Source organism: Spirosoma litoris (genome assembly GCF_054776755.1).
This window is the reverse complement of sequence record NZ_BAAHBI010000038.1, coordinates 57,672-115,342: the sequence shown is the minus strand read 5'-3', so window position 1 is coordinate 115,342 and position 57,671 is coordinate 57,672. Positions and strand designations below refer to the sequence as shown.

Genomic DNA, 57,671 nt, shown 5'->3' with positions numbered 1-57,671 from the left:
GACTCAGGGATTATCGTGCTACTTCAATATTTACCCGGCGACCTTTGATTGTATTGCCTTCCATAACGTCGACAACGCGATTAGCTACATCTTTCGGTACGTCAACATAGGTGAATTTGTCGAAGATGTCGATGCTACCGATGCTGTTGCCTGGAATGTTGGCTTCACCTGCAATGGCACCTACAATATCGCCCGGACGAACGAAATCTTTACGACCGATGCTCACCATCAGACGAGTCATGTTCGCTTCACGCTCGCGAGGAACACGTTTGTCATCCCGTTCGAAATAAGGCTTACGTTCGCCATCCCGACGGTCTGGTCCGTCATTACGGTTGCGATCACGATCGCCAAAACGTGGACGATCGTCGTTACGGCTGCGGTCTCCGAAACGTGAGCCACGATCATCACGATCCCCGAAACGGCTACCACCCCGACGATCTGGTCCGTCGTTACGGTCAAAACGACCTGAACCTTCACGACGGTCACGACGATCGCCGAAGCGATCATTGCCCCGACCACGGTCCTCACGACGACGATCATCTTCCAGACCCAGGTTCTGATCGGCAAATTCGTTTTTCTCCAGACCCATGCTACGTTTTACCAAAGCCGCTACAATCTGTTCGGTTGTGAAACCGGTATGATGCAGTTGAGTCAGTAAATCGTCGTACAGGTTAAGGTCGTTGCTTTCCTGAATCGTTTGTTGCAATTGCTCGATGAAACGAGCTTTACGAACGCCAACGATATCTTCGAAAGAAGGAATTACGCCTTTCTCAACTCGTACTTTGGTATATGATTGGATTTCGCGGAAGCGATATTTTTCATCGCGACCAACCAGCGAGAACGCCCGGCCCGATTTGCCAGCGCGACCCGTCCGACCAATCCGGTGTACATAATATTCTTCGTCGAGCGGAATATCGAAGTTGATAACCGCATCTACATCGTCAACGTCGATACCACGAGCCGCTACATCGGTAGCAACCAGAATATTGGTCGTGCCCGCGCGGAATTTGCTCATGACATTACTCCGTTGCGACTGCCGAAGATCACCGTGTAAACCTTCGGCCTGATAACCGCGGATTTGCAGGTCTTCTACAATCTCATCAACCTTGCGCTTGGTGTTACAGAATACCAACAATAGCTTCAGGTCGTACATGTCGATCAAACGACACATCACTTCCACTTTTGCTTTTGGTTTCACCTCAAAATAGACCTGCTCGATGTTGGTGTTGGTCAATTCTTTTTTGACAACTTTCACCAAGACAGGGTCTTGCTGGAATTTCTGGGTGATCTGCATAATTGGCTTCGACATGGTAGCCGAGAACAGGATCGTCTGCCGCTCTTCGGGCATATCTTCCAGAATGCTCTCGATATCTTCGCGGAAACCCATATCCAGCATTTCATCGGCTTCGTCAAGAATCATCATCTTCACGTTGTCGAGTTTGAGCGTGTTACGCTCCATATGATCCATCACACGACCTGGTGTACCGATTACGATATGCACACCGCTCTTAAGCGACCGGATTTGGCGCTCGATAGAATCACCACCGTAGATAGCTTCGACACGGACACCACGCTTATATTTAGCGAGTTTCTTGATTTCTTCGGCTACCTGCAACGCTAACTCACGAGTTGGGCAGAGAATAAGCGTTTGTACCGAACGATCCTGAACATCAATCAGTTCGAGAGCTGGAATACCAAACGCAGCGGTTTTGCCCGTTCCAGTTTGCGCCTGCCCAATTACATCGCGACCAGCCAGAATTGGTGGGATCGCTTCAGCCTGAATTGGCGATGGGCTAACGAAGCCCATGTCGGTTACGGCTTGTAATAATTCAGGCGAAATATCTAAGCTAGAGAACAGAATCTGATTCGGATCAACTTTTGGGGTTACTTCGGCAGCAGGCGCTTTCTCCGTAACAGGTGCTTGAGTTGTTGTTGGAGCATCGGCCACGATAATTACTTTATCGGCGATACCTTCCACAACAGTTTCAACGGCTGTATCATCAGCAGACGTTTCAGTTGTTGCTTCAACGTCTGATTGGGTAACTTTCTTTTTAGGGACTTTAGCCGTTTTAACCTCAACGGTAGCTGCAGAAACTGCACTAGCGGCCATTTCGGCGGCTATTTTTTCAATGTCCTGAAGATCATTTTGATCAACGGTTTTGGTTGTTTTCGTTTTCATTAATTGGGAATGATTAAATAAAATAAATCATCCAAACGAAGACGAGTGTGTGCCAGTGAACGGCGCGATATTGCGAGAATTGCCCAACGAACGAAGCTGCCCAACGACCCAACTAGGCCCCAATTTTCCCCCGCCCTGATCAAAAGGGGGAAACGAACAACGATCGGTGTCGACTCTGCGACTTAATACCGATACGACCGATTGACGATTAGCCCACGCGCAAATGTTCCGACACAGCGGAACGTCCACCCAGAAACCCATCTGTACATCCGTACATTGGCTCTGTCAGACCTAAACTCAGCGTGTAAAAAGGAGAGTAACAGAGACGCGACGGATGTCGCTTGTAAAATCTGGTGCAAAATTAAGTATAAATTGCCGAAAAAGCAAGTGTTGGCTTACTTATATTGTATTTATTTTAGAAACATGGTTTTTTTGTCATTTCTACGTCAGGAGAAATGACAAAAAATAGTGAAACCCGATTCTATGAACCCAACCATTGGTAAATACATCATACTTGCCGGGGCCGCTATTATCCTGATTGGTTTGGTCGTCTATTTTTTCGGCGACAAACTGAATTGGCTGGGCCGATTACCGGGTGATATTCGAATTGAAGGGAAAAATGGGGGAGGATTCTACTTCCCAGTTGTCACCTGTATAATTGTCAGTATTGTACTGAATCTGCTTATCGGTCTGATCCGTCGCTTTTTTTAACCGCAGCGCTGGTCGATTTAGTGGATTGATTCTCTTCGCTGTAGGTCAGCTTGTTCAGGTAGAATACTTCTCGCTGAGTCGAGACGTGTTTAGGGGAAATCTTTTGAAAGCCACAGGCCAGAAAGTGCTGACCATACCAGGCCATCAGATTATCCTGGGCTGAAAAAGTTACTTTCTCATTTTCAGTATTCGTCTGAAGCTTAAATTTCTCCGTTTCTTTCAGAATCTTATTGCCCTGAATCACCTCCGTATTGATTTCTCCATCGTTGGGGTAGGCCAGTACGATGCGGTCGCCCTGTTGCGATACTTGCACCATTTCGGTCAGATCGGTACTGAGCAGTTCTTTAATCGGGAAGCAATTGTCCCATAGAAGTTTCCCTTGTTTATCGAAGCCGCAAATAAAGGCGTGTGTATACCGGAATCCTTCGTAACGATCGGAACCGCGCAAGAAGCCTCCATAGCCCAATGCACTGCCCCGATACTGCGGAAAATAGACTTCGGCTACCAAGGTGAGCCCATCGGCAGTAGGTTGTAGGTCATGCACTAAAAGCCTATATCGAAATTTGTAGTCTTTACCTTCGTCTTTCTTCTTTTTAGCCCGTGCCAGCAGTTTTTGCTGGCGATTGGGTTTTAAATAATTGAAGAAATTCTGAAGCTGCGAGAACTCGATATATTGAATATTGGTAACGGGCTCGTCAGTAGCCGTGTTTCCCGATTCACTGTGTCGAATGCGTGTCACGTAAATGCCTTGTGAATAGGGCGTACAATCGGTGGAATAATTACCGACGAGCAGCGATTCATGCTCATTAACCGGTAAGAGTTTTCCGGAAATGAGGGCGTTTTCAGCTCCATCGAAATCCAGAGTGCGGAGCAGCTTACTGTCGTAATTGTAGGTTCTGATCGAAAATTTGCAGTGGCGTTTGAGAGAATGAACCAGCACATTTACTTCTTTTCGAACATCATCGACTTCCAGGCTACTGATTTCCATGTGATTAACGTACATGCCCGGCAACACCTTTGTCGACTGGTCGAAAAAGGAGAAGGTCATCACGACTGGTCGCCCGTGACGATACCCACCCACATATGCCTGACTGCCCATCACTTTAAATTGATGAACATCGAACTGGTCGATTAAACGCCCTTCAAATGTCTCGATTACGCCATCGTCGAGGTGTAATCGTACGAATTGAAACTCATCCGTATCATATTCGCGAAACAGGTGGTAAACGTACTGATCGTTGTTATAGGTTGATATAGGCTTAAATTTCGTGTCCTGCTTAAACGTTGTTTTCCACAGTAATTTGAGATTAATATCGTACTTCTGGAAGTTGAAATTAACGGGTGATGTTTCATAAAATCCTCCCGTCCGAATGGTCATTAAAACGCCCTTCTCGTTTAAAGGGGTTACGTCGAAAGATTCAGCTTCGTTCGGATCGGACGGTATTTCAATACGTAATGACTGTGCCAACTGTGCCTGTACCGAAGGCAGAGTAGTCGCTAGAATCAGGCAGCACAGGTAGAGGATACGAATCATATACTCAAATTTACGATTTATACGGAGTATGGGACAAGTTTATTTTTCGATAGGATTAACAGGATAAAACAGGATTATAGGACCAGAAGAAAATCCTGTTTTATCCTGTTAATCCTGTCAAAAAATAAACAATGGTCAACCCGCATAGAATATATGAACTAGAGCAAAAATCATACTGTAAACGAGCCTGAACCGTAAATCACAACTTGTACATGCTTACACTTTCCATCTTTTTTTCAAATAGTCTTTCATGAATACGTTTACATCCCATTGACTAGCAACAGGTTGCTGTGTATAGGGGAGGGTAGGGAGATAACCCGCTGGACCAAATTCACAGGTGACCGTTAGGGCTGGGGCATTGGCTTTTTGGTGCCGGTCCCGAATGGCGTCCCACCACTTGGCATGACTTTCGAGGGCGTCTTTCCACTCCGGCGCACGAGGATCGTTTACCTGCGGCCCTTCTGGATGACCCACCCGGCAATGAATATGGTCACTAACCGCAATGGCACGATTAACATTCTGAGCCTGGTCGGACAGATACGATTCGGCCACGTTAACCCAGTGCGAATAATCGGCGGTTAGGCGCAGATTAGGTAATTTAAGCAGATAGTATTGGATGGCGGGCGCGCTATAAGAGAATCGACCCCGGTGGGTTTCATGCAGAATACGAACGCCTGTTTGTTTCTCAACATCGGCTGCCATTTGAATCAACTCGGCATTTTGCTCGAATGTAAAATAATCGTGGCCGGTGTGGGCGTTTATGAACATCGGTTTGTACGACGCGATGTCGAGCAGGTCATCGTGGTATTTTTTCTTGTGTTCGGCAAAGTCACTGCCGCCCCCGAAAGCCATTAAAATCAGGTCGAGACCGTTGTCGTGCATGACCTGGGTTGCTTCCTTCCGCTTATCGGGCCCGGCCGAGATTTCCATGCCATCGTAACCGACGGCTTTCACGCGTTTAGCAGCTTCGGCATACGAAAGGTTTTCCATTCCCCACATGGGGCAAAAGAAGATCGTTTTCAAGAATTCAATGGGTTTAGTTTAGCAAGCCAATGGCGGCCAAAATGATGGTTTCAGAAATCAATAATTCTGGATGCTTATGAAATCCACAACCTCGCAGAACCTACTACTTTCCAGGTATCTTTTTTTCGCTCCAAAAAGACGAGATAGCCTGCACCTGATCGCCCATCGCTAAGTTCAGAATAATAGCATAAAGCTTTTTGCTGATCTGCCGAATAAGCCACTTTAGACAAACTGATCAAACTGCCAAAGTTTTTATAATCGTTGCGAAGGGCGTAAAACCCCCGACTCCGGTGGTTCTCTTTGCTAAAGTAGTAGTCGTCCTGTTGGGCTGTCCATAGTTCGTTCTTACGGCAGGCTAGTTCAAGCGGGTGTTTGATTTCATAGTTTGTAAACTGATTCGTATCAATAGCGGCAATGAACGTTTTCCAGCCCGGCTCCTGATAAAATGTCTCTTTGGGGGACGTCAGAGAAGCTAAATTTTTCTGTGCCTTCGGGAAATCGAAACGGAACGAATGTTTCCCTTTTTCCTGAGTAACCGTTTTGATAAGCAATAGCCAGTTTCGTCGGTAGGCATATTGTTCATTCGTACACTTCGAGAAGTCGTTCAGTATAGTTGTATAAACGGAGTAATCTTCGTCGGGCAAGGCCGGATAAGTAGGCTGGCTATAGGCTGGTTGCCAGAGTATTTGTGCGAAAATAAGCCCTGAAAAAATCGCACGGAATACCTGAAGTTGGTTTAACATATGTAGGAATGGTGTAGACTGCCTGAAAGTGTTCGTACTCATACAAAACAATTGTGGAGGATGGCTAAGTGGCGTCAAATTTAATCTGAAAATCATCCAACTGCTATCACTGAAAAAGGGTCATTCGTTGTTAAGTAGAAATTCAATTTCAGTTTGTCTTTGTTAGTACTTCCTTGTGTTTGAGCAAGTTTACTCATCGATATACGTGAAGCAACTTTCTTTTCAATTCCGACTAAAAAAACGGACGATAATGGGCCTCAGTAAGGCGCTCTTATTCGTAAGTTTTCTGTACAGTTCGGCGCGAGCGCAATCGGTAAAAACCTATGCCAACTGGTACTTTGGGGACGGTGCGGGGGTTACCTTTACTAGCGGGAGCGCTCTGACCGACGGCAAGTTGCATACTGCCGAAGGTTGTGCCAGTATGTCGGATGAAAATGGCCAACTGCTCTTCTATACCGATGGGAGTACAATCTGGAATCGGAATCATGACGTTATGCCGGGTGCTACTGGTTTAGGGGGCAATAGTCATGCCACACAATCGGCTCTGATTGTTCCATATCAGAACAGTACCAAGCAGTTTTATGTGTTTTCGGTAGGTACGCAAAATCAGAATACCAGCATTCAGTACGCGTATGTCGATATGAATCTGAACGGTGGTTTAGGCGGTTTGACTTACAAAAATAAGGTTCTGCTGGCGGGTTCTTCGGAGAAAATTACGGTTGTCAAGCATTGTAATAATCTGAATCACTGGATTATTACCCACGACTTTGGGAGCAATACGTTCCGGGTTTATTTGATCAATGATAACGGTCTGATCCTTACCCCTGCATTATACAGCGTTGGCAGCACCCATCAATCATTGTCGGGAGCCGGGCATAGTGCGCGTCAGCAGAATAAAGGCTATATGAAGCCATCGCATGATGGGCGGAAGCTAGCCGTTGCCGTTTCGGATAGTATACAGGGTGGGTTTCTGGAAGTGTTTAATTTTGACAACAAAACGGGAATTATCTCAAACCCCATGAAGCTAGAGACTGCTGAAACAGTTGGCGCATACGGCGTCGAATTCTCGCCTGATAACAGCCTGCTCTATCTTTCATCCATGTTCAGTAAAAAGATACAGCAGATTAATGTAGCCAGTTTGTCGGTCAATGCAACGCTGACTGTGCAAGGGCAAACGACCTATTCGCCCGGTATTGGTGCTTTACAGATTGGACTTGATGGGAAAATCTACGGAGCCGTGCCCGGCGAGGAATATCTACTAGCGATTAATCAACCGAATCAATCGGGAACGGGCTGCGGGTTGATATCGCAGGGTGTTAGTCTGAGTGGCCGAAAAGCGATGGCGGGGCTGCCATTTTTGCTCGATGAGGTGGTCCTGTTGCCGCCTGAACTCAGCATCTCGTTGAAAAAGCCCGGCGGTTGTAATAATTTTTTGCTGGAATCGAAGGTGGTTAACCTCGACCCGAATTACCTGCTCTATCAATGGTATGTCGATGGGGTTGCGGCTGCTGGGGGTGATAAAGCAACGCTGAAACCGACTAAAACAGGTACCTATACGCTTAAAATACGGGAAACTAAATGCCAGGATATACAAATGACTTCCAATGAAATTAAGGTCGTTCTGGTTGAAGCAAATCCGACCGCTAAGGCCGTTCCTGATTCCTGTGGCACGTTTTTACTCAACGCGCATGCTAGTGGAGGTACTGTTCAGTGGACTGGATTCGGTATTTCACCGCCACGAGATCAACTGGATTCGCTGATTGTTTCTAAGATTACGGGTAGTCAGACGTTTCGGGTCAAGGTCGTCGATCCTGATGATGCTACCTGTTTTGCGGAGAAAGACGTAACGACAACGTTTTCTCCTCCGCCCCCTTTCCCATTTGCGGACCCCATCCGTTCGGGCTGTGGTGATACACTCACATTACGAGCTACCCCTACAACCGATTGGGATACTTTTCGTTGGAAACAACCCGACGGCGCTTCGGTAACTGGAACAACTGTCTTGGCAAGACAAAGTGGATACTATCAGCTAATCGCATTGAGTACGAGTACCGGTTGCAAAAGTGAGACTTCCATCATGGTGAATCTATTTCCAAATCCTGAACTGCAACTGAGCCAGCATCAGGTGGATACCTGTTTTGCTAACAATAATAGCTACCTGGAGCTAGATGCCGGTTCGATCCCTAACGTTATCTATACCTGGACGAGCGATGGAAAAACCATTGGGACAACTCAGTTTCTGAAAGCGTACGCATACGGTTCGTATACGATTTCCGTTCGTACGTCGGATGGGTGCCAGGCCGTCGATTCAGTTCGTATCCGTACCAACTGCCCGCCAAGCCCGGCTGTAGTTAATGTGCCCGATGCGTTTACACCCAATCAGGATGGTATGAATGAGGTTCTTGTCATTTACGGGTCGGGAGCCGAGCAGATGACCTTGACTGTTTACAACCGTTGGGGCGAACCGATTTATAGCGTAAGCAATGGCGTTATGTCGCCATCGGGTTGGGCAACCTGGGATGGAACCTATAAGGGTCAGCCAGTTGCGAGTGGCGTATACATATATAAGTTGGCAGGTAAAAGCATCGATTACCCGGAATCGTTTGTTCGGGAGGGTACGGTTGAGGTGATTCGGTAAGTGACTTTTGGAGGGGTAAAATGGAGAGATAGTAGCAATATTCCACGAATATCCGCAACTTTACCCTTCGAAATCAAATAGGTTAGCCGCCCCTGTTTTCGGTAAACTATTTCTTAAACGAATCCAAAAATATCCCTAGTCATGAGTGAAGTAACCACCCGTTTTGCCCCCGGCGTTGTGACCGGCGAAGGCGTTTCCCAACTTTTCCGTCACGCTAACGAAAATGATTACGCCCTGCCAGCCGTCAATGTTGTCGGTACAGACTCGGTAAATGCTGTGCTGGAAACAGCAAAAGCTGTTAACTCACCAGTGATCATCCAGTTCTCAAACGGCGGTGGTATTTTTTACGCTGGTAAAAGCTTACCAAACGACAAGCAACAAGGTGCCATTGCTGGCTCGATTTCGGGCGCATTGCACGTTCACCACGTAGCTGAACTCTATGGTGTTCCGGTGATTCTGCATACCGACCACTGTGCTAAAAAACTGCTTCCCTGGATCGATGGTCTGCTGGCCGCTGGCGAAAAACATTTCGATCAAACAGGTAAGCCGTTGTTCTCGTCGCACATGCTCGATCTGTCGGAAGAGCCAATCGAAGAAAACATCGAAATCTGTTCGAAATACTTTGAGCGCATGGCTAAAATCGGCATGACGCTCGAAATTGAATTAGGGGTTACGGGTGGTGAAGAAGATGGCGTTGACAACTCTGACGTTGACGATTCGAAACTATACACACAGCCTTCTGAAGTTGCTTACGCCTATGAAGAGCTGAGCAAAATTTCGCCAAACTTTACGATTGCTGCGGCTTTTGGTAACGTTCACGGCGTATACAAGCCAGGTAATGTGAAGCTGTCGCCAATCATTCTGGACAACTCACAGAAATACATCCAGGAGAAGTATGCAACGGGTCCTCTGCCCGTGAACTTCGTATTCCACGGTGGATCGGGTTCGAGCCGTGAGGAAATTCGCGAAGCCATCCGCTATGGTGCCGTGAAAATGAACCTCGATACCGACATGCAATGGGCCATGTGGGAAGGTATCCTGAAATACTACAAATCGAAAGAAGGATATCTGCAATCGCAGTTAGGTAACCCCGAAGGGTCTGATTCGCCAAACAAAAAATACTACGATCCACGTGTATGGCTACGTAAAGGCGAAGAAAGCATGGTACAACGCCTGAAAATCGCGTTTGAAGATCTGAACTGTATCAACCGGTTGGCTTAGTCAATATACGGTGTTCAGTTTACAGTGGTGTCGGGTTGAAGAACCCGACACTTTTTTTGTATCTAATTCAGCTGGTTAAATGAGAATATGTGGGCAATAAATAGTCGCTTGGATTGGGTAGTTTTCTCGGATAAACTGCTTGCAAACTAGCTAACTGTCTAGAATGAACTAGTTCTCATTTATGCCTGATTTATACGGCATTTTCTCGGTTGGCTACAGTTTTTTAGGTAAGTGTTTTTACTCAAAAGTTGTGCATTAATCCTTCATTCTGATCAGTTGATAATCTTATAAATACCTCTGAAAGAGCACAATGGCTTGTGTGCAATTGCCAGACAAATTCGTTAACTTTCAGAGTGATATATCTCTGGATGTGATGTATTATGGAAAAAGTTGGGTTTTATTGGATTGGCCTTTTAAATGGACTAAAAACTGAAACGAAAACCCTTGATTCGATCAGTTGAGTTGTGAGTTTAAGTTGATTTTAATTTACTATGAATTTAATCCGCTCTGCGTTACGGAAGCCAATCACAATTCTGGTTATCGTAGCCAGTTTATTCTACTTCGGCATCGGCGCTGTTCGTACAATCAAGATTGACATCTTCCCGAATTTAAATCTGCCGGTTATTTACATTTCCCAACCGTTTGGTGGGTATACCCCCAACCAGATGGAGTCGTTTTTTGGGAAACAGTACGTGAACCTGCTGCTGTATGTATCGGGGGTGAAAAGTATTGAGACCAAGAATATTCAGGGGATTACGCTCTTGAAATTATCCTTTTACGAAGGCACCAACATGGCGCAGGCCGCTGCCGAGGTATCCGCTTACTCGAACCGTGCCCAGTCCAGTTTTCCGCCCGGATCGCAACCGCCGTTTATTCTCCGCTTCGATGCGTCTACGTTGCCGGTTGGGCAATTGGTATTGAGTAGTCCGAAACGGACGAACAATGAATTGCAGGATTTAGCCAATGTGTACATTCGTTCTGGTTTTACATCGATTCCGGGATTAGTTTCCCCTGCTCCGTTTGGCGGTAACGCCCGTTCCATTGTTATTAAAGCTGATCCAGAGCTACTTCGGTCACATAATTTGACGCCTGACCAATTGGTGGCAGCATTACGCATCAATAACCAGGCGACTCCAGCTGGTAACGTGCGAATTGGCGACTTCAATTACTTTACACCGGCGAATACAACAGTCAAGAACATTGAGGATTTTGGCAATATTCCGCTCTATACCGGAACGGTTCAAAACCTGTATTTGAAGGACGTTGCTACGATTGAAGATGGTGCTGATATTACGCAGGGCTATGTCTTGGTCAATGGCAAGCGATCGGTGTATCTGCCGATTACCAAATCTGCCGATGCCTCTACCTGGGAAGTCGTTCAGAATCTAAAGGCTGCTCTGCCGCGTTTCCAGGCTTTATTGCCGGAAGACGTGAAGCTGACCTACACCTTCGACCAATCGGTATATGTAATCAATGCCGTCGAAAGTTTGATGACCGAAGGGGCTATAGGCGCTATACTGACAGGCCTAATGGTATTGCTTTTCCTGGGTGATGTACGGGGTGCGTTAATTGTAATCATCACCATTCCGACCTGTATCATTTCGGGGGTTCTGTTCCTGTCGTTGTTTGGGCAGACGATCAACATTATGACGTTGAGTGGTCTCTCGCTGGCTATCGGGATTCTGGTCGATGAAAGTACGGTGACCATCGAGAATATTCACCAGCATATGGACATGGGCAAACCCAAGGCGCTGGCCATTTGGGATGCCTGTAAAGAAATCGCCTTCTCGAAACTCCTGATTCTGTTCTGTATTCTGGCTGTATTTGCGCCTGCGTTTACCATGACCGGTATTCCGGGTGCCTTGTTCCTGCCGCTTGCGTTGGCTATTGGTTTCTCGATGATCACGTCTTACCTGATGGCTCAAACACTGGTGCCGGTTTTGGCCAACTGGATGATGAAAGAACACCATCCGGTTAGTAATGGGAAAGCGAGCAAGCATGATACAGCGAATGCGCAGCTGATTAAAGCGAACGGAAAAGCAAGCTCGAATGGTCATAGTAAACACGAATCCGACGATTTACTGGACGAAAAACGAAAACAGGCGCATGAAATAGACCTCGATCACGACGGCAAAATCAGCTTCTTCGAGCGAGTTCGGGCGCGATTTGTTCGGTTTATTGGCCGAATGCTGCCTTATCGGATGCCCATTGTTTTAGGCTATGTTGTTGGCGCATTAGCCATTGCCATTTTACTGATTACGTCTATTGGCCGTGATGTATTACCCAAAGTAGCTGGCGGCCAGTTTCAGGTTCGTATACGCAAGCCTGACGGTACCCGACTCGAAAAGACCGAAGCTACAATGTTGAAAACCATCGATGTATTGAATCAATTGGTGGGTAAAGAAAACGTCGAGATTACATCGGCTATGGTGGGTATGCACGGAGCGCAGTTTTCAACGAGCCCAATCTATCTGTTTATGGCGGGGCCTCAAGAGGGCGTCTTGCAGGTGAGTTTGAAAGAAGACTATAAGGTTGACCTGGATGAGTTGAAGGATAAATTCAGGGCCAGCATGAAAAAGGCGCTGCCTGATGTGAAACTTTCCTTTGAACCGATTGAATTAACAGACAAGATTCTCAGCCAGGGTTCGCCAACGCCAATTGAAGTGAAGCTGTCGGGTAAGAACAAACAACAGAATGAAGAATACGCCAATAAGGTAATCGCTAAGCTGAATAAGATTCCCTATTTGCGCGATGTTCAGATTGGTCAGGCAACGAAAGCACCGGCAATCAATGTAAACATCGACCGGACACGGGCTGCTCAGTTAGGCACGGACATATCAGCCATTTCGCGTTCGTTGATTGCTGCTACATCGTCGTCGCGTTATACCGAAAAGAGTGTGTGGATTGACCCAAAATCCAGTCAGTCGTACACGGTGCAGGTGCAGGTTCCTGAAAACCAGATGACCAGCGTCAACGATTTGGGCGAAATACCCGTTTCGCCAAACTCGAACCGCCCGGTTCTGAGCGACGTAGCCACGCTTCAACAAGGAACGACGTATGGCGAAAATGATAACATTGGTGCTATCCCGGTCTTATCGGTGACCGCTAACCTGAACGATATTGATTTAGGAACCGCGGCTCGAGATGTTCAGAAAGCGATTGATTCATTGGGCGAATTACCTCGTGGACTAACGGTAAAAATGCAAGGTCTAACCCAGGTACTCATCGACACGCTTGATAGTCTGCAAACAGGTCTGATCACGGCCATTGTGGTTATTTTCCTGATGCTGGCGGCTAATTTCCAGTCATTCAAAGTGTCGCTGGTTGTGTTATGTACGGTTCCTGCCGTATTGGTTGGGTCACTGACATTGCTTATGATCATGGGGTCGACGCTCAATCTGCAATCGTACATGGGCATGATTATGTCGGTAGGTGTATCCATCTCCAACGCAGTGTTGATGGTCACCAATGCCGAAGAACTTCGTATGAAGAGCGGGAATGCATTGCAGGCCGCCCGCGAAGCCGCTTCGCTACGGATGCGACCCATTCTGATGACCAGCGTTGCGATGGTGGTTGGGATGATTCCAATGGCATCCGGTTTAGGTGAAGGTGGTTCGCAGGCCGCTCCGCTGGGTCGTGCCGTTATTGGCGGCCTGATTGCTTCAACGTTTGCTGCGTTATTCATTCTGCCACTGGCATTTGCCTGGGTGCAGAACAAAACCACGACCGACTCGGTATCGCTCGATCCAGAAGATAAAGACAGTAAATATTACATTTCTCCCTCGTATGAAACGGCTAATCAATAAACCAGTATACAACCTGCTTGCACTTACGGGCAGTTTGCTACTGGCCAGTATGCTTACGAATTGCCATTCTTCTGAAAGTAAAGCAGAAGCGAAAGAAACCGAAACGACAGAAGCACCTGCGGCTGTTGAGTTGTTTGCGCTAAAAAAAGACAAGATTGCCTCATCGTTACACATCCCCGGTGAATTGGTTGCGTTTCGTGATGTGGATATTTACGCTAAAGTGAGTGGCTTCATTAAAACACTCAATGTGGATGTAGGCTCTGAAGTAAAACAGGGCCAATTATTAGCGTTAGCCGAAGCGCCTGAACTAACCGCCCAACTGAACTCTGCCGACTCAAGGCTCAAAGCGCAGGAAGCGGTTTCTATTGGTAGTAAAGCCAATTACGAACGGGTATTGGAAGCCAGCAAGTTTTCAGGCGCTGTTTCGAAAAACGATGTTGACCTCGCGTTAGCAAAGCGCAACGCCGACCTCGCCCAACTGGAAGCCGCTAAATCGGCTTACCGTGAAGTCGCTGATTTAAAGAAATACCTGGAAATCAGAGCACCTTTTAACGGGATTATCAGTGCTCGTAATGCCAGCACGGGCGCTTATATAGGGCCTGCTGGTAAAGGCTCCGAATTTCCGCTCTTTGTGCTTACCGAACAGAAACGATTGCGTTTGGTCATCTCTGTTCCTGAAGCGTACACAGGCTATGTAGAACAGAATGATGCGGTAAGTTTTTCGGTCAAGACATTCCCCGACAAGAAGTTTACCGGGCAAATAAAACGTCTATCGGGTGCATTAGACAAACGTTTACGGTCGGAGCGGGTTGAAGTAGATGTCATTAACAATGACAAGAAACTTTTGCCGGGTATGGTTGCCGAAGTAAACCTGCCCTTACCGACGAAAACCAGCACATTTGTGGTTCCTAAATCGGCCGTTGTTAATGCTACGACGGGTGTTTTCGTGATTCGGGTTAAGGATCACAAGGCAGAGTGGGTGCCTATCAAAAAAGGGCTTGAAGCTGATGGGAAAATCGAAATCTTCGGTCAGTTAGCCGAAGGAGATCAATTGATCACCACGGCCACGGAAGAAATTCGAGATGGCTCGCCAGTGAAGTAAATAAAATGGGGATCGGTTACCGATCCCCATTTTATTTACTAGGTTGGTTGTAATTCGCCGACAATGCTTGAAAAGCTGTGATTATATCGGCTATTCGCGGATTATCTATTCGCATAATGATGGGCATGGCCAACCCAATAGGGTAAATCTTGCATTCGTGCCTAAAAAGACAAAAATGTAAATTTATAGGCCTAATAAAAATCTGCTTCGGCGGCCCGGTCACAAACTCGCCTACAATGTGAGATTTCTGGTTTGATTAGTGAGACAACATTTTGAGACTTCATCTATCATAGATTGTTCTTACATAGACAGTTACTACCCCCATCTCAAGAAAAGGGCATTTGGTGAAACAGTGTTTAGCCTGAACATACTCCCTTAGCCTTAATTACTTAATTCACTTGTCATATGATTATTTTCAATATTAGCTATTGCCCGCCAATTTTATCTTTTTAAAAGAATCTTCCATAGGAGACAATGATCTCTTCATGATACCTGATCGTTTTATTAAGGATCTCTTTTGACGATAGACAAAGAAAACCAACTCATCACCCCTTAGGTAACGGGCTTCCTTCAACTAAAAGTGATGCATGGTTAACTATTTTCTCCTCATAACGTGTTCCTTACCCATCAGACCTGTAAAGGTCATCGAATGAACGCATCAGATAGCCCCATGCAAATAGACACAACCACACTTTCGGAACTCAGGAACATTAAGCGAACGCTTTATGCAACAGATAAAGGGGATGCCGTAAACTTCGATATACTAAATTTGAGTACGGTGGATAACAATACCCCCTTATCATTTGAGTATAGTCGAAAGACGTATTACACGGTTACCCTTTTACAAGGTAAGTATACGCTTGAATTTGAAGAGACACAGATCGATGTATCAGGTACTTCATTATTATTTACCAGCACGAAAATACCCTTTGGCATTCACGCAGCAGAAGGGGTATATGTAGGCATAAGCTGCCTGTTTAAAGAGAGTTTTATCACAAAAAGTAATAGTGGGTACCGGTTGCTTGAATTTCCTATTTATAAACCAGGGAGGCAGACTATTTATTCATTGACGGATGAACAAACAAAAAAAATCGTTGGTATCTATGCCAAACTAGTCGAAGAACAACAAACTAACGGCGATTTTAAGGAAAACCTGCAACGTACCTATTTGCTCGAACTGATTTTCAACGCACAAAAGCTTGATCCGGTCAGTTCCTACGTAAAAAAGAATAACACGAGTGAGGTCATAGCCTGTGCCTTTATACGCTTACTGGAAGCCCAGTTTCCTGTAGAATCGGCTCAGAATCCCCTCCGATTAAAAACGGTAAAGGATTTTGCGGATGACTTGTCCTTACATCCCAATTATCTAAACCGACAGGTAAAGCTATCGAAAGGCCGAACGGTAAGCGAAATCATAGCGGCACGGATCGTTCAGGAATCGAAAATTCTATTGAAGATAACCAACTGGAATATTGTGGAGATTGCCAGCTCCCTGGGTTTCGAGCAGGCATCGCACTTCAATTTGTTTTTCAAGAAACACGTACGGGTTTCACCCACAGCGTACAGAAAAACAACAAAATAGTTATCTCCAGTATAATTCACAGTCACTTACGCCCAAGTTTGATTTTAGTAATGATTGGTTTTATTTAGACTAACACGGCCTCGGTGATCGGCTTCATCTTTGCATTGTACTTATAACACATTGCAAAATGACGAAAATAGCACTAGTAACAGGAGCCAATAAAGGCATTGGTTTTGAGACAGCTAAACAACTAGCACAACAGGGTATTAAGGTCCTGATAGGAGCCAGAAATGAAACGGAGGGCAAAAAGGCAGAGGAAACGTTACGTGCTCTGTCATTGGATGTAACATTCGTCAAATTAGACATCAGTAAGTCTACCGATATAGAAAATACCAGAATATTCATTGAGCATAAATTCGGCAAACTCGATATCCTGGTCAACAATGCCGCCGTATTCCTGGATAGCGCCTGGTTCGGCAACAACACCGAAACCGTTCCACTGAAAACGCTCCGCGACACATTTGATATCAACTATTTTGGAACCGTGGAGCTGACCCAATCCTTACTGCCAGCAATCAAAAAAAGTGAAGCCGGACGGATCGTCAATATCAGCAGCATCTCGGGCTCCTTTGGTGTTCATATCGACGAAACGCATTGGCTGTTCGCCTTAAAACCTTACGCGTATAGCGCTTCCAAAACGGCCCTGAACCAATTTACTGTGTTTTTAGCCAATGCCCTTCGCAACACCAACATCAAGGTAAACGCAGTCAATCCGGGTTGGGTAAAGACATCGATCGGATCAGATCAGGCGCCACTTACGCCAGAAGATGGGGCGAAAAGTGGAGTGGCCCTAGCCTTACTGGACGAAAACGGACCGACGGGTACATTTTCTCAGATGGGTGAGACGTTGCCCTGGTAGGCGGTTGCTGACTAAGGCCCACTACTTTAGGCGATCCGTAAGTAATCAGCCGTTAGGTCGCTTTGCTACCAATTTGTCCAAACCGCCATTATCGATCGGCTGGGTACGAATCATTTTACTTCACTAAAAAAGGCAACTTGTCCACTCTTCCCTTCGAGTTAATCAACCCTTCTTCGCCCACTGGAAGGTTAATCGGGTCGAAGATGCACTCACTAGGGTAGTAGCCTATGTAATCGTACAGACATTCTCATTCCCGCATAGGCTCGAAATACTGCTCACACAACGCGCTGTCTTTTTCGGAAAATGATCCGTTTTTCGAAATGAGTTTTAGGAGTTGTTGGTGCATTGTCGATCGTTTTTGTACTATTTTCCTAAATAGATGTCAGGTGGAATGAATCAACCATGTCTGCTGAAAGCTACTTATTTCCAGAATGGTTCTGTACGAAGGTCTTTAGGAGCATATCAACCAATAGTTGTCAGCCGTGTTATCTATCAGCAGTTTTCCCCTGGGTTGGTTGAAATAAATCGATTCGCCCACCTGAACCGATTGAATCCAGTGAGCCCCTTTCCCATTTGAAAACATACAGATTGCAAAATCGGCAATTTGGTAAACCGGTTCATAATTTCAGAAGGAATATTTGCGGTGTTCACAAAGCCGGTCATCATACGGATTGCCTACATAAACATCGGTTGTGAACCCCGGTACGTCAATGAAGAACACCCGTAACCCCGATAGATACTCAAACCTATTTTCGTCTCCTTTAGGAGCGTTTTTTGCGGCACGGCTTCCATTGATCCGTCTTGAAATCAGCCAATTGATTGCCCGACAAGCCCTTCTCGCCTTTGCTGACTCAGCCTTCAGGAAACGTCAGTAGCCAAATCAGTTTAAACTTATTGCCTAGAAACGTCAATTTTTACCGAATTCCCCCCGATTCGTACCGCTATTGGTAAGCTACTTCCCGCCAACTTTGTCTCGGTAAATCGAAGAGTTTCTTCTCTCTCCGATAGTGTTCAACTCTTATAAACCTAAAGACTATGCCTACGCTAACAGTTAAAGACGGTACCGAGATTTATTATAAAGATTGGGGAACCGGACAGCCCATTGTCTTTCATCATGGCTGGCCCTTATCCAGTGATGACTGGGACGCCCAGATGATGTTTTTCCTGCAACATGGATACCGTGTAGTTGCAGCCGATCGCCGGGGGCATGGCCGGTCAACGCAAGCCACAAACGGTCACGATATTGATACGTATGCCGCTGATATTGCCGAACTAGTTGACTTTCTGGATCTGAAAGAGGCTATCCACATTGGTCATTCTACGGGTGGCGGGGTAGTTGCCCGCTACGTAGCCAAATACGGACAGGTTACGAAAGCAGTCCTTATCAGTGCTGTAACCCCCTTGATGGTAAAAACCGATGCTAATCCAGACGGGGTACCCATGTCGATATTCGACGAGATACGGGAAGGTACGGCTACCCGGCGGCCGCAGTATTTCAACGAGTTTACCCTGCCTTTCTATGGCTACAACCGACCCGGTGCAACTCCCCTCCAGGGCGTGCGGGATAACTGGTGGCGTCAGGGAATGATGGGTGGTATCAACGCGCATTATTACGGTATCAAAGCGTTTTCCGAAACCGATTTTACGGAAGACCTGAAAAGCATCGACGTACCGGTACTGGTCCTGCACGGCGAAGATGATCAGATTGTACCCATCGATATTACGGCGCGCAAAGCAATCAAGCTCCTGAAGAATGGCCGTCTGATTACGTATCCTGGCTTTCCGCATGGTATGCCAACTACCGAAGCGGCCACCATCAACGCCGACTTGCTGGCTTTTATCCAAGCAGCATCGTAACGCGGTCCGGCGAAGTAGGCAAGTTATTTTTCGACAGGATTTACGGGATGGACAGGATTTTCAGAATAATTAATCCTGTCCATCCCGTAAATCCTGTCGAAAAGAAAGGATATCACTATGAATAACACAATTTTAGGGCTGCATCACATTACGGCCATTGCCAACAACGCTCAGCGCAACTACGATTTTTATACGCATGTGCTGGGCCTGCGCCTGGTAAAAAAAACGGTCAATTTCGATGACCCGAATACCTATCATTTTTACTATGGCAACGAAACCGGTACACCCGGCACGATTCTGACCTTCTTTCCCTGGGAAGGCATCGGCCCTGGTCGAAACGGCGTTGGCATGGCCACCGAAATTGGATACGCTGTGCCGAAGGGTAGCCTGGACAACTGGGCCGGTCGCTTCCGGGAGGCTGGTGTGTCGATGGGTGAACAAGCCGAGCGCTTTGGCGAAACCTATCTGCCGTTTACCGATCCCGACGGGTTGGCTATTGCGCTTATTGTTCCGAAGCAACCGGACGACCGTGCAGCCTGGGAAACGGAAGATATTAAGCAGGATATGGCCACGCAGGGTTTCCACAGTGTTACGCTGACGCTGCAACGCATTGACGCCACCGCCCGCGTACTGACCGATATTTTTGGCTATCAGCAACTGGGGCAGGAAGGCAATCGCTACCGGTTTCAAACGGATACCGTACCCAATGCGTCGATTGTGGATTTGCTGGAAGAGCCAAATGGCAAGCTGGGCCGGAATGCCGCCGGAACGAACCACCACGTAGCGTTTCGGGTGGCCAATGATGCCATCCAGATGGAATTTCGGGAAAAGATTCTGGAGAGTGGCTTACAGATTACCCCCAAAATCAACCGCGATTATTTCTTCTCGCTCTACTTCCGTGAACCTGGTGGTGTGCTGTTCGAAATTGCCACCGACAATCCCGGCTTTACGGTCGATGAGCCACTTCCTGAATTAGGAAGCGGGCTAAAACTACCGAAGCAGTACGAAGCCTCACGAGCAAAGATCGAGCAAAGCTTACCCCCCTTGAAAGCGAACTAATTCAATGAGTTAACCAAATCATGCTGACCTATGGATTCTGTAATCACTCAGCCATCTGCTGCGGACAGCAGCTCATTTGCCCCTAACTCGTTTCTGGTTGTTCCTCCCAAAACGTTCGCCGATCTGCGTGTCGGCGATGTGTTTCGGGCACCCAGCCGCACCCTGACCGATGCCCATGCGTCGGCGTTCCAAACCGTCTCGTGCGATAACCATCCCGTTCATTACGATGCAGAATGGGCGCGTAAACATGGCCATTCGGCCCCAGTGGTTCATGGCCTTCAGGTGTTGGCCTTTACGGCACCAGGCGCTACGTTGTTTCCGCATTTTATTGGCGAGGTGTTCATCAATTTCAGCGAACTGTCCTGTACATTTCTGAAAGAAGTCCATTCGGGCGATACGCTGTATTCAGCCCTCACAATTACTGATCTTATTCCTCAAGGCGATACGGGGCAGGTCGTAACGGCGGTTTCGGTGCACAATCAGCGGGGTGAGCTGGTTCTTTCCGGCCAGCATAAATATTTGCTTCGCCTGGGTCAGCCGTGAAAGCCTAAAACGCCTTATATTGGGTAGTTCTCAGGAAAAATCGTTTGCCTCAAGCAGTGCTTGCAACCGTCGTACGAAAAGGAGGGTTTTTATAAGATTAAGTCAACGATTTTAACTTGAATTGTTGGCTGGTAGCCAACAATTACTCAATTTATCAAACCAGCCTTTGCCGCCCGTACACTACGCAGTCCTTTCGCCCAGGCCAGTAGTTGCGTAAGCATCAGATCAACCGAGGCCTTAAGGGTTGCACCGGCAATGAATACCCCTGTGCCAAAGGTCGCGTGAGTTGATATGGAAACCTGTGCTCGAACGCTGGCTATCTGGAGTTCAGGCAAGATGACCCGTAAGGCTTCAGCGGCTCGTGATCCGGCCACCCAACCGCCGTAGCAGACAATACCAGCGGCTTTATCATTCCACTCCTTATAGACATAGTCCAGCGCGTTTTTCAGAGCACCCGGTATGGAATGGTTGTACTCCGGGGTAATGAAGACATAACCGTCAAAGCTATCAATCAGCTCACTCCATTTTTGAGTGTGCATGTGCTGGTACTGCTGAAAATTCGGATTGTTTGGCTCATCCAGATTGCCCAGATTATGCTCGGCCAGGTCAATGAGTTCGTAGGTGGCTCCCCCGTGATGCTGGGCCGTATCGAGTACCCAGGAAGCAATCTGGTCCCCTCGGCGGCCAGGGCGGGTGCTGCCTAGGATAATACCAATACGCAGGTTAGTAGGGACGGTCATAATCGAGTTGTTGGTATTCATATGTGATAGGAGTCTTTAGACGTTGACTTCTTTTCACAAAGGTCCGGTGATCCTTTCGAACAAAATAGCTGATTCAGTCGCAATATTGTTCGTATCTGGCGGATTCAATGAATATCCTTTTGACGCTTGGCGGCTTGATAATGCTTTGGGGTCAAGCCGAATTGGCGTTTGAACAAGTGGGCGAAATGACCCAAATTGGTAAAACCCAACTGGTGGCCTACTTCTGATACGGACCACTGCTCTAGCAATCGCCTGGCTTCCTGTAAGCGAGCTACTTGAAAATAAGCATAAGGACTGGTGCCAAAGACCTGATAGAACAACTGCTTGAGCTTCGTTTGACCCATACCCGCCAACTTGGCCAGTTGAGCCAGGGTGGGTGGGCTGTCGAGCGCGCTGAGTAGCGTCGCTCTTACCTGGAAAATAGTTGCTACATCGGTTGAATGCAATGGCTGTACGTTACGAATAGAACGCTGACCCAGCTCTCGAAGTAGCCAGTAGAGCAGCTCTTGCAGTTTGATGCGATAAAACAACAAATCTAAGTCATCAACAGGGCGGAGCGTCGTTATATCCTGCAAGGTCGATTGGATTTCGGGGGTGAGTAAGGCTTCTACCAGGCACGGTTGCTGGTGGGTGAGCAAGCCAATCGGTGCCGCTTGATGGCTACCTAGCCAATGGGCCAACAGTGTTTTTTCCACCACAACGCCAACGAAGAAAATAGGTGTATGTGCCGGTAGGACAGTTCTAAAAGTAAGGGTTGTCGAAGCGAGTTGTGCGGTGGACAAGTGAGCCGCCGAGAGCTTAGGATCAAAAGATTGAAACGAAATCAGCAATCGTTCAGCCTGATTGTCTTCGGCAAAGCGTTCTATTATGGTTTCTTCCCGTAGTGAATAGCGGTGGATGATGAGTAGAAGCCCTGGTTCGATAGGTACCAGCTTAATAAAGCCGTTGCCCATACTCATTGGTAAGTGCAGAAAGCCATCAATCAGTTGTCCGCCTGCCGCCAAAGCCTTATCAAAAAGCATACGCAGGCCGTTTGCAACTGGGCTCGAAGCGGTGTCCATTAAGACTTAAATTACATTTATCGTTCGAATCGTAAGTGAATCGTTGCTTAAAAACACCCCTATAAAGAAGCAGATACTTGAAATTTCCTTCCTCTCATTTGAGCGCGTTAGTTAGCTGCTACGAAATCATACTTCTGCTGAAGCTGGGCCATGCGCACCTGATCAATCGGTTCCCCAACCGGGAACTCGCGTCCTAACTCCTCAAAGTAATCTTGGAAACGCCCTGGTGTATCAATCTCCACCATACGGACTCGCTCTTGACCTGGATTGGAAAAACCATGAACCGTTCCAGTGGGTATATACACGCAGGTACCGGCTATCGCTTCAATGATCTGCCCATCGATGACAAGCGTTACTGTCCCTTGGAGAACATAAAAGGTGTGAGTAGTCACTTGATGAGCATGAGGGGGCGGACCTGGAAAGCCAGCAGGTAAATCATGTTCAACGACACAGTAGAGCCCGCCCGTATCCATTTGGTCGACCAGAAACGTGGTTTTACAATCGCCTATCTGGATGCTTCTTCCCCCTTGAATGGAGGTAATAGTGGCAAAATTTGATTGAGGCATACTAAAGTTCGACTTTAATGGCTATTAAAGTTAATGATAATATCGGCGGCCACCAATAAAGAAGTAGGACGTGCTTTGTCCAGACAACAACCTTTAGTCTGGATGGCAAGGCACTTGATCGTAATTGACACTCCTAAAAACGTGAAGGTTACTAAAATGCAACTTCGTCTCAGGTAGGAGCATTTCATGATACAATACGAAATAAAAACGGAGTGACAAATCAAGAGCGGAACGACGGATCTCACACAACTAACCAAATTTATTGAGAAAAATTTGTAAGCATAGAAGTTCTATGTATATTTACAATACCTTGTAATTCTAAGTATAGACACATGCCCGAAATTAATAAAGAGCTTATTGCGGCCACCCTGGTGCCCCTAGTGCTCACCATTCTGGCCGATGGCGAAAGTTATGGCTACGAAATCATCCGCAATATACGCTTACGCTCCCAAGGACAGCTTGACGTGGCCGAGGGTACCCTTTATCCCGTGTTACGAAAACTGGAGCAGCGAGGATTAGTCCAAACCCAATGGCGCACGGCGGACAATGAGCGCCAACGAAAATATTATGCGCTTAAACAGCAGGGACGCGAGGTTCTCGAAGCTGAACGCGCCAACTGGAATATGATCAATCAACTCCTTCAATCGCTATGGAACCTAAATCCCACTTTGACCTAACCCAGGCCACTCAAAGTTGGCTAAGCCAACTCGAACAACGGGGCACCTTTACCAAAGACGACCTTCGGGAATTGCAAAGCCATTTAGTGGATGGCATGGACGCCTTACAAGCCACGGGCCTAAGTCAGCAAGAGGCTTTTCTAGTGGCGACCCACCGGGTAGGACCTGTGGACGTTTTGGCCGAGGAATTCGGTAAATTAGGTCGGCCCGCGCAGCCTCAACGGGAATCAGTACTGCTGCTGCTGGGTATAATCAGTTTTATGCTAGTCAAAAATACCGTTGAGATGGTTATTGATTTTGGGGCCGTGGCATTAGCTCGCTATTTGGGTGATTCGCTCCTAACATCGCTTCTAGACATGAGCTTATCACTCCTGTTGCTAATTGGTCTCTCGGTCGGCGTGAGTCGGTGGTTCAACGAGAGCGGGCGGGTGCGATCATGGTTGTTTACTCAGCTCGATCAACGCCCCATCCGATTAATCATAGGAATGGCGGTATTACTGGGCGGCTCCGCTTTAGGAGCTTACCTCGGCCACCATCAATTCGAAGCGTTGGTCACTAAAACGAGCACAGAGCGGTGGACCCACAGCGAGTTTGGTCATGTTCATGGGCTTTTTTGGCGTGGCTTCTATTTAGTCTGGTTGCTGATGCTTTTCCAAGTGGCGATTGGCTATCTATCAGCGGGCAGTCAAACCTTACTCACCTGGTTAAGGCAAGCGCCCCTTGGTTGGCTTCTTGTAGCTGGACTTGGCCTATTTAGTTGCTGTTTAGGCATTAGTATTACGGGCATGCGCATCCTGGCCCCGGTCGATGGGACTCCCCACTTCTATGTGAGTGCAGGCCTGAGTGGCCTGATCGGTGCCCTGGTGCTTAGCCGGTCGCTACACTATTCGTTTTTAACTCGATTACTGGTCAGTGTTACACCCTTTTTGATCTGGTATCTTCTTGCCTTAGGAACTACCGTGGCCTTCGAAGAAAAGTCTTCCCGTCTGCTAGAAGACTTGTTTCCAGTAAAATTTATTTTTTCCGGTCTGATGGGCGGATTACTAGGGTTGTTTTTAGGCGGTCAGTCGAATCGGCGTCCGGTTTCCATCTGACTCGGTTAGATAGCATCAAGTGTGGACCTGGGTAGGTTGACCTCGCTATCGCTGCCACGCTACGTTCGGCTGGTGGCCAAATGGCCATATAGAGCCTGATTGCCGTTACCAGAAAACGAAAGCCCGAAGTTGTTCCGATTTAAAACAAGCCGACAGAATCTAAAAAATAGGTTTTCTTTGCGAATTCCTTACCAGCCAATTTTACGGTGTACGACGTTTTCATTCATTACCTCAACCAGCACATTGCCCTGACGGACGCGGAAGCCGAGCGGATCAAGTCGCTCTCGACCGTGAAAAAGCTGCGCAAAAAACAGTATCTTCTTCAGGAGGGTGATGTCTGGGTATATAACGCTTTCGTCACGAAAGGTTGCCTGCGCTCGTATTCGGTGGATGAAAAGGGGCTGGAACACGTGATTGGGTTGGCAGTAGAGAACTGGTGGATCGGCGACCGCGAGAGCCTAATCTCGGGGAAGCCCTCTCGATTCAACATCGATGCCATTGAGGAGAGTGAAGTTGTCCTGATCACGAAGGATAACTTTAATCGGATCAGTCAGGAAATACCGGTGTTCAACGAGATGGTGAATTCGATTCTGGAGCGAAGTTTTGTTGCTTCCCAGAACCGCATCCAGGCTGCCATCAGTTACTCGGCTGAAGAAAAATACCTGAATTTTGTCAATAAATACCCATCATTCGCCCAACGGGTCCCGCAAAGCATGATTGCTTCCTATCTGGGTATGACGCCCGAAACCCTGAGCCGGGTACGCAATCAGGTGGCAAAGAAATAAAAACGACTCCATTGATCTAGATCAATTTCTTTCTTATGATACATCAAGGAGCAAGTTGGGCAGGTGCTGCACCTTTGTGACGTTCAAACATCAGTCATCACAAAGAAAAAATAGCCATGTCAACCATCGTTTTTATCACCGGTACCAGTACTGGTTTTGGTAAATTAACTGCCCTTACGCTAGCGAAAGCAGGCCATACCGTGCTGGCCAGTATGCGCGGAGTTCAAGCCAAAAATAAAGATGCCGCTGCCGAATTAGCCGCCATTCCCAACATTGACGTCGTTGAGATCGACGTAACGGACGATACTTCCGTAAAAGCAGCCTTCGACTATGCACTGACCAACTACGGCCGTATCGACGTACTGGTTAACAATGCTGCCGTAGCCGGTTTTGGCTTGCTGGAGGGTTACTCGTTAGACCAGATTCGGACGATGTTCGAAGTTAATTTTTACGGTGTTATTCGTACCTACCAGGCGGTGTTGCCGAGCATGCGCCAGGCCAGAAGCGGCTTGATCATCAACATTACCTCGGGTGCCAGCGGCCATACGCTGCCGTTTATGATCCCCTACATGGCCTCCAAATTCGGTGTGGAAACCATTACAGAAGGCTTGCAGGACGAACTCCGCGAATACGGTATTGAAAACGTCAGTATTCAGTCCGGCGTTTACCCAACCGAGATGAACACTGGGGTTAAAACCGGTGTAAATGCCGACAAAGCAGCGATTATAGCTGAATACGGTGAGGCTGCCATGCAGCAGTTTAACGCCATTGGGCAGTCGTTGTTCGGCAAGATGGCCGAATTTAAGATGAATCCGCAAACGATTGCCGACGGTATTTTAACCCTGATCAACATGAAACGTGGGAGCCGTCCGCTACGCTATCCGTTGGATGCCATTGCTCAGGGAACAGATCAGGAATTTATCGATGCCCGGGCTGCGCTCAAAGCCAAGTGGCTGGCGGCTTATAACTGATCAATAATGGATTACGCATCCGTGTTTTGCAGATGCGTAATCCATTATTTAAGTTGTTTACGCAGTTGCGTTTTGTAGTTGGACCTCTTCCCGGTCGAGTTCATTTTCCAGCTCATGAAACAGTTCGACATCAATTTGCTGGTTGTCCCGTAGTGCCAGCAATTCCTCCCGCTGCGACTGAATCGCGACCTGTGTCAATCGTTGCCCCAGCTTATGCTCATTAAGCGCCGTAGTCGATTCCCCCTGTTTCAATTCCTGAACCTGCGCCTGATGACGGGCAATGATTCCCTGGACAACGTTGCCGGTCAACCCTTCCGCATTGACTACCTGACGGACACCTGCCAGGGCGCGTGTTGACAGTCGTTTACGAATTTCGTGTCGGGAGAGATAGTCGGTAGCTTGCTGGCCGAACTGTAAAGCCCGAATGACCGCCGGAAGCGCAATGCCCTGCCCAACCAGGGTAAACAGAATCACGCAAAACGTAATGAACAAAATCAGGTTTCGACCCGGATACGGAAATCCGTTCGGTAATCGCTCCGGAATAGACAGTGCAGCGGCCAGCGAGACGATCCCCCGCATACTGACATAAGCCAGCAGGGTTGTATGCTTCCGTGACGGAAACACCGGCAGCAGGTGGATAAGACGACGGAACTGGTTCGAAACGGTATCGGCCAGGAAGATGAACAGAAAGCGAACGAGAATCGCAACTAAACTGATAATCACCCCAAAGCCAATGAGTTGTCCTAATGACTGTCCTTTGATCGCAGTAACCACATGAGGCAGTTGCAAGCCAATCAGAATGAAAATCAGGCCGTTCAGCAAGACAATAACAAAATCCCAGACCGCCACCGCCTGCATCCGTACCACCGGGCTGTGCACCCGCGATTGCTTATGCCCAATGAGAAGTCCTGCCGTGACAACGCTTAATACGCCACTCAGATGCAGTTTTTCGGCGGCCAAATACGCCGAGTACGCCGTCACGAACGTTAACACCGTTTCCAAAGCGGGTTCGAGTCGACCGTATTTGTGCAGCCAAAACGAGACATAGCCAACGGCCAGTCCAACGCCCACTCCGCCCCCGGCCAGTACCAGAAAATGCAACAGTGAATCGCTAAACGAAAAAGCGCCCGTACCGATCGTCGCCAGCGCCAGTTGGAAAAGCACCAGGGCCGTTGCGTCGTTGACCAGACTTTCGCCTTCCAGAATGACCATGATTCGTCGGGGTACGGCCAATGTCTTCATCACCGCCGTGGCGGCCACGGCATCGGAAGGCGAGACGATGGCTCCGAGCAATAGCCCCATTGCTAGCGTAAAGCCTGGAATCAGCGCATGAGCGACTAAGGCAATTCCTATACTAGTAACCAGCACCAGACCCAATGCCAGCACCACGATGGGTTCTAAATTTCGGCGGAAGTCGCTCCAGTTGGTATACCAGGCGGCACTGTAGAGCACCGGAGGCAGAAAAACCAGCAGCACAATCGAGGGGTCTAACGATACGCTGGGTAAGCCGGGGATAAAGCCAATGCACAGGCCACCCACGGTCAGCAGGATAGGAAAAACCAGATGCAGCCGCCGGGCTAGCATCGCCAGGCCAATCACAAAAATGAGCAGTAAAATAACGGTTTCCAGGGGATGCATGCTCGTCGGGAAAGCAGTTAAGATTCGTTCAGCAGCCTACCGCAAACTTACCGATTGATGGGGTGCAGGAACAGTATAAATCGATGGTTTTACGGTACATTGATGGTTTTCAGAGGGCCTTCTCCCCAATCATTCCAGAAAAAGGAGATATTTAGGGGGCACTAAACCTGACGTGTACTCATGAAAAAAGGCTGGGCTTTACCCCTCATACTCGTTGTCCTGCTATCGGGTCGAGGGCAGAGTCAGGATTCGGTTTTCAGCCGATTACATGCACAAATCCAGGCCAGTCAGCCAGATACTAATCGGGTTAGCTTACTGCTCCAGCTGAGCCGTGAATACGTTTTTAAGAAAGGGGAACTGGTTTCTGACCTGGATACGGCCCTGAAGCTTTCCCAGCAGGCCCAGGCGCTCAGTCAGGCGCTCCAGTATCCGCTGGGGGTGGGACGTAGTTATTTAACAACGGCCCAAGCGCTTCGGGAAAAAGGCGATAAGAACGCTGGCAGGCGATACGCCCGGCAAGCCATCGGTATCTTTACGCAGTTTGGCTATAAGCCCGAACTCGTGGAAGGCTATCTCGAATTAGCGCTGTCTTACTGGATTAACAAACAGGAACTCCCCCAGCGAATCGACTATACCCAAAAGGCACTTGCGGTTGTAAAGCAGTTAAACGACAAAGTACGGGAGGCTAATCTGTTGAAAGAACTGGCTGATTTTCAGCAGCTCCGGGGCGAGTATACACAGGCAGTTAGCGAGCTTCGGCAGGCGCTGGCGCTCTGCCAGACCAACACCTGTATGGATATGACAGGCCTGTATGATTTACTCGGCTACGTATCAACGAAACTGGGCGATTATCGGGAGGGCCTGAAATACGGCTTATTGGCGATCCAGCGGACGGAGCAATACCATGATACAGGGTTGCTGGCCTGTACCGCCTACAACCGGGTTGGCTTAACCTACTTCGCCATGGGGCAATACCGGCAGGCTTACCGATACTTTAAAAAGTCGTATGCGTTAGCGCAGAAAAACAACTACAATCCATCCATCATTCAGGTGGCGGGCAATCTTTCAATGGTGCTGCTGAGTATGCATCAACCACAACGTGCCTTGACCCTGCTGAAAACAGTCGCACGCAAAAACCCTCCCCTGGAGGATGGTAGCCGTATTCACCTGGCCATGCGGTTTATCGATGTATACCGAACGTTGAAACAGTATTCCCTGGCCCAGCATTATTGCGATCAAATCATAGCGTTAACCCCCAAAGAAGGCTGGGAAAGCATCGGGCAGGTCAGTATCTATCAATCCTTGATTCGATTTTACATTGCATCCGGCCAATATGCCAAAGCCAGTCAGTACTTAACCGAGAATGATGCCCTCTGCCGACGGAATAGTTCGCCCATCGAGCAGGCCCAGAACTACCTGCTCTGGTTTCAACTGGACACCACGCAACGGCAGTATCCACAGGCCATTCGCCATTATCAGCAGTTTGTCGATCTTCGTGATTCCTTGTTGAATGAAACCAAAAGCCGTCAGATTGCTCAGTTAGAAATCCAGTATCAGATTCAGCAGAAAGACAATGCCATTCGGTTAAATCAACGGAACATCCAATTGCTGACCAACCGGAGTCAACTTCAAACGGCTCAGCTTCAGCAGGCCCGCACGACCCGAAATAGTATCATTGTCGTAGTCGTTTTGCTGGCTGGTTTACTGGGCGTGAGCTATAATCGATACCGGCTCAAACAACGCAGCAACCAACTTCTGGAAGCCAAACAGCTCGAAATCAATCAGAAAAACAGCTCCCTCGAACAGATTTTGCGGGAGAAAGAAAACCTGCTGGACGAGAAAGAATGGATGCTGAAGGAGATTCATCACCGGGTTAAAAACAACCTGCAAATCATATCGAGTATGCTCAATGCCCAATCCGATTTTTTGCAGGACCCCAAGGCGCTGATGGCGATTAAGGACAGCCAGAACCGGGTGCAGGCAATGGCCCTGATTCACCAGAAATTATACCAGTCGGACAATCTGGCGCTGGTGAATATGGCCGAGTTCATCGACGAGATTGTCGATTACCTGATGGAATCATTTCTGCAAACGGATTTGGTACGAACGAAGATTACGGTAGCGGCCATCCAACTGGATGTGACGCAAGCTATTCCGCTTGGACTGATCATTAACGAAGCCGTGACAAACTCCCTCAAATATGCCTTTCCGCAAAACCGGGCGGGCTTGATATCGATTCAACTACAGCCGGAAGGCACGCAACTGTACCGACTGACAATCAGCGATGATGGTGTAGGCCTCCCCGCCGGACTCGACCTTGACCGCACCCCGACGCTGGGCCTGACCATGATTCGGGGCCTGAGTCGCCAGATGGGAGGTAAGTTGCGGATTCATCAGGATGCGGGCGTCCAGATTCAGCTTGAATTCAGTCAGACTCCAAAAGCCAGCCGGGCAAAGCTGATACCTGTCTGATTGGCTTTCAGAACGGGGAGGGCCTAGTACGTTGACAAACTAGATTCTGGAGGATTCTATCGATTCTCAGAAACGCCCGGTTGATCCTATAACCTATGGTTGTCAATACAATAGAAACTCGAGAATCGATAGAATCTAAATTGACCGAGCACTAGTTTGAGCGCTGATATTCAGCTTTTTCATCCGGGCTTCCAGCGTGGTTGGCTTTAGGTTGAGTAGTTCAGCCGCCCCACCATTGCCCCGAATCCGATTTCCTGATTTAGCCAGAGCTGCCAAAATAGCCGCCCGCATGGTTTCATCGATGGGTATCACCTCCTCGGTCAATTGGCTGGTCATCAACGAAACCGCTGAAAATGCACTGGGTCGTAGCGGTTCGGCCAGTTCCAGCGTAGCCGTTGGCGACAGAATGGCCGCCCGTTCCAGCACGTGTTCTAATTCCCGAATATTGCCCGGCCAGGGATACGTAAGCAGTTGCTGAAGTGCGGTATTGGCGATACTTGTCAGGGGTTTGCCTAGTTTCTTGCTGATGCGCTGGAGAAAATGCATGGCCAGCGGTCGAATATCGTCGGGGCGCTCACGGAGGGGCGGCACCACAATTGGAAAAACGTTCAGTCGGTAATAGAGATCGGATCGAAACCGGCTATTGGCCACCTCCTGCTGCAAGTTCCGGTTGGTGGCCGCAATGATCCGGACATCGATCTGAATAGGGCCTTTCCCTCCCAGGCGCTCGATTTCTTTTTCCTGAATCGCCCGCAGCAGTTTCGCCTGTAATTCGAGAGGTAATTCACCAATTTCGTCCAGAAACAACGTACCGCCATTGGCTAGCTCAAACTTACCGATTCGTTTTTCCGTCGCGCCGGTAAAGCTACCCCGTTCGTGGCCAAACAGTTCGGATTCAATCAGTTGGGCTGGTAAAGCCGCACAGTTCACTTTAACCACCGTCCGGCCTTTGCGCGACGATAAATTATGGATAGCTCTGGCTACCAGCTCTTTACCAGTTCCGGTTTCGCCCAGAATCAGTACCGTCGAGTCGGTTGGAGCTACCTGGCCAATGCTATTAAAGACGGTATGTAACGCGGGGCTATCCCCAATAATCTCCTCGAAATTATGGCTGGTTTTAATTTCTTCGGTCAGGTAGGTCTTTTCCTGTTCGAGTTTCTCGCTCAGGGTTTTGATCCGCTCAAAAGCCAGCAGGTTTTCCAGCGCCAGCCCCATCTGGTTACTGATATCCTGCAACGTACTGAGGTCCTTGTAGGTAAACGCATACGCTGCCCGGCTGGCCAGCACCAGCGAGGCCATGGGCTGATCTTTGATAAAAATCGGGACGTACATAGCGGATTGAAAGCCCAACTTCCGGTATATGTTGTTCAGTATGGTCGGGGATGTTCCATCGGCAAACTGGCAACCGACACGGAGCGTTGGCTTAATCAGCCAGGAGCGCATATCGGCCAGCACCTGTTTCCAGTCGGTCGGCGGAATGCCATATCGACGGGCTAAATCCTGTTCAGACAAGGCCACGAACGAACCAGCTTCCTTATGCACCAAGCTATCGATGGGAACGGTTTCCGGTGATCGTCCAACCTGGTAAAGCGCCACCAGATCGACGGGCATCAGTTCGTTGATACTGCTGGCCACCTGCGCTAAAATTGTCTTCAGATCATTACCATACCGGAAGGCATTGACAATCGTTAATTCAATGGCTTTCATTTGCCGACGGGCTTCCAGTTCTTCATACACCAGCAAATTATCCAGCGCCAGGGCAATCTGGGGCGTAATCAAACTAACCGCCTGATAATCTTTCTGCGTGAATCCATCTGTTTGCGTACTGGATAAAATGATCGTTGTTATGGCATTACGCTTGAGGGTAACGGGAAATAGCATCAGCGAGCGAACCCCAAAATTATCCCGACAGGAGCGTGCGGTAATGTAGCTATCACAAAGCTGGTCAAAAGCTTCGCCGGTGAATACACCTTTCTGCTCGCCAAGCCGATCCGGTGCTTCGCGGTCCAACTTATCGAGCAGTTGCGTATCCGCTTCGTTTTGCAACAGGGCGGCCAGATTTACCCGGCCAAACGTATTAGCTTCGGTTTTCTCCAGCATCAACCAGTAAAACGACGATTCGTCGGGCAGGCCAATTCGTAGATTGAGAAACGAAAAAGGTACCAGTTGGTCGATCTGGTGGGCAATGGCCAGACACAGTTGCTCACGATCCTGAATCGTGACAATGGCGTTGTTAACCGCAATCTGAATCGCCTGCTGCTGGCGCAGTTTAGCCTCTTCGCTGTGAGCATGACGGTAACGGGCTATTTCCAGCGTGGTCAGCACATCTTTCTCCCGAAACGGCTTGGTCAGAAAGCCAAACGGTTGGGTTTGTTTGGCCGCTTCCAGCAGGCCGTCGGTCAGGTTAGCAGATAGAAAAACGAAAGGAATCGACTGCTCGTTCAGCCAATGGGCCAGATCAATGCCGGTTTCGTCACCATCCAGAAAAATGTCCAGCAGCACAATATCGGGCGTTTGATCGGCTACGATGGCTTTGGCTTCGGCCACCGATCCAGCCAGGCCAATAACCTGGTAACCCGCTTTTATCAGGATACGCTGAAGGTCATGGGCAATCAGAAACTCGTCCTCCACGACCAGCAGCGAAGGCAGCCGAGTCAGTTCGCCGGGGTAAGCCATAGCAAGTTCGCTCATTGATGATCAGTAAAGGTACAACCTACCATCGACTCCATTACTCATCTCCAATATATTGGAGTCTCTACTATTTTGGAGTCTCCTTTTGAGACTAACAAGATACTAATATGCTAAAAATCAATTGTTTAAGTTTAATTTATATTTTTTTAACGTATTGGCACCCTGTTGGCAATGGATGTTAAAAAGCTTACTCACGTCTTTAAAAATGCCATTCGTTATGATATATTCCAGCCAGCATGAACCGTTACTCATCGAACAACTCGACATCACTCCCTGTTCTACGTCCGGCCAACAGCTTGCTCATTATGGGCTTATGCTTATTCAGACAGGCGTAGGTGAGTATATCGTTAACGGCAATCGGTATGTTTGCCAGGCAGGGGATGTTTTTTTTCTAGGCCCTTCCGACACGCATAGTTTCAACATTTCTCAAAAGACCAGCTTTTATCGCCTGTCATTTAGCAAGAGCTATCTAGCAAATCTTGCGACAACGAACGCTCATCCATGGCCTCATATTCAGGCGTATAGCGCACCGTTTTCAGGTGCTATCATCACAAACCGAACCGAGCAGAGGAATCTGCTGGCATTAGTCGAAATTATACTAGCGGAACAGCAACGACTTTGTCCCTTAGTGGCTAACCCAGTCGTAGAATCGTTGATGAAGGCGATTTTGAGTCTGGTAGACCGTCATCTCGCCCAGCACTCGTTTGGTGTAGACCTGCCTTCAACAACCCCTTCGACATTCATTCAACGGGTAGTAGCCTACATCAGCCAGCACATAACGGAGCCTAACTTGTTACGTATGGAAAACCTGGCGGATGTGTTCAATTATTCGGCCAGTCACCTGGCTGCTCTGTTCAAGCAACAGGTGGGCGACTCTATTCAGCAATACATTATCCGCTACAAACTCAAACAGGTTGAAACCAGACTGAGCCTAAGTACCATGACGGTATCGCAGATTGCCGACGAGTTTGGCTTCTCTGACGTCTGTCATCTCAATAAGTTGTTCAAGCGGTATTATCAGCATACGCCCACCAACTACCGCCGGAGTATGTCTCTCTTTTAAAGTCGTTGAACAAGTGGACTTGCAACACAATACTGGACAAATCTTTAAGCAACATGTTGCAGTTGCCCATTGTAATAGTCAAAAAGGGGAAATATACCGCAGCGATGAATGCCTCCGTTGCCGATTGTACCGCTCCGGCCTTTTATCAGGTCTATAAATTTACATTTTTGTTTTTTAGGCACGGATGTAAGATTTTCCCTGTTTGTTTGGCTATGTCCATTGATGCGGCTCTACGTCATTTTACGTACCCCAACTTCCTCGGAATAGTATAAATCTCAGTTTGCCGCCCGTCGATGTACCGGAAGGTTTGACCGTCGAAAAAGCCGTCTTCTTCCAGCATGATACGCACTACTTTTTTCCACTCGGGAATTTCGACAGCGGCATTCAATTCAATGGAGTAGGCCGTGTTAGCCATCAACGGATAATCGCCGGGGCCAGGAACGCCTTTCTGTTGATCCCACAACCCAATCGTTGGCCCGGCAGCGTGACCATGAACGCCAATTGGGTGCGTGTAAATAGTACCGTTAATTCCCTCTTTCTTCGATTGATCCAAAGCCGCCAATAACATCTGGTTCCCCGTTTTTCCGGCTTTGAATTGCTCGGTCAGAATATCCTGTAACCGATTGCCCTGTTTGAACGCCGTTTTGATAGACTCAGGAACATCCGTTTCGCCGGGGCGCAATACGTAAGCGTGTTGTTGTTGATCAGTGTTCAGGCGTAGGTAGGTGATACCAAAATCAACATGCAACAAATCGCCGGGCATGATTACCTGTTTGTCAGGCCGTTTGGAGAACGTGCGAAGGTGGTTGAAGTCTTCTTTATCGGAACGTTGCACATCAACAGTCGGGTGAAACCAGGTATCCAGACCCAAGTTGGTAATGCGCTGGCGAAACCACCAAACCACGTCGTCGGTCGTGGTAACGCCCGGCTGAATCACCTGCTCCGAAAATCCTTCCTGAATAATCTGATGCGACAACCGACAAATGAGTGGGTAAATTGCCATCTCTTTTTCAGTTCGGGTTTCGAGCCAGCCAACGGCTACTTTTTCCGCTGAAACAATACGCTTTTGATAGTCGGCCGGTAGCTTTTTCAGAAACTCCTCGTGTTCAGAAAACGACAAACCATCTGCATGTCCGTAGTTTGTCGACATGTTGAGGCCGATCTTCTTTGGCTTACGATCGTCAATAATCTTTGCCAACGCTTCCCACTGGTTAGGGCGTACGTCGATATCCCAGGCACCTTTCAACAGATTACCCACATCGTAACGGGCAATGGCCAGTTTTTCGACTTCTTTTCCATTATCGAAGAAAACAATGATGGTTCGTCGGCGGGCAGAAAGCCACGTACTAGGCAGCATTGTTCGCAACACCGGATCTTCGTTGTATTCGCGGGAAATAATGACCCACATATCGAGCCCCTCACGACGCATCAGTTGCGGAAGCAGATTTGTGAAGCGATCGTCCAGAATTTCGTCGACAATTCGCGCCCGGTCACGTTCGGGCAAGACGATGGAAGGCGAAGGTGGTTGAGCAATGGCAGGAGTAAGAACGAGCAGGAAAATGAATAATTTGAAGAAGAAGTGTACTGATTTTTGCATATGATTCAGGTAATGAGCAGTTTGTAGCAAGATACATAAAGTCGTTAAAGTTTTTTAACGAGTCTACAGCCAACGTTTTTATTTCTTTGTGCATCTTCTGGCTAGCAGAACAGCTGCATCTATGCCGTTTGTCAATAAAAGCAGCTTTACGTTTATCTGGCTGGTATATTTGATTATTAGCTACAACCTATTCTTGCATGAAGCTTATACTATTACTCGCTTTTGGAGCACTATTTTCATTAAATACGGCGGCCCAGACAGGCCTGCGCGGTACAGTTAAAAGTGCACAAGGTGAAGTCCTACCGTTTGCTGCCGTGATCGTGAAAGGTACTTCCACCGGCACGATCACCAACGCCGAGGGACGTTATGAAATCGCGCTGGCACCGGGTAAATATGACATCGTCTTCCAATACCTAGGCTTTCAAACTAGTCAGAAGTCTGTTCAGATTGAAACGGGCTTTGCTACGCTAGATGCCACGCTGGAAGAACAGGCGTTGCGGCTGGCCGAAGTACAAACCAAGGCAGGTAATGAAGACCCTGCCTACACCATTATGCGCCGGGCCATTGCGAAAAGCCGGTTTCACCAATTGCAGGTGCAACGATTCAAAGCGCGTGTATACACCAAATCATCATTTACCGTAATTGATCTACCAAACCTGGCCGAAATGGCTTTTCGGAAGCAGTTGAAAGAAGCGGAGAAGGAGGCCAACTTCAAAGTAGGCGTTCCGTTACTGAATGAAACGGTAGCTGAAGTGTCGTTTAATCAGCCCAATACCTACCGGCAACGAATTATCGCCAACCGAAATTCGCAGGGTGATTTTCTGAGCCCGAATCGGTTTTTTAATGCCAGTTTCTATAACCCGACTATTGCGGAGTCGGTATCGCCTTTATCGCCTAAAGCTTTCGCCTATTATAAATTTGAATATAAAGGCACATTTCGGGAGCCGGGCCCCGATGGAAAAGTGATAGAGGTTAGCAAAATTCAGGTTATTCCACGTCAGTATGGCGAAGGTGTATTTCGGGGTTCGATATCCATCATTGAAAACACCTGGGCCATTCATAGTTTGCAACTGGAAACCGTAAATAATATCGGTATATCATTTACGATTAGACACTTATGTAGCCCAATTCAGGGCGTCTGGATGCCAACCAATCAGCGGTATGAGGGCAAAGGCTCTTATCTGGGCATAAAAGCGACAGGCTATTATATTCGTAATCTTACCTTCACTGAGTTTGTGGTGAATCCCGCTTTCGTTGAGGATATTGAAGTAGCTGATGAGAAGAAAGCACCGCCTACCCAAACGCTGTCTAAAGGTGATATAAAAGGCAAGAATCTTGATGAGTTGGTGAAGAAACAGAAAGAGTTCTCGACAAAGAACCTTCGACAGATGGTTAAAGAGTACGAGAAACAGGAAAAACAAGCTCGTAAGAATCGGAAAGAAGATGTAACGGTTGTTCACGACGATTCACTTGTGGTTGATTCACTGGCTCGCAAACGCTCGAATGTCTTCTGGGATTCCTTGCGATCCGTTCCTTTAACTTCTGCAGAAATCAAAAGCTATCGGAAAGCCGATAGCCTTGGTTTAACGCATGAAATAAAAGTAAAAGTCAAGTCTGATACGACACGACAGGATAGTACCGCTCAACAGAAGAAAAAATCGCCTAACACGTTTTCGCTGGACAAAGTACTGTTTGGTCATACCTGGCGATTGTCGAAGCGGAGTTCACTGATCTATACTAGCCCACTCACCCGAATTGAGTACAATACAGTAGAAGGCTATAGTCTGGAAGGAGCGCTGAATCTGCGATTTCGGAAGAAAGTAGATTCGGTAAACCGATTCCGGCAAATTCCGCTGGGTGAGTGGAATATCGGTGGTACAGGCCGGTATCAGTTTGGTCGTAAACAACTGGTCGGCTACGGTCAGGCGAGTTACCAATACAAAACCACGCGGATTGGGCTGACGGGAGGCCGGTATCTGTATCAGCTCAATCCGGATAACCCGATCAGTCCTTTTCTGAACTCACTGACAACGCTATTATTTGAGCAGAATTTTATGAAACTCTACCAGAAAGAGTTTGTGAATCTGAGTGCTAGTGCGTCGCCATTTAAGAACCGATTATCCTTATCGGGTAGTTTAGAATATGCCCGGCGGACTGAATTGGCAAATTATAAAGAAGACTTAAAACCCTGGATTGACTGGCGTAACCGGATGTATACGTCAAATCGCCCTGATAATGCCGAGGTTGCTAGTACGGGCTTTCCTGTACATAACGCACTGATCCTGAACCTAACGGCTTCGGCTCGATTAGGGGAAACCCAATACACCATTCGCAATGGTCGTCGTACGGCTCAACGAAATAACGATGCGCCATTACTGACACTTAATTACCGAAAAGCAATCAGCGATGGATCGGCTGATGCGGCTGATTACGATTTTGTGCAAGGGACTATCAGCCATTCGTTTGAGACGGGTATTCGGAGTAAACTGAATTATCAACTTAGCGCAGGTACTTTTCTGAATGATCGGAAAGTGTACTTCCCTGATTTCAAGCACTTCGCCGGAAACGAGTTCTTCTTACAGCAGGGCGATGTTGTTTCAACCTATCGATTGTTGCCTTATTACCAATACAGTACCGGTCGGCACTTTGCCGAAGCACACGTATTGGCCGAGTTCCGAAAGTTTTTCATTACGCAGTTAACCCTCGTGCGGCTGATTGGCCTGAAAGAAAACCTGTTCGTTCATTATCTGTATACGCCGGCTTCAAAGAACTACACTGAAGTTGGGTATGGCCTGGATGGTCTGATTCCGCAAGTGTTACCCTTTTTCCGTGTGGAAGTGATCTCGCAATGGCAAGATGCGAAGTATCAGGGATTGGGCGTCCGGGTTGGAACGACGCTGAAGTTTGGGCGGTGATCTGAACCAGGATTTTTGTAATTTGACTGATTTCCTTGATTATTGAAAAATCATAGTCAGTCAGTTAAATCACAAAAATCCCGGTTCAGACAATGTAAACAAATCCTTTCCCTATGTCTCAATTTCCTAACAAAAGCATAAAGCGCACATAATCAGTAAGTCATAGACGGGGCCGTACTTTGCGTAAACCAAAGTATGCATGAACCGTCGGGATATAGTTAGACGAATGGGTGCTGGTCTTTTGGCTCTCTCGGGTCATCAGCTGTGCACAGCTCAAGTCGCCACAAAGTCTAAGCAACGGGTTTTACGGATTGCGCACCTCACCGATGTGCATATGCAACCGTTAGTAGGGGCGGCTAAGGGCTTCGAAAAATGTTTGCATCATGTGCAGGGATTAGCCGATAAACCTGATCTGATTATCAATGGGGGCGATGCCATTATGGAAGCCCACGGACGGGGGAAAGACAGCGTTAGTCGACAGTGGAAGCTCTATCAGGATGTTCTCAAAAGTGAGAATGCATTGCCCTTGTTAAGCTGCGTGGGTAACCACGACATCTGGTGTCGTCAGGAGACTAAAATCTGTTTCGAAGAAGGGCGCCAATGGGCAATGGATGAGTTGGCCATGACGAAGCGCTATTATAGCCTCGACCAAAATGGCTGGCACATTGTTGTTTTAGACAGTGTTCAGCCCAAAGCCGATGGGAGTTGGTACACGGCTCATCTGGACGATGAGCAATTTCACTGGCTCGAAACTGATCTAAAAAATACGCCTGCAGAAGTACCCGTGTTGATTGTCTCGCATGTGCCCATTCTGGCCGCCTGCGTGTTCTTTGACGGAAAACGCTTTGCTGACGAAAACTGGAGCGTACCGGCTCGGTGGATGCATAGCGATACGGTTCGCCTTACTGATTTATTCCATCTTTACCCTAACGTAAAAGCCGCTCTCAGTGGCCACATTCATTTAACCGATCGGGTCGATTATAACGGTGTCTCTTATTACTGCAATGGGGCCGTTAGTGGAGCCTGGTGGTTCGGCAAATATCATCACACGGCAGCGGGTTATGCGCTTGTCGATTTATTTGACGACGGATCGGTGGTGAATTCCTATGTGAATTACGTCTGAACCGCACTGTCTGAACCGGGATTTATATGATTTGATTGATTGCCATGATTAGTTTTAGTAGACAAAATCATAGCTCATCAGTTAAATCATATAAATCCTGGCGGGGGCGCCCGCGCGGTCAGACAGTGGACAACATCAAAGATTTATTCAACGTATTTCCTCAACCCGGTCGGGTGGAGTGGATTGGCATTCGGCCTGAACGTCGGGAGCCGATGCTTATGGTCGATGAAATCAGCCTTTCCGAAAAAAAGGGTATTTTCGGCGATCATTATAGCGGGCGCAGTGGAAATCGCCATGTGACCCTCATTCAAGCTGAGCACCTCCCCGTTATAGCTTCTCTCACAGGTCGGGATGAACTCGATCCGGGCTTACTCCGTCGGAACATAGTTGTATCGGGGCTAAATCTGTTAGCCTTAAAAGACCATCGACTTCAGATTGGCGATACAATTCTTGACGTTACGGGCCAATGTCATCCCTGTTCCAAAATGGAAACGGCCCTAGGTCCAGGGGGCTACAATGCCATGCGTGGTCATGGCGGGCTAACCGCAAAAGTGATTCAGGGAGGAACGATACGAGTGGGCGATGAGATCATCGTTTCTACCGACGCTGTACAGGCTTCTGCTTACTGATTGACGTAATTTTGACCAAATTTTATGCAAAGTAAGGTTGAACAGTAGGATTAAGTTTGTGTGTGGATAGAAGCGGAAAGCCAGATCTACTGCCAGGGATGACATGGCCTAGCTAATTCAATACGACTGATAGAGGCTACTGAGTGTAGTAAATTTACCTATCATCATAAGTTTATTTCAGCTTGCATTCTTTCAAACTTGCCTTATTTATCAGTCATTTGCAACGGTAACTTTACCAAAGGCGGGCTTTTTCTTGTCAAGTACTCTATCTTTTTTGTAGAAAAAATACTGAGGGAGCTTTGTGCATGTTTTAGTAAATTTGATGCTACTTCTATTCATTAACCGCGCCTTCGATTAAAACTGCATGTCAATGCTCCGTTTCGCGCTTTACGTGACTGGTTTAGTTACACTGTTGGGGCTGACAATAACCAATGGGCAGGCGCTAACCTATTTCCCAATAGACTCCAATCGATTGGCGTACGCCAAAGAGATTCACCAGAAAGCCATTAGCGAGCATGATTCCTTATTACTGGCAGAAGCCTGGTTTTTGTATGGGAAAATGTATGGGCTTTCTGGAAATTATAGAACATCGCAAGCCTATTTTCTGAAATCGTTACGGATACAGGAGCCTCGGGGCGATTCATACGAATTGAGTCGACTCTATTATTGGCTAAGCGAAAATGAGCGTCGCTATCAACGCTATAAAGAAGCCTTGAACTATGCTAATCATTGCCTGCAAGTTGCCCAGCGCATCCGATCGGATAAAGCGTTGGTTCGTGCGTATGGCGGTTTAGGTATGGTCTACGAAAGTATCTGGAATGGTCAGCGTAAAGGTCATGAGGCAGAATATCGCCGGATAATTGCCTGTTACCAAAAAGGGCTGAACTTGTGCTATAAACTAAACGATACGGAAGGAATTGCCGAATCGAGTGTGCATTTAGGGTCTTTATTTTCCAGCGTTAATGACCCACAGGCAATCCCCTATTTCAAAAGAGCACTCCATATTTTTACGCTAAAAGACAAAGGCGGAATTAGAGTGAAAACAATGGTGCATTTGGCCGAGGCCTATGTACAGTCGAAGCAATACAATCTGGCGGGTCAGTTATTGACTGATGCCGAAAAATTGTATGCACGTAAAAAGTTGAATGACTACGATGTTCGCATTCTTCTGGAGAGTACCTACGTTCTTTACTGTAATGCAACTGGCCAGTGGCGAAAGGCATTTGATCACTTGAGTGAGTTGAATAGATTACAGAGAAACCAACTGCTGGCAGACAGTGATGGTGCCATTCGTCGGTTGAATGTAGAATACGAAACGGAGAAGAAAGAAACGATTCTGAAGGCGCAGAAAAAGGAAATTAACTTAACAGCGCAAAACCTACGTTTACAGCAACTATTTACCCGAGGAACATTTGCCTTGTTTGTCATTGCTACTGGAATGAGCGCCGTTTTTTTTCGATTGTATCGTAAAAATCAGCGAATGAGCCACCGGAATGCAGAACTGGTTAAAGAACAAAACCACCGGGTTAAAAACAATTTACAAGTGGTGGCGAGTTTACTAAGTCTACAGTCGAAGCGGCTTACCGACCCAATCGCTAAAAAAGCTGTGGAAGAAAGCCGCCTTCGGGTACAATCGATGGCTATCCTTCATCAGCGACTATACGACGGAGGTAAATTGGCCGAAGTCGATTTGCAGGATTTTATCCAGGAAGTCGTGAGAGGGGTGCTGAAGGCGTATGGTTATCCGACCATTACCACTCGATTTGAGATTGAAAAAATCATTTTGTCGGCGAATAAGGCCGTGCCTTTGGGGTTAATTGTGAATGAGTTAATAACAAACGCCTGTAAATATGCTTTCCCTGACAACAATGCGCCGGAACTGGCCATTAGCTGCTATCGGACTGGTAAAAAAATAGAGCTTGTCATTACCGATAACGGGCCAGGTTTACAAACTGCAAAAACTGTCAAAAGTGGCTCATTCGGGATGCAACTTATTCAATCCCAAGTCGATCAATTGGATGGGACGTGTCAGTTTCGGGACGATACAGAAGAGGGTAAGTCAGGCGTATTGTTTGCAATGGAATTCAACGTGTGAGATATGAAGCCACTAAAAATTCTGATAGTTGAAGATGAAATCATTACGGCGATGGATCTTCAGGAAACACTACAAGAAGCTGGACATATTGTCACAACAATTGCCCGTACCTTTCAGGATGCTGTGAAGGCCGTGAGGAACCATCCGCCCGATCTGGCACTCATCGATATTCACCTGGAAGGCTCTTCGGCAGATGGTATTGAAACGGCCAAGAAGCTCCTGGAGATTCATCATATGCCGATTATGTACCTGACGGCCAACTCGGAGCCTGAAACATTTCAGTCGGCGAAAGAAACATTACCCGTTGCTTATTTATTAAAACCATTTCGGCACGATGAATTGAAAATGCAGGTTGAGTTAGCCTACAACTATTTCCAATTTACGCTGGCCAAAACAAGCTCAGCTCCGGTATCCGACTACTTGTATTTTCCTGTCGATAAAGGGCATGAGAAAATTGACCCCAGTGATGTGCTTTATATCGAAGCCGATGGATCGTATGTGAAAATCTTTCTGGCAAACAAAAAAAACTACCACATCAGTATGAATCTGAGCCACTTGGCTCAGTACTTTCCAACGCCCAATTTCCATCGTTTGTCACGATCGTTGTTGATCAATCTTAATTATTTGGAACGGCTGGAGGCTAATCACCTGTACCTGGTTAACCACGAACCAGTTATTCCAATTCCGGCCGCAAGTCGGAAAGAGTTGATGAACAAACTTAGGGTTGTTCGGACAAAGAAATCTCCTTTAAATTAAAGCGGGGCTACTTTTTAAGCTTTTTATAGAGATATTGGCCTATCAGCCAACTCATGATAAGACTGTAGGCGATTAGCTTTCCAGGCACTAAAATGACTAGTAGGAATATGAGCCATCTATTATAATCGTCTGAAATACGAAAAGGATTATCAACCAATCCTCCCAACCAACCTACGTTCGAATAGTCAGGGGTAACGGTGAGGGAATGGCTTATGAACACATAAAGAGTTAAACAGCAAAGTTTGATAAGTACGGGCTTTGCACCTGCATAAAGCAAATTGTAAAAGACCCAATAAAGACTAATTCCTACCAAAACCAGCCCTATCGCAATTGTCAACCAAACCCACCATTTTCTGGGAGGTTCATCATCATCATCGGGTTCTGGGGCATTCACCTCTATCTTACCAACTGGACCTGGATTAGTTGGTTCAAGAAACCATTCTAAGAAGCTCATGGATAGATTTTTTGGTCTAATTTAGAGCGTTCGAAAATAAGGAAAGCAGTTTTGTGTCAACTGGCGTTGTCAATACATTATTGGTCGAAAACAATGGATGGCTTTTGTTATAAAGCTACTTACTATAACAAAGAACTTGATGAGAAATCTGCTTATTATTGTGTTCTTACTTACTGCCACTTACTATGTTACAAATGCTCAAGAAGCTGTTCAGTATCCTAGATTAGTTTTGTTGTTAGACAGTCTAGCAAAGGTTGACGAGGCTGTCCAACAAGCCATTATCAAGGCCGAAAGTAACCATCAGACCGAATCACAACTCAAACAGCTCTACCAACAAGAGCTGGCTACATTTAATCGACACCAAACGATTATCGAACAGCTAGCCAAACAGAATGGCTTTCTAGGTTTTCACGAAGTGGGAACTGAAGGTGCCCTTCATTTTTGGTTGTTAGTACAACACAGCGATAGTACTCCCAAATTTCAAAAACATATGCTAACGCTGATGAAGAAAGAAGTCAGAAAAGACAATGCAGATCTCTATCAGTATGCTTCCTTAGTAGATCGCGTGCAGGTAAACACGGGCAAACCCCAGGTATATGGCACTCAAGTAACCTACATTGACAGAGTAGCGGTACTCAAGGGGGCTTATAAAGCGAAAAAAATCAATAAGAGTCGCTTAGCCATTGGTCTAGACTCGCTGCAAACTTATTTAGATAGTATGACAAAGCTCTACCGAGCAACTTATGACAAATAGCCCTAGTAGCAAAGTTAGGTTGCCAATCTTACTTCCGTTCAATACACTAAATGACCAACTTAATAGTCCGCCCTATTTCGGTTGCTTCGGAAGGGATTGATTCGGGTCGGGTGCTATTCGGCTTGGGCGACGATTGAGGCCGTTCTGGAAGCGATTGCGAAGTTGCTGAATCGTGTTAATCAGGTCGTAATCTTCAGCTTTAAGTAGATAATCGTCGTCGAAATCACAGAAATCAAAAAAGCGATCAACTTCCTCGGCTCGTAAGCTTGTCGATTGTTCAACCAGCAATCTGAATCGCTCTAGAGCCAGCGCGTGCCGCCGATCCTGCTGCATGATGTAATAGGCTTTCCGATCCGATTTGGGTCGTTTCCCAAACATTTCGTAGAGCAACGTTATACCAGCACCGTCAGCTACCCGGTCGAAAGCCTGTTCGCCCGTTACTTTTTTGGAGGCTACCGGCTCGTCTAAAAGCTGTTGAATTTCACGCTTTACTTCTTCATAGCGTTTCCCCGTTACCGTTACTTCGGCAAGATCAACTACGCGGTAGGGCATAGGGGGAAGGGCTTGCGCCACAATTGTCGGGTTGTCGGACCCGTCATAGCGAATACCTGTACGACTATAAAGCTGGCTGGTTAAAATGAGGGAATCACCGGGCTGAACGGTCAGAAAAAAACGCCCACTTGCATTGGTTCGCGCCCGTTGACGTGTTCGCTGGTTCACAACAAACACTTTATCGACGGCCCCTTTCGTTGCCTGATCAATAACTGTTCCGATTACGTATTTACCTTGTGCCCACGCACTGCCCGAACAGCTCAGCAAACTGGCAATGCAAAAAATAAGAAGGCGTTTGTAAGGCATAGGGCAGCAGATGAGTAGAGCTATGTATTTTCTAAAACTGTTTTAATAAGCTTGATTATCGATAGGAATTACAAAAATAAGGCTTAGTTACGTTTAATCCAGTTAAAAAAACTTAACCAATTGTTGTAATCGTTCAAAAGACAGTTCGGTAAAATCGTTGGCAACCTCATTGACAAATGGCCGGAGTTCGTCAGGCGTTTGTGTTGTGGCCATACCCACCACAAAAGCTCCCGATGCTTTAGCCGCCTGAATTCCCGTCATTGAATCTTCAAAAATTACGCTTTCGGATGGTTTAACATCCAGCATAGCCATAGCTTTCTCATAAATTTCAGGGTCGGGCTTTGGATGATTCACCATGCTTTCATTTAATAGCGCGTCAAAATAAGACCGAATATCCAGCGCATCCATGATAAAGTCAAGGTTTTCGACGGGTGCTGACGTGGCCACTGCCGTACGAATGCCCGCTTCTTTCAGGGATTTTAAAAATGGAATCAGCCCTGGAACAGGCGTAATGGCAGAGCGATACAACTCCCGAAAAAGAGCTTCTTTTTCATGACTTAGTCGAGCTACTTCGTCAGGGCTAAGCGTCTGATTGGCAAATAGGTGAGCAACAATATCCTTGTTGTGCTTTCCCGAAACGTATTGTACAAAATCATCGTCGCTTAACGTCTTTCCATTACGCTGGTAATACTCGCGCCAGGCAATGCGGTGGTGTGGATTGGTGTCAACAATAACGCCATCCATGTCAAAAATTACTGCTTTCATCAGGCTATAGTTTTGGGTTTATAGTATTCGGTTTACGGTGAGCTGGCGCGCTATAATTCATACCAGCTCACCGTAAACCGAATACTATAAACCGTTATTTCATTTTCACAATTGTCACACCCGCGCCACCTCGGTCGGCGTGTTCATCTTCCATTTTCCCTACCTGTTTGTAGCCACGTAGGTGATTTCGGATGAGGGTTCGCAGGATACCATCGCCTTTACCATGAACGATGCGTAATTCCGGATAGCCAAGCATCAGTGCGTCATCGACAAACCGATCGACTTCGCCAAGTGCCTCTTCGCCCCGTTTGCCCCGAATGTCGAGGTTGAAACTGAAATTCTGCATCTTTTCATTCATATCGACTCCCTGACTTCGGGGGCGGTCGTCCCGTACTTCGGTAGCTTCTTTGAATGTTTTCTTGCTTACTTTTTCGAGTCGGTTCAACTTAACGTTCGATTTCAGGTCACCAATTCGGATTTCGGCATCTTTACCACGTAACGCCAGTACCTGACCAATGGTATTTTGACCGGAAACCCGAACGTAACTGCCGACCCCAATGGCCCCGTTATCATGTTCAAACTCTTCTTCGACGGGTTTGGGCGTTTCAATAACAATCGGTTCTGGCTTCAATTCTTTCTCCTCGAATCGTTCTAGCTCTTGCCGAATCTGCTTGGTTGGCTCACGTTCAGCCTTGTTTTCCTTGATCTCACGGATGGTATTTTCAATCCGCTGATTGGCTTCCTGCACGAGCGCCTTCGCTTTCTGTTTCGCATCGTTAACGATCTTCTTTTGATCGTTGTCCAGACGGGTTTTCAGCGCGGTATATTCGGCAAGTTGTTGAGCCAGTTTCCGCTGATTGATTCCGATTTCGATATTTTTCTCTGAGAAAACACGCTTTTCGATGTCCAGCTCTTTCAGCAGTTTCTCGAAATTCACTTGCTGACTACCAAGTTTTTCTTTTGCCCGATCAATAACGCCTTTCGGTAGACCGATTTTTTGCGCAATTTCAAAGGCGAATGACGAGCCCGGTCTGCCGATTTCCAGTTGATATAACGGTTCCAGATGCTCACCGTCGAAACGCATCGCCCCGTTGATCAATCCCGATGTTTTGTCCGCCATTACCTTCAGATTGGTGTAGTGCGTGTTGATCACACCGTAAGCCCCCGATTTATTGAGGTCTTCCAGAATCGATTCGGCAATTGCTCCACCCAAACCAGGCTCGGTTCCAGTACCGAATTCATCGATAAGAAAGAGCGTCCGTTTGTTAGCGCCAATCAGGAACTGTTTCATGGCCGTAAGGTGAGACGAATACGTACTCAGGTCGTTTTCAAGGGATTGCTCATCACCAATATCGATGAAGAGATTTTGGAAAACGCCCATTTCGGCGTAATCAGCCATGGGTATCAATAGTCCGCATTGCAACATGTATTGAAGCAGACCAATGGTTTTCAGCGCAACCGATTTACCACCAGCATTAGGGCCGGAAATAATCAAGATTCGCCCTTTTTCGTCTAACCGAACGTTTAGCGGAACCACCTTTTTCCCTTGTTTCGCAAAAGAAAGATAGAGTAGGGGGTGGCGGGCATCGATCCAGTTTACAAAAGGTCGGTCGTGCAGTTTGGGCATAATGGCATCCAGTTGAACCGCCAGTTTGGCCTTTGCCCGGATAAAGTCGATCTGCGCCAGAAAGTTGACGGCTTTTCGTAAGTCTTCTAAATGAGGGCGAATCTGATCCGTCAGTGCCAATAGAATCCGGTAGATTTCACGCCGTTCGGCATATTCCAGCTCGCGGATTTCGTTATTGGCATCGAATACTTCGGCTGGTTCCAGGTATACCGTTTGACCCGTTTGCGACTCATCATGCACGAAGCCTTTGATCTTACGTTTATGTTCTGCTGCAATTGGGATAACAAGTCGGCCACCGCGTACGGTCAGCGATAGGTCGTCGGGAATCCAGCCATTCTGGCGAGCTTGACGTATGATGCTATCAAGGCGTTTGCGAAGGTTTGCCTGTTCGCCAATAATGCGTCTGCGAATAGCGGCTAACTCGGGCGATGCCGAATCGCGCACATTACCTCGATCGTCGATAACCCGCTCCAGAGCCTCCGTAAGTTTTTTATCGACACCTACCGGACCTGCCAGTTCGCGAAGGAATGGAAAGGTACCACCTTCGTCGCGTCCTTGTCGGGATAAAAAGCGCAGACAATCCTGTACGGTTCGTAGAGCCAGCTTGAGGTCAAAGAATTCTGCTTCGGTTAACGCTAGGCCTTCTATACGTGCCCGACTCAAATGCGGACGAACATCGATATAATTACTATTCGGAAAGTCAGGTTCATACTGAACAATTTGTTTGAATTCAGTAGTTTGTTGAAGCAGTTTGTCAATTAGTTGTACGTTATCCGTAAAGCGAATTTTTTCAACATAATCCTGTCCTAGTGGACTGACACAGGCCTCTTTGAGTCGTTCGCGGATGGTATCGAAACCTAATTTTTGTTCTAAGGTATTAGGGTAAAGCATTTAATTTAGTAGCCGTAGTATCTTGAAGCAGGCTTATATAGCTGCCCTATAAAGATAACATAACGAAGAGGAAGAGGGTTCGTGGCTTGTCGTTGGTAAAGTACTGGTAGAATCTCCTTCGTTTAGTAAAAAGCAAATTCCCACGGTTCCGCTTCAATAGAAGGAACCGTGGGAATTCATAAAACTACTCATAATCGTTATTATTTCCGGCTACCGTTTCGATGGCCACTATGTCCTGAATGACCATGCTCAACTAGTTCAACTGCGTTATCGTTAGCAAAAAGGTGTTCATCTTCAGGACCTTGCCTGGTTTTGTTGGCATTCGTCATTGTTTTCTCGCCATTAGGCCGTTGTCCACCGCTGTTCTGAGCGTTCTGATTGCGGGTTCGTTCTCGACCAGGTTGCAAATTATTAGAACCCGGCTGGTCTGTGGTTTTGTGATTAGCCATAACGTTTGTCTAGTTGTTTTGTAGGCTAATAACTACTAAAAAAGATGATTGTTTTAAACAGAAGCCCCATCCTGCCGAGCAGGATGGGGCTTCTGTTTAGTAGAATGGTAAACTAGCTGACTAGTAACCAGGGTTTTGAGCGAGTACGCTCTTGCCCTGCGAGTCAATCTGAGTCTGCGGAATCGGCATGTACTCATCTTTGCCAGCAGTGAACTTACCGCCTGTGTAACCCACTGGCAAAAATTTGCTTTCGTAGGCAATGAAGGCGTTCAACACGGTTGAAGCCGTGCCCCAACGGACTAAATCGTAGAACCGGTGGCCTTCGCCCGATAGCTCCAACTTACGCTCAAACTGAACCGCTGTCCGAGCCGTTGCCTTATCGGCAAAAGCCGTATATAAACCAATTTGATAGTTGGCGGCATTGGCACCAGCAGCCGTTTTTACATAAGTCGTGCCTTTGGCCCGGCTACGAATCTGGTTCACATACGACAGTGCCGTTGCCAAGCTACCCACTTCCACTTCACACTCAGCCGCCATCAACAAGACGTCGGCATACCGGATAATGTTGTAGTTGATGGCTGAATAACCATCCGTCCACGAGCTACCATCGGTCAGGGATTTATCCTGCGATTTGTAGAAAACAAACTTGATCGGTGAGTAAGGACCGGCAAACGTCTGGTCACGAATCCAGTCCAGACCTGGGTGAACCTGCCAATCCAGGTAAGGAATACCCCGACGACCAACCGACCAGTCCAGACGAGGATCAACTGGACCTGCATCGGGTGTAAAGGCAGCACTCGACGCAATACCCATATCCGTTTTCAATTGATTGGCGCCCGTGTTGTAGGAACCATCCAATAATGGCAAGCCATTGGCATCCACCCGGAAGGAGTTGGCTAACTCAAAGCTAGGGGCAAAGAAACCGCAGCAACCCGCAGGACCGTTCGACCCCGTGTTGTAAGGGAAGTTCAGTACCAGATCTGGGTTGGCGTTGTCTGAGCTACCCGTGTTGGCAGCCGCCTGAATGGCGAAAACAGACTCTGAGCTGTTGTCTTTAGCGGCATTGAAGTTATCCTGGAAGTTAGTTACCAGAGCGTACTTTTTGCCATCAGAGGTCATGCCACTGGCAATCACCTGATCAAACAGGGTTTTGGCATCCGCATATTTCTTCTGGTAGAGATAGGTCTTAGCCAGGTAAGCGGTCGCAGCCCATTTGTTAGCCCGGCCTACAGCCCCCTGGCTTACCGGCAGGTTATCAACCGCGTATTTGAAATCAGCCTCGATGTTAGGCCAGATGTCAGCGCTATTAGGAACGGCTTCAATACCTGTACCATAATCTTTGGTCTCATCTACGTAAGGCACTTTATTGAAGGCGCGCTTTAACTCAAAATAGTAGTGGCCACGCAGGAAGCGAGCTTCTCCCGAGATGCGGGCTTTATCAGCTGCTGTCACGTCAGAACCGGCTGTGGCTAACGAGCGCAGGGTAGAGTTACAGCGAGCAATGCCTTCGTACATGGCATTCCACTTGGAATTAACCTCACCACTGGAAGCCAATAGCTGGTAGGTTTGGAAAGGAGTGAGGGCGTTAAAGTCCCCTGAGTTAGAGCCTTTGTTGGCATCTCCACCAGAGACACTACCGCGTACCCAGTTGAAGGAGCTGGCTGATTGAGAGAAGCCACGAGCGTTCAACTGAGCGTAGGCACCAATCAGGAGTCCATCGAGTCCCGCTTTTGACGTCAGCTGGGCTCCCGAGAGTTGTCCGGTGGCGGGCACGTCAAGGAATTTGTCCTGGCAAGCGAAGGTAACCATGACCATCATGGCAGTGGCTACGGTTCCCTTGGTTATAAATTGTTTCATAGTGCGAGTTGACTAAGAAATGAAATGAGTTTGAATGTTATTAGAATCCGAAGCTTAAGCCTACGTTGTAGCCGCGTTGAACAGGGTAGTTACCTACGTCGATACCAAAGTTCTGGTCAGCTGATCCACCTACGCCTGGGTCAAGACCCGAGTATTTGGTGATGGTGAATAGGTTGGTAGCCGATACTGACACGCGTAAACGGCTCAGATTTACTTTGTTCAGGATCACGGCTGGGAAGGTATAGCCCAGGTTCAGATACTGCATCCGGGCGTACGAACCGTTCTCTACGTAGTACGAGTTTGCCTGGGTGTTGGTGCTGAAGTTTGAAGCACTTTCGAAAATGGGCACCGTCGTGTTGGTGTGAGTCGGTAACCACGAATCCCGTACACGGCCACCCATTGCAGCCCCCGTAAAGGATGGGTAGAAGTCGGTGAACCAACGTTGGTTGTTGAAGATCTTGTTGCCCAAAGATGCGTATACGTTCGTGTTCAAGTCAAATCCTTTGTATTTCAGTGTCAGGGTGATACTACCCGTGAACTTCGGAATTGGGCTACCCAGGAACTGACGGTCATCATCATTGATTTTGCCATCGCCGTTGGTGTCCTGGAAGCGGAAGCGACCTGGGGCAGCACCATCCTGCGTTGGCGCAGCGGCTACTTCTTCCTTGCTGTTGAACAGACCGATTACGTTATAACCAAAAAACGACGAGAGGTCATGGCCTGGTTGGTTACGTACAACGGGCGTACCTAAACGAGTACCACCCGCAGTGAAGTAAGGAACCGATGGGTCGATGTTCGTGATTTTGTTGTTCAGGAAGCTAGCAATACCGGTTACTTCGTAGGTCAGATCACCCGATAGGGTACCACGGTTGGTCACCAAAATGTCGATCCCTTTGTTGGTCATACTCGCTACGTTTTTGTACGGAGCGCTTGAGCGAACTCCAACTACACCGGGTAGCGACAGTGGGTATAGTAGATCTTTTGTATCCTTCTGCCAGAAATCAACCACAACTTCCAATTTGTTATTGAAGAAATTACCGTCAATACCAATGTTGGATGTTACGCTGGACTCCCATTTAGCCGCTGCGTTTCCGATTTGACTACGATAGAAGCCTGATGCAATCGATCCGTTCGAGCCCGTAATGTCATATCCCTGACCAGCGCCACCACCGTAGAGGTTATATTGGTTGGTCGCACTCAGGTAGTTAGAGTTACCCATGATTCCGTAACCACCGCGTACTTTCAAATCCGATACCCAGGGCAGGTTTTTCATGAACTCTTCCGACGATAAGCGCCAGGCGGCCGAGAAGGCTGGGAATACCCCGTAGCGGTTGGTAGCGGCAAATTGCGACGAACCATCCCGACGGATTACACCAGTCAAAATGTACTTATCGTTGTAGGTGTAGCGAGCCTGGGCAAACAGCGAGTAGAACTTGTTACCCAGGTTGTAACCGCTATTCACCTGACGGGTAGCACCGGGTGTTGTGGTGCTGATAGTCACGTAGTTCGGGTCGGTCGAAAAGGGGTTCTGACCTGAACCATTGATGTTACGTCCAGCTCCCGTGTTTAAAGCTTCCATACCACCCAAGGCAAAGATGTCATGACGACCAAACTTCTGTTTGAAGGTAGCCGTGTTGGTGAACGTCCAGGCTAATCCATAACCCGATCCTTCGCTGTAAGTGTAGGTGGTGTTGTTTTCCGAGTTTTCATATTGTACCCGGCCGTAGCTGTTAAAGTAGTTATTGAAATAGTTACCACCCAGGCTACTACGCAGCGTTAACGAAGGAATCACATCGTACTCTAAGTAGGCGTTACCAAAAGCGTAGATGTTGAAGTTCCCGTTGTTAGCGTTAGCGGTCCGGTCAGCAACTGGATTACGTGGGTTGTTAAAACCAGGAGCGGCTGTACCCGCGTAGCCACCGAACGAGTTATAAATCGGAATGATCGGGGGCATCCGGAAAGCCGATAATACTTCGTTTTCATCCGACGCAGCACTGGAATTGTTGTTGGTTGCGTTACCAAATTGGTTACCTACACCACCCAAAATACCTTTGGTAGCAATGTACGAAACCTGGAAGTTTTCACCGAAACGGAGTTTTTTGGTGATATCAAACTCGGTGTTAGCACGCAGATTGTATTTCTTGAAATCGTTGAAAATAACGATACCTGCTTGTTGCTGCATGCCTAAGCTAACATAGAAACGGCTGGATTCGGTACCGCCCGAGAAGCCAATCTGATGGCGTTGCATAGGAGCAACCCGAGTGATGGCAGCGTACCAGTCGGTACCCGCTTTATTGGCTGGAATGACATTGTAAATGGCACCGTTAGCTGGGTTAACGTTGTATTTAGCGGCTTCAGCCGTTAAATCTACAGCAGAGGCAGCTAAACCTGAACGGCTACCTACCAATAAATAATCAGGAAGAACTGGGGTTAAGCCTGTACCATACTGACCACCCGCGATACCCGCGAAGCTCGTTGCATCAGGAGTTTTACCTGCCTGATACAGATCGTTTTTACGAGCCTGCCAGCTCCAGTCAGCTTGTTCCTGTGGAGTTAAGATCGGTAGGCTTTTACCTGGATCGGTAGCACCATACAAACCATCATAGCTAACACTTAACTTCTGAGCCCGGCGTTGGCCTTTCTTGGTGGTCAGGACAATCACACCCGAAGCAGCCCGTGCTCCATAGATCGAAGCCGAAGCGGCATCTTTCAGAACGGTGGTGCTTTCAATATCATCCGGAGCAATGTACTGGATGTTCTGAGTAGGCACGCCGTCTACTACGTACAGCGGCTGGTTACCCCCGAACGAGCCAAAACCACGAACCCGCACTTGGCTGGATGTACCTGGCTGACCGTTGGTGATCACGGTTACCCCCGCAACGCGGCCCTGTAACTGTTGCTCAACGTTAGCCGAAGGAACTACTTTTAATTGTGCTGGTTTTACGGTTGATACGGCACCGGTTACATCCCGGCGGTTTTCGGTGGAGTACCCGGTTACAACTACTTCAGATAGGGCAGTTGCATCATCTTCGAGAGAGATATCGATCGATGTGCGATTTCCTACCTGGACTTCCTGCGTCTTAAAGCCAATGGCTGAGATAACGAGCACTGGGCTGGCTCCCCGGATATTCAAAGCGAAACTACCATTTGCATCGGAACTGGTACCGGTTTGGGTACCTTTTAGCACGATGTTGGCACCTGGCACGGGGCCATCAGTACCCGTAATTTTACCCGTCAAACGACGGTCCTGGGCGGAAGCTGTTATGCCCCATAGCAGTAGAACTGCGCCCAAAAAAGCGGTCTGCAGAAACCTGTAGAGCGTTGCTTTCATGAAGATTAGGTTGGTTTAAAATTGAGTTAAACGCATCAATATTAGGTTAGTTTAATTATACTTCAAAGTGAAATCGTAATAAATATCTCTTTCTAGAATTGGTAAATAAAAGTTAACTATTGAAAAAATTATATTTTAATTTTAATAAATAAGTGATTATCAACTAATTGTATGTTTGTAAAATTATATTATGTTAAATAAGTTATATAAAATTTTAATTTCATTCTATTTTTCTTGCATTTCAAGTAAATGCGACTCTGAGTAATTCTAGCCGTATTTTTGTACTTGTATGCATACAAACTATTACTTTCTGCGGCAACTCGCTCCATCATTAGAACCACATTTACTGGGTAATTTTACTCTACCTAAAGGGGTCTCTGAATCACCATTGAGCGGGTTACGATTTATGGAATGTTTTAGCCAGGATCGTGATGAGGTGGTGCTCGTTTTTGCGCAGGCTAGAGGGAAGATTAATTATTACAAACCCTTTTATATAAAGGCTACTTTACGCCCCGATTTTTCTGGATTAGTATTCCCCGATACCGTACAGCGAGCTCGTACAAACAGCGTAGACTTGTTCGATACTCTAGTGGGCACGCCCGGCGAGGAGCGGGCCGTTATAGGCGTTCGGTCATTCCTGAACGAACGTTGTCTGGCTATTCAGTTGGAAGGTGGTTTCTCGTTAGTATTTAAATTTTTTGGTAATCGGCCTAATTTGCTGGCTTTTCAGGAAGATAAAGTGATCGATTTGTTTAATCGCCAATTAGTGAGTGACGAACAAATTCTGTTTTCTAACATTGATCGGCCTATCGATCAATCGTACGAAGCGTTTGAACGAGCCGATTTCGACTATAGGAAACTATTTCCAACCTTCGGGAAAGTAGTGAATGAATGGATTCACGACCAAACAGCGAAGCCTATAGACGATGGCGAGCGACCTGAAAAACGGCTCTGGGCTATTGTCCAGGATGCCTTAAGAATGCTTGAGTCCCCGCATTATTACCTAACCCGACTTCATCATAAGCCCACACTTAGTCTGCTGCCCGTGGGTGAAATTCAGCGTGAGTTTAGCGAGCCTATGGAAGCTGCAACTCGTTTTTTTATTGCTTATAACGGGCTTAGTACCTTTGAGCATGAGAAAGCTGATTTAGCACGCCTTCTTGAAAAGCGTCAGAAACGGGCTGAGGGTCAAATAGAGGGGGCCATGCAGCGCCTTATCTCGCGTGAAGAGGGCGCTAGCCATGAAGAAATGGGACACATTTTAATGGCGAACCTTCATGACATTGCTCAGGTTCCGGGGGCTAAATCACCGGAACGGTTAACCCTATACGATTTCTATCGGGATCAGCCAATTATCCTTAAGCTCAAACCTGATCTAAGCCCGCAGAAAAACGCGGAAAACTTTTATCGTAAAGCAAAGAATGAAAAAATTGAGGAGCAACATCTGAATGATTTGATCGCTGATCGGGAGGTAGAGTTAGCTAAAATTCGTCAGCAACGTATTGACTTGATTGACATTCAAACTCTAAAAGAACTTAGGCGCTATGTAAAACAACAGAATTTACATACTGACTCGATGGATCGGGGAGGGAGCAGCACTGAGGCAGGACCTTTATTTAAAGAGGTAACGCTGGATACGTTTCGTATTCTGATTGGCCGGAATGCTAAAAACAACGATTTACTGACCCTTAAATACGCTTATAAAGACGATCTATGGCTTCATGCCCGTGATGTATCAGGCTCGCATGTGATCGTGAAATACCAGGCTGGTAAAACCTTCCCACGCCATGTTATCGAACGAGCCGCTGAACTGGCCGCCTGGTATTCAAAACGCCGGACAGATAGTTTATGCCCGGTTATTGTTACGCCGAAGAAGTTTGTTCGTAAACCTAAAGGCCTTGCTCCGGGCCAGGTAATTGTCGAAAAAGAGAGTGTTGTACTCGTTGTCCCGAAAGGCGAGTAAGGAGATGTATGATGAAGTATGTAGGATGTAGGATATATGATGTATTTGACTGGTGCAATCGATTCTATACATTATATATCCTACATCATACATCTACTCCTATTTCGCTCGGATGGCGATAACGGGGTCGAGACGAGAGGCTGAAAAGGCGGGTATAATGCCTGATAAAACACCAATAACACTCGATACGCCCAATCCCAGGGCAATGTTTGAGGCTGTTAACTCCAGATCAAGACTGCCTAAGCTCATGAATGATAGCAGATAAACCAGGAAAATGCCTGCAAGCCCACCCACTAAACTCAATAGCACGGCTTCGAACAGAAATTGAAAGAGAATGAAGTAATTCTTGGCCCCCAACGATTTCTGGATGCCAATGATATTGGTGCGCTCTTTTACGCTGACGAACATGATGTTGGCAATGCCAAAGCCGCCAATCAGAATCGAAAAGCCACCAATTACCCAGCCAGCTATTGTCAGAACAGAGAAAATGCCGCTAATCGCCTGCGCAATAGCTTCTGGTCGATTAATCGCAAAATTGTCATCCTGAAGAGGGCGTAATCCGCGCCGAGTGCGTAACAATCCCCGAATTTCGCTTTCTAGTTCTTGTAGTCCTTCATCACTTTCATACCCTTTAATTGAAATCGTGATATTCGGATTGATGGAGTGAAACATTTTAGCAAAAGCGCCGTAAGGAATAAGGCATTTAGTATCGGGGTTGCCGCCTACGTTCAGAATACTTTCGCCCTTTTTGCGCTGCACACCGATAACCGAAAAATTAAGCCCGTTGATTTTAAAGGATTTGCCAATCGGATCTTGCCCTGGGAATAGATTCTCTGCTATGTCGGAACCAATGATGGTTACGTTTCGGGAGATATTAATTTCCTGCTGGGTAAAATAGCGACCTTGTTCGATCGGTACCTCCGAAATCTTGTTATAGTCCAGCGTAGTCCCCTGAATGAGTGCCGACATGC

Annotated in this window: 41 protein-coding genes (1 of these 41 only partly in view); 23 read left to right on the top strand and 18 right to left on the bottom strand. The window is 47.3% G+C overall.

Annotated elements, in window-relative coordinates; genetic code table 11:
- Window positions 1-10: 10 nt before the first annotated feature.
- On the bottom strand, window positions 11-2,179 hold the full coding sequence (locus ACYVGR_RS23780; RefSeq protein WP_460961425.1) for a DEAD/DEAH box helicase: 2,169 nt from the start codon (window positions 2,177-2,179) through the stop codon (window positions 11-13).
- Window positions 2,180-2,662: 483 nt separating this feature from the next.
- Between ACYVGR_RS23780 and ACYVGR_RS23775 the strand changes: the two genes are divergently transcribed.
- Window positions 2,663-2,890: a DUF2905 domain-containing protein gene (locus ACYVGR_RS23775; protein WP_460961423.1), complete on the top strand. Its 228-nt coding sequence runs from the start codon at window positions 2,663-2,665 to the stop codon at window positions 2,888-2,890.
- Here ACYVGR_RS23775 and ACYVGR_RS23770 read toward each other — a convergent pair.
- From ACYVGR_RS23770 to ACYVGR_RS23760, 3 genes are all read right to left on the bottom strand, one after another.
- On the bottom strand, window positions 2,862-4,424 hold the full coding sequence (locus ACYVGR_RS23770) for a hypothetical protein (RefSeq protein WP_460961421.1): 1,563 nt from the start codon (window positions 4,422-4,424) through the stop codon (window positions 2,862-2,864). The two genes, ACYVGR_RS23775 and ACYVGR_RS23770, sit on opposite strands and share 29 nt — an antisense overlap.
- A 216-nt stretch (window positions 4,425-4,640) precedes the next feature.
- The gene (locus ACYVGR_RS23765) at window positions 4,641-5,447 is read right to left on the bottom strand and encodes a sugar phosphate isomerase/epimerase family protein (protein ID WP_460961419.1); all 807 of its coding nucleotides are present in this window, start codon (window positions 5,445-5,447) and stop codon (window positions 4,641-4,643) included.
- Between the two features lie 74 nt (window positions 5,448-5,521).
- Entirely contained in the window at window positions 5,522-6,190 is a 669-nt protein-coding gene (locus ACYVGR_RS23760; RefSeq protein ID WP_460961417.1) for a hypothetical protein, read from the bottom strand.
- A gap of 250 nt (window positions 6,191-6,440) precedes the next feature.
- Here ACYVGR_RS23760 and ACYVGR_RS23755 point away from each other — a divergent pair, with 250 nt between their 5' ends.
- The 9 genes from ACYVGR_RS23755 (at window position 6,441) to ACYVGR_RS23715 (ending at window position 20,857) form a co-directional block, all read left to right on the top strand.
- Window positions 6,441-8,828 (top strand): T9SS type B sorting domain-containing protein, encoded by a 2,388-nt coding sequence (locus ACYVGR_RS23755; protein ID WP_460961415.1) that lies wholly within the window; start codon window positions 6,441-6,443, stop codon window positions 8,826-8,828.
- Window positions 8,829-8,969: 141 nt separating this feature from the next.
- Complete coding sequence (gene fbaA, locus ACYVGR_RS23750; protein WP_460961413.1) at window positions 8,970-10,049, top strand: class II fructose-bisphosphate aldolase; 1,080 nt, start codon at window positions 8,970-8,972, stop codon at window positions 10,047-10,049.
- A 491-nt stretch (window positions 10,050-10,540) separates the two neighbouring features.
- Window positions 10,541-13,855, top strand: a complete 3,315-nt coding sequence (locus ACYVGR_RS23745; protein ID WP_460961411.1) for an efflux RND transporter permease subunit — start codon at window positions 10,541-10,543, stop codon at window positions 13,853-13,855.
- The gene (locus ACYVGR_RS23740) at window positions 13,836-14,957 is read left to right on the top strand and encodes an efflux RND transporter periplasmic adaptor subunit (protein WP_460961409.1); all 1,122 of its coding nucleotides are present in this window, start codon (window positions 13,836-13,838) and stop codon (window positions 14,955-14,957) included. Before ACYVGR_RS23745 ends, ACYVGR_RS23740 begins: the two co-directional genes overlap by 20 nt.
- A gap of 649 nt (window positions 14,958-15,606) precedes the next feature.
- Entirely contained in the window at window positions 15,607-16,539 is a 933-nt protein-coding gene (locus ACYVGR_RS23735) for a helix-turn-helix domain-containing protein (protein ID WP_460961407.1), read from the top strand.
- A gap of 127 nt (window positions 16,540-16,666) precedes the next feature.
- A complete protein-coding gene (locus ACYVGR_RS23730) occupies window positions 16,667-17,398 on the top strand; it encodes an SDR family oxidoreductase (protein WP_460961405.1) in 732 nt (243 codons plus the stop codon).
- A 1,035-nt stretch (window positions 17,399-18,433) separates the two neighbouring features.
- Entirely contained in the window at window positions 18,434-19,255 is an 822-nt protein-coding gene (locus ACYVGR_RS23725) for an alpha/beta fold hydrolase (RefSeq protein WP_460961403.1), read from the top strand.
- Window positions 19,256-19,372: 117 nt separating this feature from the next.
- The gene (locus ACYVGR_RS23720) at window positions 19,373-20,314 is read left to right on the top strand and encodes a ring-cleaving dioxygenase (protein ID WP_460961401.1); all 942 of its coding nucleotides are present in this window, start codon (window positions 19,373-19,375) and stop codon (window positions 20,312-20,314) included.
- A gap of 30 nt (window positions 20,315-20,344) precedes the next feature.
- Window positions 20,345-20,857 carry a MaoC family dehydratase gene (locus ACYVGR_RS23715; protein WP_460961399.1) on the top strand — a complete coding sequence of 171 codons (513 nt, stop codon included), beginning with the start codon at window positions 20,345-20,347 and terminating at the stop codon, window positions 20,855-20,857.
- 146 nt (window positions 20,858-21,003) lie between these two features.
- Here ACYVGR_RS23715 and ACYVGR_RS23710 read toward each other — a convergent pair whose 3' ends face one another.
- The 3 genes from ACYVGR_RS23710 to ACYVGR_RS23700 form a co-directional block, all read right to left on the bottom strand.
- Window positions 21,004-21,618 (bottom strand): NADPH-dependent FMN reductase, encoded by a 615-nt coding sequence (locus ACYVGR_RS23710; protein WP_460961396.1) that lies wholly within the window; start codon window positions 21,616-21,618, stop codon window positions 21,004-21,006.
- Between the two features lie 104 nt (window positions 21,619-21,722).
- Window positions 21,723-22,640, bottom strand: a complete 918-nt coding sequence (locus ACYVGR_RS23705) for a helix-turn-helix transcriptional regulator (protein WP_460961394.1) — start codon at window positions 22,638-22,640, stop codon at window positions 21,723-21,725.
- Between the two features lie 146 nt (window positions 22,641-22,786).
- Complete coding sequence (locus ACYVGR_RS23700; protein WP_460961482.1) at window positions 22,787-23,152, bottom strand: cupin domain-containing protein; 366 nt, start codon at window positions 23,150-23,152, stop codon at window positions 22,787-22,789.
- A 425-nt stretch (window positions 23,153-23,577) separates the two neighbouring features.
- Between ACYVGR_RS23700 and ACYVGR_RS23695 the strand changes: the two genes are divergently transcribed.
- The 4 genes from ACYVGR_RS23695 to ACYVGR_RS23680 all read left to right on the top strand — a co-directional run bounded on the left by ACYVGR_RS23695 (window position 23,578) and on the right by ACYVGR_RS23680 (window position 26,772).
- Window positions 23,578-23,922, top strand: a complete 345-nt coding sequence (locus tag ACYVGR_RS23695) for a PadR family transcriptional regulator (RefSeq protein ID WP_460961392.1) — start codon at window positions 23,578-23,580, stop codon at window positions 23,920-23,922.
- On the top strand, window positions 23,895-25,016 hold the full coding sequence (locus tag ACYVGR_RS23690; protein WP_460961390.1) for a permease prefix domain 1-containing protein: 1,122 nt from the start codon (window positions 23,895-23,897) through the stop codon (window positions 25,014-25,016). The genes ACYVGR_RS23695 and ACYVGR_RS23690 overlap by 28 nt, the downstream gene beginning before the upstream one ends.
- A gap of 206 nt (window positions 25,017-25,222) precedes the next feature.
- Window positions 25,223-25,801: a Crp/Fnr family transcriptional regulator gene (locus ACYVGR_RS23685; protein WP_460961388.1), complete on the top strand. Its 579-nt coding sequence runs from the start codon at window positions 25,223-25,225 to the stop codon at window positions 25,799-25,801.
- 116 nt (window positions 25,802-25,917) lie between these two features.
- On the top strand, window positions 25,918-26,772 hold the full coding sequence (locus tag ACYVGR_RS23680; protein WP_460961386.1) for an SDR family oxidoreductase: 855 nt from the start codon (window positions 25,918-25,920) through the stop codon (window positions 26,770-26,772).
- A 57-nt stretch (window positions 26,773-26,829) separates the two neighbouring features.
- Here the strand turns inward: ACYVGR_RS23680 and ACYVGR_RS23675 are convergent, their stop codons facing one another.
- Window positions 26,830-28,410 carry a Na+/H+ antiporter gene (locus tag ACYVGR_RS23675; RefSeq protein ID WP_460961384.1) on the bottom strand — a complete coding sequence of 527 codons (1,581 nt, stop codon included), beginning with the start codon at window positions 28,408-28,410 and terminating at the stop codon, window positions 26,830-26,832.
- Between the two features lie 180 nt (window positions 28,411-28,590).
- Between ACYVGR_RS23675 and ACYVGR_RS23670 the strand changes: the two genes are divergently transcribed.
- A complete protein-coding gene (locus ACYVGR_RS23670; RefSeq protein ID WP_460961382.1) occupies window positions 28,591-30,882 on the top strand; it encodes a histidine kinase dimerization/phosphoacceptor domain -containing protein in 2,292 nt (763 codons plus the stop codon).
- 135 nt (window positions 30,883-31,017) lie between these two features.
- Here the strand turns inward: ACYVGR_RS23670 and ACYVGR_RS23665 are convergent, their stop codons facing one another.
- Window positions 31,018-33,573 carry a sigma 54-interacting transcriptional regulator gene (locus ACYVGR_RS23665; RefSeq protein WP_460961380.1) on the bottom strand — a complete coding sequence of 852 codons (2,556 nt, stop codon included), beginning with the start codon at window positions 33,571-33,573 and terminating at the stop codon, window positions 31,018-31,020.
- Between the two features lie 217 nt (window positions 33,574-33,790).
- Between ACYVGR_RS23665 and ACYVGR_RS23660 the strand changes: the two genes are divergently transcribed.
- Window positions 33,791-34,636: an AraC family transcriptional regulator gene (locus ACYVGR_RS23660; protein WP_460961378.1), complete on the top strand. Its 846-nt coding sequence runs from the start codon at window positions 33,791-33,793 to the stop codon at window positions 34,634-34,636.
- A gap of 235 nt (window positions 34,637-34,871) precedes the next feature.
- Here ACYVGR_RS23660 and ACYVGR_RS23655 read toward each other — a convergent pair whose 3' ends face one another.
- Window positions 34,872-36,233, bottom strand: a complete 1,362-nt coding sequence (locus ACYVGR_RS23655; protein WP_460961376.1) for a M24 family metallopeptidase — start codon at window positions 36,231-36,233, stop codon at window positions 34,872-34,874.
- Window positions 36,234-36,430: 197 nt separating this feature from the next.
- Between ACYVGR_RS23655 and ACYVGR_RS23650 the strand changes: the two genes are divergently transcribed.
- From ACYVGR_RS23650 to ACYVGR_RS23630, 5 genes are all read left to right on the top strand, one after another.
- Window positions 36,431-39,148, top strand: a complete 2,718-nt coding sequence (locus ACYVGR_RS23650; RefSeq protein WP_460961374.1) for a DUF5686 and carboxypeptidase regulatory-like domain-containing protein — start codon at window positions 36,431-36,433, stop codon at window positions 39,146-39,148.
- A 199-nt stretch (window positions 39,149-39,347) separates the two neighbouring features.
- Window positions 39,348-40,271, top strand: a complete 924-nt coding sequence (locus ACYVGR_RS23645; protein WP_460961372.1) for a metallophosphoesterase family protein — start codon at window positions 39,348-39,350, stop codon at window positions 40,269-40,271.
- A 125-nt stretch (window positions 40,272-40,396) separates the two neighbouring features.
- Window positions 40,397-40,900, top strand: coding sequence for an MOSC domain-containing protein (locus tag ACYVGR_RS23640; RefSeq protein ID WP_460961370.1), 504 nt, complete (start codon window positions 40,397-40,399; stop codon window positions 40,898-40,900).
- A gap of 370 nt (window positions 40,901-41,270) precedes the next feature.
- The gene (locus ACYVGR_RS23635) at window positions 41,271-42,995 is read left to right on the top strand and encodes a sensor histidine kinase (protein ID WP_460961368.1); all 1,725 of its coding nucleotides are present in this window, start codon (window positions 41,271-41,273) and stop codon (window positions 42,993-42,995) included.
- 3 nt (window positions 42,996-42,998) lie between these two features.
- Entirely contained in the window at window positions 42,999-43,751 is a 753-nt protein-coding gene (locus tag ACYVGR_RS23630; protein WP_460961365.1) for a response regulator, read from the top strand.
- 7 nt (window positions 43,752-43,758) lie between these two features.
- Here ACYVGR_RS23630 and ACYVGR_RS23625 read toward each other — a convergent pair whose 3' ends face one another.
- Window positions 43,759-44,205: a hypothetical protein gene (locus tag ACYVGR_RS23625; protein ID WP_460961363.1), complete on the bottom strand. Its 447-nt coding sequence runs from the start codon at window positions 44,203-44,205 to the stop codon at window positions 43,759-43,761.
- A gap of 139 nt (window positions 44,206-44,344) precedes the next feature.
- Here ACYVGR_RS23625 and ACYVGR_RS23620 point away from each other — a divergent pair, with 139 nt between their 5' ends.
- The gene (locus ACYVGR_RS23620) at window positions 44,345-44,959 is read left to right on the top strand and encodes a DUF6624 domain-containing protein (RefSeq protein WP_460961361.1); all 615 of its coding nucleotides are present in this window, start codon (window positions 44,345-44,347) and stop codon (window positions 44,957-44,959) included.
- A 72-nt stretch (window positions 44,960-45,031) separates the two neighbouring features.
- Here the strand turns inward: ACYVGR_RS23620 and ACYVGR_RS23615 are convergent, their stop codons facing one another.
- From ACYVGR_RS23615 to ACYVGR_RS23590, 6 genes are all read right to left on the bottom strand, one after another.
- Entirely contained in the window at window positions 45,032-45,817 is a 786-nt protein-coding gene (locus tag ACYVGR_RS23615) for a hypothetical protein (protein ID WP_460961359.1), read from the bottom strand.
- 102 nt (window positions 45,818-45,919) lie between these two features.
- Window positions 45,920-46,582, bottom strand: coding sequence for an HAD family hydrolase (locus tag ACYVGR_RS23610; RefSeq protein WP_460961357.1), 663 nt, complete (start codon window positions 46,580-46,582; stop codon window positions 45,920-45,922).
- 94 nt (window positions 46,583-46,676) lie between these two features.
- A complete protein-coding gene (locus ACYVGR_RS23605) occupies window positions 46,677-49,100 on the bottom strand; it encodes an endonuclease MutS2 (RefSeq protein WP_460961355.1) in 2,424 nt (807 codons plus the stop codon).
- 200 nt (window positions 49,101-49,300) lie between these two features.
- Window positions 49,301-49,549, bottom strand: coding sequence for a hypothetical protein (locus ACYVGR_RS23600; protein WP_460961353.1), 249 nt, complete (start codon window positions 49,547-49,549; stop codon window positions 49,301-49,303).
- Window positions 49,550-49,669: 120 nt separating this feature from the next.
- Window positions 49,670-51,406 (bottom strand): RagB/SusD family nutrient uptake outer membrane protein, encoded by a 1,737-nt coding sequence (locus tag ACYVGR_RS23595; protein WP_460961351.1) that lies wholly within the window; start codon window positions 51,404-51,406, stop codon window positions 49,670-49,672.
- Window positions 51,407-51,446: 40 nt separating this feature from the next.
- A complete protein-coding gene (locus ACYVGR_RS23590) occupies window positions 51,447-54,737 on the bottom strand; it encodes a SusC/RagA family TonB-linked outer membrane protein (RefSeq protein WP_460961349.1) in 3,291 nt (1,096 codons plus the stop codon).
- Window positions 54,738-55,143: 406 nt separating this feature from the next.
- On the opposite strand from ACYVGR_RS23590, the gene ACYVGR_RS23585 reads away from it, so the two are divergent.
- Window positions 55,144-56,700 carry an NFACT RNA binding domain-containing protein gene (locus ACYVGR_RS23585; RefSeq protein WP_460961347.1) on the top strand — a complete coding sequence of 519 codons (1,557 nt, stop codon included), beginning with the start codon at window positions 55,144-55,146 and terminating at the stop codon, window positions 56,698-56,700.
- Between the two features lie 99 nt (window positions 56,701-56,799).
- Here ACYVGR_RS23585 and ACYVGR_RS23580 read toward each other — a convergent pair whose 3' ends face one another.
- A protein-coding gene (locus ACYVGR_RS23580; protein WP_460961345.1) for an ABC transporter permease crosses the window boundary here: on the bottom strand, window positions 56,800-57,671 show its 3' portion. It continues 370 nt past the right edge of the window; only the last 872 of its 1,242 coding nucleotides appear in the window; its start codon lies beyond the right edge, outside the window; it ends in the stop codon at window positions 56,800-56,802.

Bases quoted from the DNA above. Each gene is read 5' to 3' on its own strand.
- ACYVGR_RS23585 (WP_460961347.1), top strand. From the start codon at position 55,144: ATGGAATGTTTTAGCCAGGATCGTGATGAGGTGGTGCTCGTTTTTGCG.
- ACYVGR_RS23740 (WP_460961409.1), top strand. From the start codon at position 13,836: ATGAAACGGCTAATCAATAAACCAGTATACAACCTGCTTGCACTTACG.
- ACYVGR_RS23625 (WP_460961363.1), bottom strand. From the start codon at position 44,205: ATGAGCTTCTTAGAATGGTTTCTTGAACCAACTAATCCAGGTCCAGTT.
- ACYVGR_RS23630 (WP_460961365.1), top strand. From the start codon at position 42,999: ATGAAGCCACTAAAAATTCTGATAGTTGAAGATGAAATCATTACGGCG.
- ACYVGR_RS23605 (WP_460961355.1), bottom strand. From the start codon at position 49,100: ATGCTTTACCCTAATACCTTAGAACAAAAATTAGGTTTCGATACCATC.
- ACYVGR_RS23755 (WP_460961415.1), top strand. From the start codon at position 6,441: ATGGGCCTCAGTAAGGCGCTCTTATTCGTAAGTTTTCTGTACAGTTCG.
- ACYVGR_RS23645 (WP_460961372.1), top strand. From the start codon at position 39,348: ATGAACCGTCGGGATATAGTTAGACGAATGGGTGCTGGTCTTTTGGCT.
- ACYVGR_RS23670 (WP_460961382.1), top strand. From the start codon at position 28,591: ATGAAAAAAGGCTGGGCTTTACCCCTCATACTCGTTGTCCTGCTATCG.
- ACYVGR_RS23690 (WP_460961390.1), top strand. From the start codon at position 23,895: ATGGAACCTAAATCCCACTTTGACCTAACCCAGGCCACTCAAAGTTGG.
- ACYVGR_RS23715 (WP_460961399.1), top strand. From the start codon at position 20,345: ATGGATTCTGTAATCACTCAGCCATCTGCTGCGGACAGCAGCTCATTT.
- ACYVGR_RS23770 (WP_460961421.1), bottom strand. From the start codon at position 4,424: ATGATTCGTATCCTCTACCTGTGCTGCCTGATTCTAGCGACTACTCTG.
- ACYVGR_RS23655 (WP_460961376.1), bottom strand. From the start codon at position 36,233: ATGCAAAAATCAGTACACTTCTTCTTCAAATTATTCATTTTCCTGCTC.
- ACYVGR_RS23620 (WP_460961361.1), top strand. From the start codon at position 44,345: ATGAGAAATCTGCTTATTATTGTGTTCTTACTTACTGCCACTTACTAT.
- ACYVGR_RS23675 (WP_460961384.1), bottom strand. From the start codon at position 28,410: ATGCATCCCCTGGAAACCGTTATTTTACTGCTCATTTTTGTGATTGGC.
- ACYVGR_RS23745 (WP_460961411.1), top strand. From the start codon at position 10,541: ATGAATTTAATCCGCTCTGCGTTACGGAAGCCAATCACAATTCTGGTT.
- ACYVGR_RS23760 (WP_460961417.1), bottom strand. From the start codon at position 6,190: ATGTTAAACCAACTTCAGGTATTCCGTGCGATTTTTTCAGGGCTTATT.
- ACYVGR_RS23700 (WP_460961482.1), bottom strand. From the start codon at position 23,152: ATGGATACGGGCGGGCTCTACTGTGTCGTTGAACATGATTTACCTGCT.
- ACYVGR_RS23725 (WP_460961403.1), top strand. From the start codon at position 18,434: ATGCCTACGCTAACAGTTAAAGACGGTACCGAGATTTATTATAAAGAT.
- ACYVGR_RS23615 (WP_460961359.1), bottom strand. From the start codon at position 45,817: ATGCCTTACAAACGCCTTCTTATTTTTTGCATTGCCAGTTTGCTGAGC.
- ACYVGR_RS23590 (WP_460961349.1), bottom strand. From the start codon at position 54,737: ATGAAAGCAACGCTCTACAGGTTTCTGCAGACCGCTTTTTTGGGCGCA.
- ACYVGR_RS23710 (WP_460961396.1), bottom strand. From the start codon at position 21,618: ATGAATACCAACAACTCGATTATGACCGTCCCTACTAACCTGCGTATT.
- ACYVGR_RS23600 (WP_460961353.1), bottom strand. From the start codon at position 49,549: ATGGCTAATCACAAAACCACAGACCAGCCGGGTTCTAATAATTTGCAA.
- ACYVGR_RS23660 (WP_460961378.1), top strand. From the start codon at position 33,791: ATGATATATTCCAGCCAGCATGAACCGTTACTCATCGAACAACTCGAC.
- ACYVGR_RS23665 (WP_460961380.1), bottom strand. From the start codon at position 33,573: ATGAGCGAACTTGCTATGGCTTACCCCGGCGAACTGACTCGGCTGCCT.
- ACYVGR_RS23650 (WP_460961374.1), top strand. From the start codon at position 36,431: ATGAAGCTTATACTATTACTCGCTTTTGGAGCACTATTTTCATTAAAT.
- ACYVGR_RS23705 (WP_460961394.1), bottom strand. From the start codon at position 22,640: ATGCTTTTTGATAAGGCTTTGGCGGCAGGCGGACAACTGATTGATGGC.
- fbaA (WP_460961413.1), top strand. From the start codon at position 8,970: ATGAGTGAAGTAACCACCCGTTTTGCCCCCGGCGTTGTGACCGGCGAA.
- ACYVGR_RS23635 (WP_460961368.1), top strand. From the start codon at position 41,271: ATGCTCCGTTTCGCGCTTTACGTGACTGGTTTAGTTACACTGTTGGGG.
- ACYVGR_RS23720 (WP_460961401.1), top strand. From the start codon at position 19,373: ATGAATAACACAATTTTAGGGCTGCATCACATTACGGCCATTGCCAAC.
- ACYVGR_RS23595 (WP_460961351.1), bottom strand. From the start codon at position 51,406: ATGAAACAATTTATAACCAAGGGAACCGTAGCCACTGCCATGATGGTC.
- ACYVGR_RS23735 (WP_460961407.1), top strand. From the start codon at position 15,607: ATGAACGCATCAGATAGCCCCATGCAAATAGACACAACCACACTTTCG.
- ACYVGR_RS23610 (WP_460961357.1), bottom strand. From the start codon at position 46,582: ATGAAAGCAGTAATTTTTGACATGGATGGCGTTATTGTTGACACCAAT.
- ACYVGR_RS23775 (WP_460961423.1), top strand. From the start codon at position 2,663: ATGAACCCAACCATTGGTAAATACATCATACTTGCCGGGGCCGCTATT.
- ACYVGR_RS23680 (WP_460961386.1), top strand. From the start codon at position 25,918: ATGTCAACCATCGTTTTTATCACCGGTACCAGTACTGGTTTTGGTAAA.
- ACYVGR_RS23730 (WP_460961405.1), top strand. From the start codon at position 16,667: ATGACGAAAATAGCACTAGTAACAGGAGCCAATAAAGGCATTGGTTTT.
- ACYVGR_RS23780 (WP_460961425.1), bottom strand. From the start codon at position 2,179: ATGAAAACGAAAACAACCAAAACCGTTGATCAAAATGATCTTCAGGAC.
- ACYVGR_RS23695 (WP_460961392.1), top strand. From the start codon at position 23,578: ATGCCCGAAATTAATAAAGAGCTTATTGCGGCCACCCTGGTGCCCCTA.